The organism is Nonomuraea sp. 3N208 (assembly GCF_052245935.1).
Taxonomy (GTDB): Bacteria; Actinomycetota; Actinomycetes; order Streptosporangiales; family Streptosporangiaceae; genus Nonomuraea.
Genome location: NZ_JBQQBR010000011.1, coordinates 1 through 55666 on the forward strand (window position 1 = coordinate 1; position 55666 = coordinate 55666).

The 55666-nt window shown below is 70.7% G+C and carries 51 protein-coding genes and 2 pseudogenes (1 of these 53 cut by a window edge); 21 read left to right on the top strand and 32 right to left on the bottom strand.

All coding sequences use genetic code 11. The features are described from left to right. From ACTWPT_RS18015 to ACTWPT_RS18035, 5 genes and pseudogenes are all read right to left on the bottom strand, one after another. Nucleotides 1-149: pseudogene (locus tag ACTWPT_RS18015) on the bottom strand (IS701 family transposase); the annotation flags it as partial. A gap of 382 nt (nucleotides 150-531) precedes the next feature. Then, nucleotides 532-1041: an SUKH-4 family immunity protein gene (locus ACTWPT_RS18020; RefSeq protein WP_443178548.1), complete on the bottom strand. Its 510-nt coding sequence runs from the start codon at nucleotides 1039-1041 to the stop codon at nucleotides 532-534. A gap of 970 nt (nucleotides 1042-2011) precedes the next feature. Further along, a complete protein-coding gene (locus ACTWPT_RS18025) occupies nucleotides 2012-2524 on the bottom strand; it encodes a hypothetical protein (RefSeq protein WP_443178549.1) in 513 nt (170 codons plus the stop codon). Nucleotides 2525-2867: 343 nt separating this feature from the next. Then, nucleotides 2868-3584, bottom strand: coding sequence for a DddA-like double-stranded DNA deaminase toxin (locus ACTWPT_RS18030; protein WP_443178550.1), 717 nt, complete (start codon nucleotides 3582-3584; stop codon nucleotides 2868-2870). Beyond that, nucleotides 3581-4765: an RHS repeat-associated core domain-containing protein gene (locus tag ACTWPT_RS18035; RefSeq protein WP_443178551.1), complete on the bottom strand. Its 1185-nt coding sequence runs from the start codon at nucleotides 4763-4765 to the stop codon at nucleotides 3581-3583. The genes ACTWPT_RS18030 and ACTWPT_RS18035 overlap by 4 nt, the downstream gene beginning before the upstream one ends. On the opposite strand from ACTWPT_RS18035, the gene ACTWPT_RS18040 reads away from it, so the two are divergent. From ACTWPT_RS18040 to ACTWPT_RS18050, 3 genes are all read left to right on the top strand, one after another. Further along, nucleotides 4764-5243, top strand: a complete 480-nt coding sequence (locus ACTWPT_RS18040) for a hypothetical protein (RefSeq protein ID WP_443178552.1) — start codon at nucleotides 4764-4766, stop codon at nucleotides 5241-5243. The genes ACTWPT_RS18035 and ACTWPT_RS18040 overlap by 2 nt on opposite strands. A gap of 410 nt (nucleotides 5244-5653) precedes the next feature. After that, nucleotides 5654-6076 carry a nuclear transport factor 2 family protein gene (locus tag ACTWPT_RS18045; RefSeq protein ID WP_443178553.1) on the top strand — a complete coding sequence of 141 codons (423 nt, stop codon included), beginning with the start codon at nucleotides 5654-5656 and terminating at the stop codon, nucleotides 6074-6076. A gap of 205 nt (nucleotides 6077-6281) precedes the next feature. Beyond that, complete coding sequence (locus tag ACTWPT_RS18050) at nucleotides 6282-7862, top strand: AAA family ATPase (protein ID WP_443178554.1); 1581 nt, start codon at nucleotides 6282-6284, stop codon at nucleotides 7860-7862. Here the strand turns inward: ACTWPT_RS18050 and ACTWPT_RS18055 are convergent. Genes ACTWPT_RS18055 through ACTWPT_RS18070 form a run of 4 tightly spaced genes read right to left on the bottom strand, consistent with a single transcriptional unit; the run spans nucleotide 7843 to nucleotide 11671 of the window. Further along, nucleotides 7843-8871: a LacI family DNA-binding transcriptional regulator gene (locus ACTWPT_RS18055; RefSeq protein ID WP_443178555.1), complete on the bottom strand. Its 1029-nt coding sequence runs from the start codon at nucleotides 8869-8871 to the stop codon at nucleotides 7843-7845. The two genes, ACTWPT_RS18050 and ACTWPT_RS18055, sit on opposite strands and share 20 nt — an antisense overlap. Before the next feature lie 31 nt (nucleotides 8872-8902). Then, entirely contained in the window at nucleotides 8903-9715 is an 813-nt protein-coding gene (locus tag ACTWPT_RS18060) for an ATP-binding cassette domain-containing protein (RefSeq protein WP_443178556.1), read from the bottom strand. Then, complete coding sequence (locus tag ACTWPT_RS18065; protein ID WP_443178557.1) at nucleotides 9712-10674, bottom strand: ABC transporter permease; 963 nt, start codon at nucleotides 10672-10674, stop codon at nucleotides 9712-9714. Before ACTWPT_RS18065 ends, ACTWPT_RS18060 begins: the two co-directional genes overlap by 4 nt. A gap of 10 nt (nucleotides 10675-10684) precedes the next feature. Continuing rightward, on the bottom strand, nucleotides 10685-11671 hold the full coding sequence (locus ACTWPT_RS18070) for a sugar ABC transporter substrate-binding protein (protein ID WP_443178558.1): 987 nt from the start codon (nucleotides 11669-11671) through the stop codon (nucleotides 10685-10687). Nucleotides 11672-11833: 162 nt separating this feature from the next. On the opposite strand from ACTWPT_RS18070, the gene ACTWPT_RS18075 reads away from it, so the two are divergent. Next, a complete protein-coding gene (locus ACTWPT_RS18075) occupies nucleotides 11834-12769 on the top strand; it encodes a carbohydrate kinase family protein (protein ID WP_443178559.1) in 936 nt (311 codons plus the stop codon). 272 nt (nucleotides 12770-13041) lie between these two features. On the opposite strand, the pseudogene ACTWPT_RS18080 reads toward ACTWPT_RS18075, so the two are convergent. Further along, nucleotides 13042-13266, bottom strand: a pseudogene (locus ACTWPT_RS18080) (nuclear transport factor 2 family protein); the annotation flags it as partial. Nucleotides 13267-13349: 83 nt separating this feature from the next. Here ACTWPT_RS18080 and ACTWPT_RS18085 point away from each other — a divergent pair. Continuing rightward, complete coding sequence (locus tag ACTWPT_RS18085) at nucleotides 13350-13781, top strand: helix-turn-helix domain-containing protein (protein ID WP_443178560.1); 432 nt, start codon at nucleotides 13350-13352, stop codon at nucleotides 13779-13781. Here ACTWPT_RS18085 and ACTWPT_RS18090 read toward each other — a convergent pair. Beyond that, nucleotides 13726-14412: an alpha/beta fold hydrolase gene (locus ACTWPT_RS18090; protein ID WP_443178561.1), complete on the bottom strand. Its 687-nt coding sequence runs from the start codon at nucleotides 14410-14412 to the stop codon at nucleotides 13726-13728. The genes ACTWPT_RS18085 and ACTWPT_RS18090 overlap by 56 nt on opposite strands. Nucleotides 14413-14539: 127 nt before the next feature. On the opposite strand from ACTWPT_RS18090, the gene ACTWPT_RS18095 reads away from it, so the two are divergent. Then, a complete protein-coding gene (locus ACTWPT_RS18095) occupies nucleotides 14540-15541 on the top strand; it encodes a helix-turn-helix transcriptional regulator (RefSeq protein ID WP_443178562.1) in 1002 nt (333 codons plus the stop codon). A gap of 177 nt (nucleotides 15542-15718) precedes the next feature. On the opposite strand, the gene ACTWPT_RS18100 is transcribed toward ACTWPT_RS18095, so the two are convergent. Genes ACTWPT_RS18100 through ACTWPT_RS18115 form a run of 4 tightly spaced genes read right to left on the bottom strand, consistent with a single transcriptional unit; the run spans nucleotide 15719 to nucleotide 24112 of the window. Continuing rightward, the gene (locus ACTWPT_RS18100; RefSeq protein ID WP_443178563.1) at nucleotides 15719-17068 is read right to left on the bottom strand and encodes a TIGR02679 family protein; all 1350 of its coding nucleotides are present in this window, start codon (nucleotides 17066-17068) and stop codon (nucleotides 15719-15721) included. Further along, nucleotides 17065-21378 carry a TIGR02680 family protein gene (locus ACTWPT_RS18105; RefSeq protein WP_443178564.1) on the bottom strand — a complete coding sequence of 1438 codons (4314 nt, stop codon included), beginning with the start codon at nucleotides 21376-21378 and terminating at the stop codon, nucleotides 17065-17067. Before ACTWPT_RS18105 ends, ACTWPT_RS18100 begins: the two co-directional genes overlap by 4 nt. Next, nucleotides 21375-22574: a TIGR02678 family protein gene (locus tag ACTWPT_RS18110; protein WP_443178565.1), complete on the bottom strand. Its 1200-nt coding sequence runs from the start codon at nucleotides 22572-22574 to the stop codon at nucleotides 21375-21377. The genes ACTWPT_RS18105 and ACTWPT_RS18110 overlap by 4 nt, the downstream gene beginning before the upstream one ends. Next, the gene (locus tag ACTWPT_RS18115) at nucleotides 22571-24112 is read right to left on the bottom strand and encodes a TIGR02677 family protein (protein WP_443178566.1); all 1542 of its coding nucleotides are present in this window, start codon (nucleotides 24110-24112) and stop codon (nucleotides 22571-22573) included. Before ACTWPT_RS18115 ends, ACTWPT_RS18110 begins: the two co-directional genes overlap by 4 nt. A gap of 144 nt (nucleotides 24113-24256) precedes the next feature. On the opposite strand from ACTWPT_RS18115, the gene ACTWPT_RS18120 reads away from it, so the two are divergent. Continuing rightward, on the top strand, nucleotides 24257-24676 hold the full coding sequence (locus ACTWPT_RS18120) for an SRPBCC family protein (RefSeq protein ID WP_443178567.1): 420 nt from the start codon (nucleotides 24257-24259) through the stop codon (nucleotides 24674-24676). A 71-nt stretch (nucleotides 24677-24747) separates the two neighbouring features. After that, entirely contained in the window at nucleotides 24748-25797 is a 1050-nt protein-coding gene (locus ACTWPT_RS18125) for an SRPBCC domain-containing protein (protein WP_443178568.1), read from the top strand. 7 nt (nucleotides 25798-25804) lie between these two features. Here ACTWPT_RS18125 and recD2 read toward each other — a convergent pair whose 3' ends face one another. From recD2 to ACTWPT_RS18140, 3 genes are all read right to left on the bottom strand, one after another. Beyond that, nucleotides 25805-27937 (bottom strand): SF1B family DNA helicase RecD2, encoded by a 2133-nt coding sequence (gene recD2, locus ACTWPT_RS18130; RefSeq protein WP_443178569.1) that lies wholly within the window; start codon nucleotides 27935-27937, stop codon nucleotides 25805-25807. Between the two features lie 66 nt (nucleotides 27938-28003). Next, complete coding sequence (locus ACTWPT_RS18135; RefSeq protein ID WP_443178570.1) at nucleotides 28004-29263, bottom strand: erythromycin esterase family protein; 1260 nt, start codon at nucleotides 29261-29263, stop codon at nucleotides 28004-28006. Next, nucleotides 29260-30408 (bottom strand): acetate/propionate family kinase, encoded by a 1149-nt coding sequence (locus tag ACTWPT_RS18140; RefSeq protein WP_443178571.1) that lies wholly within the window; start codon nucleotides 30406-30408, stop codon nucleotides 29260-29262. The genes ACTWPT_RS18135 and ACTWPT_RS18140 overlap by 4 nt, the downstream gene beginning before the upstream one ends. 115 nt (nucleotides 30409-30523) lie before the next feature. On the opposite strand from ACTWPT_RS18140, the gene ACTWPT_RS18145 reads away from it, so the two are divergent. From ACTWPT_RS18145 to ACTWPT_RS18160, 4 genes are read left to right on the top strand one after another with little or no spacing between them, the layout of a single operon-like run. After that, the gene (locus ACTWPT_RS18145) at nucleotides 30524-31024 is read left to right on the top strand and encodes a (2Fe-2S)-binding protein (protein ID WP_443178572.1); all 501 of its coding nucleotides are present in this window, start codon (nucleotides 30524-30526) and stop codon (nucleotides 31022-31024) included. Then, nucleotides 31021-31992 (top strand): FAD binding domain-containing protein, encoded by a 972-nt coding sequence (locus ACTWPT_RS18150; RefSeq protein ID WP_443178573.1) that lies wholly within the window; start codon nucleotides 31021-31023, stop codon nucleotides 31990-31992. Before ACTWPT_RS18145 ends, ACTWPT_RS18150 begins: the two co-directional genes overlap by 4 nt. Further along, nucleotides 31989-34019 (top strand): xanthine dehydrogenase family protein molybdopterin-binding subunit, encoded by a 2031-nt coding sequence (locus tag ACTWPT_RS18155; RefSeq protein WP_443178574.1) that lies wholly within the window; start codon nucleotides 31989-31991, stop codon nucleotides 34017-34019. Before ACTWPT_RS18150 ends, ACTWPT_RS18155 begins: the two co-directional genes overlap by 4 nt. Before the next feature lie 50 nt (nucleotides 34020-34069). After that, a complete protein-coding gene (locus tag ACTWPT_RS18160; protein WP_443178575.1) occupies nucleotides 34070-34597 on the top strand; it encodes a DUF6328 family protein in 528 nt (175 codons plus the stop codon). Here the strand turns inward: ACTWPT_RS18160 and ACTWPT_RS18165 are convergent. The 7 genes from ACTWPT_RS18165 to ACTWPT_RS18195 form a co-directional block, all read right to left on the bottom strand. Further along, nucleotides 34519-34872: a cation:proton antiporter gene (locus ACTWPT_RS18165; RefSeq protein ID WP_443178576.1), complete on the bottom strand. Its 354-nt coding sequence runs from the start codon at nucleotides 34870-34872 to the stop codon at nucleotides 34519-34521. The genes ACTWPT_RS18160 and ACTWPT_RS18165 overlap by 79 nt on opposite strands. Beyond that, nucleotides 34869-35129: a monovalent cation/H+ antiporter complex subunit F gene (locus ACTWPT_RS18170; protein WP_443178577.1), complete on the bottom strand. Its 261-nt coding sequence runs from the start codon at nucleotides 35127-35129 to the stop codon at nucleotides 34869-34871. Before ACTWPT_RS18170 ends, ACTWPT_RS18165 begins: the two co-directional genes overlap by 4 nt. Then, the gene (locus ACTWPT_RS18175; RefSeq protein ID WP_443178578.1) at nucleotides 35126-35629 is read right to left on the bottom strand and encodes a Na+/H+ antiporter subunit E; all 504 of its coding nucleotides are present in this window, start codon (nucleotides 35627-35629) and stop codon (nucleotides 35126-35128) included. The genes ACTWPT_RS18170 and ACTWPT_RS18175 overlap by 4 nt, the downstream gene beginning before the upstream one ends. Beyond that, nucleotides 35626-37176 carry a Na+/H+ antiporter subunit D gene (locus ACTWPT_RS18180; protein WP_443178791.1) on the bottom strand — a complete coding sequence of 517 codons (1551 nt, stop codon included), beginning with the start codon at nucleotides 37174-37176 and terminating at the stop codon, nucleotides 35626-35628. The genes ACTWPT_RS18175 and ACTWPT_RS18180 overlap by 4 nt, the downstream gene beginning before the upstream one ends. Next, nucleotides 37176-37988 carry a Na(+)/H(+) antiporter subunit C gene (locus tag ACTWPT_RS18185; protein WP_443178579.1) on the bottom strand — a complete coding sequence of 271 codons (813 nt, stop codon included), beginning with the start codon at nucleotides 37986-37988 and terminating at the stop codon, nucleotides 37176-37178. Before ACTWPT_RS18185 ends, ACTWPT_RS18180 begins: the two co-directional genes overlap by 1 nt. Beyond that, nucleotides 37985-40735: a Na+/H+ antiporter subunit A gene (locus ACTWPT_RS18190; protein ID WP_443178580.1), complete on the bottom strand. Its 2751-nt coding sequence runs from the start codon at nucleotides 40733-40735 to the stop codon at nucleotides 37985-37987. Before ACTWPT_RS18190 ends, ACTWPT_RS18185 begins: the two co-directional genes overlap by 4 nt. Before the next feature lie 127 nt (nucleotides 40736-40862). After that, a complete protein-coding gene (locus ACTWPT_RS18195) occupies nucleotides 40863-42233 on the bottom strand; it encodes an alpha/beta hydrolase (RefSeq protein ID WP_443178581.1) in 1371 nt (456 codons plus the stop codon). Nucleotides 42234-42466: 233 nt separating this feature from the next. Between ACTWPT_RS18195 and ACTWPT_RS18200 the strand changes: the two genes are divergently transcribed. Next, nucleotides 42467-43009 carry an RNA 2'-phosphotransferase gene (locus ACTWPT_RS18200; RefSeq protein ID WP_443178582.1) on the top strand — a complete coding sequence of 181 codons (543 nt, stop codon included), beginning with the start codon at nucleotides 42467-42469 and terminating at the stop codon, nucleotides 43007-43009. Here the strand turns inward: ACTWPT_RS18200 and ACTWPT_RS18205 are convergent. Beyond that, the gene (locus tag ACTWPT_RS18205) at nucleotides 42988-43161 is read right to left on the bottom strand and encodes a hypothetical protein (protein ID WP_443178583.1); all 174 of its coding nucleotides are present in this window, start codon (nucleotides 43159-43161) and stop codon (nucleotides 42988-42990) included. The two genes, ACTWPT_RS18200 and ACTWPT_RS18205, sit on opposite strands and share 22 nt — an antisense overlap. After that, the gene (locus ACTWPT_RS18210) at nucleotides 43158-44114 is read right to left on the bottom strand and encodes a helix-turn-helix transcriptional regulator (protein WP_443178584.1); all 957 of its coding nucleotides are present in this window, start codon (nucleotides 44112-44114) and stop codon (nucleotides 43158-43160) included. The genes ACTWPT_RS18205 and ACTWPT_RS18210 overlap by 4 nt, the downstream gene beginning before the upstream one ends. Nucleotides 44115-44177: 63 nt before the next feature. Here ACTWPT_RS18210 and ACTWPT_RS18215 point away from each other — a divergent pair, with 63 nt between their 5' ends. From ACTWPT_RS18215 to ACTWPT_RS18230, 4 genes are all read left to right on the top strand, one after another. Next, entirely contained in the window at nucleotides 44178-45344 is a 1167-nt protein-coding gene (locus ACTWPT_RS18215; protein ID WP_443178585.1) for an epoxide hydrolase family protein, read from the top strand. 187 nt (nucleotides 45345-45531) lie between these two features. Then, nucleotides 45532-46881, top strand: a complete 1350-nt coding sequence (locus ACTWPT_RS18220) for a TrkH family potassium uptake protein (protein ID WP_443178586.1) — start codon at nucleotides 45532-45534, stop codon at nucleotides 46879-46881. After that, nucleotides 46874-47536, top strand: coding sequence for a potassium channel family protein (locus ACTWPT_RS18225; protein ID WP_443178587.1), 663 nt, complete (start codon nucleotides 46874-46876; stop codon nucleotides 47534-47536). The genes ACTWPT_RS18220 and ACTWPT_RS18225 overlap by 8 nt, the downstream gene beginning before the upstream one ends. 39 nt (nucleotides 47537-47575) lie before the next feature. Beyond that, nucleotides 47576-48019, top strand: coding sequence for a CBS domain-containing protein (locus tag ACTWPT_RS18230; RefSeq protein ID WP_443178588.1), 444 nt, complete (start codon nucleotides 47576-47578; stop codon nucleotides 48017-48019). On the opposite strand, the gene ACTWPT_RS18235 is transcribed toward ACTWPT_RS18230, so the two are convergent. Continuing rightward, complete coding sequence (locus ACTWPT_RS18235; RefSeq protein WP_443178589.1) at nucleotides 48020-48748, bottom strand: MerR family transcriptional regulator; 729 nt, start codon at nucleotides 48746-48748, stop codon at nucleotides 48020-48022. It lies immediately after the preceding gene. A gap of 83 nt (nucleotides 48749-48831) precedes the next feature. Here ACTWPT_RS18235 and ACTWPT_RS18240 point away from each other — a divergent pair, with 83 nt between their 5' ends. Further along, nucleotides 48832-49443, top strand: coding sequence for a TetR/AcrR family transcriptional regulator (locus tag ACTWPT_RS18240; RefSeq protein ID WP_443178590.1), 612 nt, complete (start codon nucleotides 48832-48834; stop codon nucleotides 49441-49443). Nucleotides 49444-49454: 11 nt separating this feature from the next. On the opposite strand, the gene ACTWPT_RS18245 is transcribed toward ACTWPT_RS18240, so the two are convergent. Together ACTWPT_RS18245 and ACTWPT_RS18250 are read right to left on the bottom strand one after the other, a co-directional pair. Beyond that, a complete protein-coding gene (locus tag ACTWPT_RS18245; RefSeq protein WP_443178591.1) occupies nucleotides 49455-49886 on the bottom strand; it encodes a methyltransferase domain-containing protein in 432 nt (143 codons plus the stop codon). 4 nt (nucleotides 49887-49890) lie between these two features. Then, nucleotides 49891-50445, bottom strand: coding sequence for a helix-turn-helix domain-containing protein (locus ACTWPT_RS18250; protein WP_443178592.1), 555 nt, complete (start codon nucleotides 50443-50445; stop codon nucleotides 49891-49893). A 120-nt stretch (nucleotides 50446-50565) separates the two neighbouring features. Here ACTWPT_RS18250 and ACTWPT_RS18255 point away from each other — a divergent pair, with 120 nt between their 5' ends. Together ACTWPT_RS18255 and ACTWPT_RS18260 are read left to right on the top strand one after the other, a co-directional pair. Further along, nucleotides 50566-51237, top strand: coding sequence for a class I SAM-dependent methyltransferase (locus tag ACTWPT_RS18255; RefSeq protein ID WP_443178593.1), 672 nt, complete (start codon nucleotides 50566-50568; stop codon nucleotides 51235-51237). Nucleotides 51238-51297: 60 nt separating this feature from the next. After that, on the top strand, nucleotides 51298-53436 hold the full coding sequence (locus ACTWPT_RS18260) for a DEAD/DEAH box helicase (RefSeq protein ID WP_443178594.1): 2139 nt from the start codon (nucleotides 51298-51300) through the stop codon (nucleotides 53434-53436). Between the two features lie 14 nt (nucleotides 53437-53450). Here the strand turns inward: ACTWPT_RS18260 and ACTWPT_RS18265 are convergent, their stop codons facing one another. After that, nucleotides 53451-54404 (bottom strand): alpha/beta hydrolase, encoded by a 954-nt coding sequence (locus tag ACTWPT_RS18265; RefSeq protein ID WP_443178595.1) that lies wholly within the window; start codon nucleotides 54402-54404, stop codon nucleotides 53451-53453. Nucleotides 54405-54411: 7 nt separating this feature from the next. Beyond that, the gene (locus tag ACTWPT_RS18270) at nucleotides 54412-55155 is read right to left on the bottom strand and encodes a phytanoyl-CoA dioxygenase family protein (RefSeq protein WP_443178596.1); all 744 of its coding nucleotides are present in this window, start codon (nucleotides 55153-55155) and stop codon (nucleotides 54412-54414) included. Between the two features lie 57 nt (nucleotides 55156-55212). On the opposite strand from ACTWPT_RS18270, the gene ACTWPT_RS18275 reads away from it, so the two are divergent. Further along, nucleotides 55213-55666: the 5' portion of a nucleoside 2-deoxyribosyltransferase domain-containing protein gene (locus ACTWPT_RS18275; RefSeq protein WP_443178597.1), read on the top strand. It continues 23 nt past the right edge of the window; 454 of the gene's 477 nt are visible here — the first part of the coding sequence; it begins with the start codon at nucleotides 55213-55215; its stop codon lies off the right edge, out of view.

Genomic DNA, 55666 nt, shown 5'->3' on the forward strand with positions numbered 1-55666 from the left:
CAGCTGTTCTTGCGCTCCACCGGCGCCAGCAACCCCAGCAGATACCCCCGCGCCCGCCTGCGCGGCTCCACCCGCCCGAACCGTCCCGCCACCCGCGCGAACAGCTCATCAAACCCTGCCAGCCAGGTATGCAGGTCTTCCGCAGTCACCGACTCAGACACAGCCAAGATCGTACACTAACGAACTGCCGTTGTAATACTAGCCCTGGCCAACATGTCAGAATTCCGATTTGCAGCGGCAGAACCATAGCTCGGTGACGTCATTGAGGGCTGGGACCGCAGCCGACCGCATCAACCCCCTCTACCGGGCCCCGCGACAAGCCGTCTTGGTGGATGCCGCCGCCTTGGACGGTGCGCAGCCACCCGTAGGAGTCGAGGTGTAGGTTGCCGTGGCTCCGTTGGTGACGGAGGCCAAGAGGCGGTTGCAGTCGTAGGTGAAAGTGGTCTTCTTACCGAAGACCACCTTCTGCCGGACGTTGCTGCCGGCGTCGTGGGAGTAGGTCTCGGTCTCCGCGGCCCCGCCGCCGGTACATCACAGCAGGCTTGCCGCCATCTGCTCGAAGACCAGGGACCACCAACCGTCGCCGTCTTTGGCGAACGCCGCAGGATCGATCGCTCGCAATTGGCCAAGCAGACGTGCGACATCTGAGTCGATCTCGTCGTCCGTCATCGCGGGATAAGCGGCACGTGCTTTCCCGCATTCATGGAGGGATTCAACGAACGCGATCAGGGAGGAGTTGACGAAGAGCGGTGGCTCATCTGCGTTCACTGCGTAAATCCTGCCGTCCTCGGCTATGCCTATCTCGTTTCCGAGGTCCCAGCCGATGCCGTACAACTGCCGTCCCCGCCCAGCAAGCAGAGCGGGGGCTTCGCCTTCCTGGAGCCGGGTCTCGAAGAAGGGCTCCACGGCCCGGGGCAGGCCGACTTCGAGAAGTATGTCCCTGTCTGCATGCGGAATGCTCCATCGGCTTACGATGGCAGCCGACGCCTGCACGACACCTCCCGCGCCGCACCACTGTACGAGATCGTTCCTTGTCAGCATCGGTCCACACTCCCATCGACGGACGTCGGGCAATCGGCCCTCGGATGAGTCTTGACGTTCTTGACCCAGTGGAACCGGAGTTGTCTACGATCAAAAACAGCGGACGGTCCGCGTCACCGATCGTCGTTTGCAAAGACCGAACACGACCTCCGGAAAGTTAAGCTGCATTTTTTTGCATCCTGCAGGGATCGCCCGGCTGCTGTTGCTGCTGGGCTATGCCACCTCAGAAACGACCTGGATTACTTAAGGTCATTCTGTTCGGCCAGTTCGATCTCTCTACGCACTTTCTGCGCAAGATCCTCATACTTTGCGATTCCCTCCGCTCTGCCACTCTGCCCTCTTGTATGTGCTGGAGCGTCGCTATCCAATCCAGTCTGCAGGATCCGCACAGCACGATTTCGCCACTCTCCGTGCGCACCTGAACATTGATCATAGTTACCTCATCAGTCCGGGTGGAGACTCTCGACCTCGCCGTTCCGCACCCATATGGCGATGTTGAAACAGAGCATTCCCGTCCGCGTCATAGCCGATCGGGGCCGCTTGAACTGCATGGACGGAGGTTCGGCAGCCGCACAGCCGAATCACTGGTCTCCGCGCCAGTGACGACCAGGCCTTCCCAGTCACTCGCGCCACCGCGTGCATCCCGATCGCCAGACTTGGCGGACAAGCCGCGACCCGTGCACGGCAGACCCGTCATGCCCAAAAAGGGGCTTCCAGCTGCAGAAACCGTCCTCAGAGAGCAATCGAACTGGAAAACGATCAGCAGGAATTACACAGTTGATTCAAGGTCAGTCTTCGAGTATCTCCTGCGGGGTGTCCTCAACGACCCGCCCGTCCCCAAGGGCGCGACCGTCTCACCATCCGAGAACGCTTGCGCCCTGGTCAACTACGCACTTGCCTGCGTCGCAGCTGTCGTCCGCGCCTTGGTCGGCGAGGGCACGTTCACCGCATTCGCCTTCAGGAAGGGAGATCACCAGCTTGTCCACTCGTATGCGGGAACGGAGCCCCATGGTTCCATCGTCCACTCGCGTAGGAGGAAGAGCGGCCGGGTGAGGAGGACATCCCCTGCCCGTTGCACGCGCAGAATGAGGCCCAGGTCTGGTGACGCCGGGTTTCCATCATGGATGTAGCGAATCTCATGTCCGTGCGCTTGCCCGTACTCCCAGAGCCACTCCTCCATCACCGAGGGCACCTGCGCGACCAGTGCCGTACCGTCCAGATGGACCTGTGGACCGATGAGGGCATCGACCGCCACTCCAGCCAGGGTGATGTCGTCTTCGTAGTAGACGGTTACACCCAGCTCCGGGTACCGCCGAGCAGTGGGTGCGTCGTCGGACCCGACGCCGCCCGTCTGTACGAAAGGATCGAGGGCGTCGATTATCTCCTGGTAACTCATTCCGAACCGCAGCGGCCCCACGCTGACAAGCGGGGTGTAGGTCCACTGCTGCCGGTCTTCGTCCTTCTTGACGTCCCAGACCCCCATGGTACACGCCTCTCATTCTGTGTCACTGAGCCGATCCAATCATCCATTCAAGCTTATGCCAACTCCATCACATCAACAGCGCGGATGCACTAATGCGCCAACTCCACGGAGACCTCGGATTTCCGCTATGGCGGCCTCCGGCGGATAATCGGCGTTGGGAGACTTGGGCGACGCCGGAAGGCCGAGGAGGCGTACCGCATGAGAACGGCGTCTCCTTCGCCATTGACGCGCGGCACGCCCGGGGATGTAAAACAGCCCCGGGCGTGCCCATAGCGAGGGTCGGCCGCCTGCTTGGTCTAGCCGCAGACGCTGTGCCTATGGATTGCGGAGTTACGATCCGAAACTATCCTAGACCGACAAAAGGAACAGCCTCCGTTGCTCCTGGATACCACACTTCCATGGTTTTGCCTCGCGGAAGAATTGCTTCCACCGCCTTCATACAGCCGAACGGTGCTCCGCATACTCCACCTTGATTGTTGATGACCACGACCGCATGCTTTACGCCGGCGTTCTTCAGCCACCACGCGTACCACGTTTCGACGTGAGTGGCGGACGGGTGCGGACCGCGGGGAGGATTTGCGATCAGTGGAGAGCTCTCGAGATATTTGTTGATGGCATCCGCAACGTCTCCTGATCCACTGCTTACGGCTGGGCCGATCTCATTACCATCGGGGCCGAATATACGCCCATTTGTTTTAGACCCCTTGCTCCTGACCGGCAGCTCGCCTATTGCCTTCGTCACGAAGGATGGCGGGCAGTTGTGAACCAGGATCGGTGTGGCGTCGGCCAGCACGTAGTAGGTATGCAAGTTTTGGACGGACATGTTGTGGACCCGCTGCACTGCGGTCCACTTTCGGATCGCTTCGACCTGGACGTACGTTCCTGCGGACGTACGCAGCCACATGCCCGGCTTGAGGTCAGCGGCCTTGACCCACTTCTTCAGCGCAGGCACCCAGAACGGATGATGATCGGTGGCGATTATGCTTCCGCGATCCTCGCCTTCGTCACGATCTGTGTCGATGCTGAGCTGGACAAGGCGCTTGTCGCCCTTGCTGGTCATGACCGCCGTGACGCGTTCTGCTCTGGCTTCCCGCTTTCCGGATCGGTCGCCAGAACCTCATCGCCGACCTTGACGTCTTCGATCGGCTTGCGAGTGCCATCGGCCATGAGTACTTCGGTTCCGGGCACAAAGCTGTGTTTGCAGGCGGTGAGGTTATCAAGGATCGCTGCCCCGGCTTTCCTGGCAACGGTCCCGAGCTTCATGGTGAAGGCGTCGTAAGCTGCCCACGCGCAGGATCCGAGGTCGCCCTGCACGCACCTCTTGATGTCGCCGTATGCGACTTCCTTGACGGCTTCAATTACCTTGTCTGCAGAGCCGTCCCGGTGTGCCTTCGTCCACTTACTAACAGTGTCGGGGTCCTTCTGCCCTATAGCACCAAGCGTCGCTTTGGTTCTGTCGGTCTCGTTGAGATTACTGATATGCGTATTCGAGGAATACTCTGCCACGTCCGCTGGACTAGCAGTCCCGGAGTCGACCTTCTGTTGGAGCGTTGGCGCGCACTCCATCCGCCCCGAACCGTCGCCGCACCCATCGACCCGATGACCGTCCAGTTCGATGCCGCTGATGGGGTTGCCACCGGCGAAGGCGTAGCGGTTGGCGGTCCAGGGGTCGAGGCCGAGGGAGAGGTCGTCGAGGGCGCCGTTGTAGGTGTCGAGGTTGAGGAAGCGGTTGATGCCGGGGTTGTAGTCGCGGAATCCCATGTCGTACATGCCTGTGGAGTTGTCCCAGCGCTTGGCGTTGAAGCGGTAGGGGTTGTACTCCTCCTTGGCGGTCGGGTCGACGGGGTCGGGTTTGTCGATGCCGGTGAAGAGTTTGTCGTCGTTCTTGCCGTAGGCGGTGTAGCCATAGGTGGCCCGGGTGTCGCCCGCCTCCGAGGTGATCTGCTCGACATCGGTGTGCGGGTTGTAGCCGTAGTAGGAGTTCTCCTCGGTGCCGTCGGCGTTGGTTTTCACCTGCGACAGGCGCTCGCCCCACGGGCTGTACTGAAAGGACTTGGTGAGTTTGCCGGCCACCTCTTCGTCCAGGACCTCGCCGGACAGGCCGAGGTAGGAGTAGGTGGTGGTTTTGGCGTTAGCGGTGCCTTCCTTCTCGGTCTTGCTGGTGGTGCGATCCAGCGCTTCGGCGTGGTGAAGGTCTCCGCCGACGACATATGGGCGTGGGAGCCCAAGGAGGCCTTCCATGAAGTGGTCCGCAGGTACGCGTGACATTGCCGAGCGCCTGCGCCGCCACGTTGACGACACACACCTGATCGACGGGCAGCATGCCGCGACGTCGCCCGCCGTACCCCTGATGCTGGCGTGCCAGGAGGAGAGCGATCTGAGGCCGCCGATGGGCGCTCCCGCCTACAGCGCGAAGCTCAGGGTGGCCGAGTTGCCGAGGCCGCTGACCTTGAGGGTTTGGATCGTCCCGCCGGAGCGGTCGCAGCCGTTGGCGGATCTCGCAGGCCGTGCGGCGCGGCGGTGCGCGGACGACAGCACCGTTACGCTGCCCTTCGACCGCGAGGGCTGGCACGGGACGCAGCTCATGAACACTGCGGCGCGGAGCCCGGACATAGGGGACGTGACGACCGAGGCCTACATCCTGGCCCCCCGCGGCCAGTTCCTGGCCGAGGCGTCGTGGTGGTGGCCCATCGAGCAGGGCGAGACCGAGGACCCGTAACTGGGTGGGACAGGGTGTCATGGCGTCGGCGTCCGCGCTGACCGCCGTCGGAGGCCGCCGGGATGGCCCCATGCCTGTGCCGTCTCCGCGGCCGGGCCTGGGCGCGCTGGCCGCGGCCCTGCCGCCGCCCTCGGCGTACGGGCTGGACGTCGCGCCTTGGACCGGCGGCGACGACCGGTCCGATCTGACGTGCACCTACCATATGGTCCACAAGAACCTGCCCGCCGCGGTGCCCATGGCTTTCCAACCTGACGATGCAGATCATCAGAGGGTGCAGGCTGGCTTGATCTTGGAGATGACGCGTCGACACGCTGACCCTAAATGATCATTTCCTGGGCCGGCTCCCCGTCCGGTGACCATGTCCGAATATGGCCGGTCCCCTTGCTGGGAGGATGCCTACACTGCCCGGCATGACCTCTGAACGGAACCGTGAGCTGGTAAAGCGGGCATGGCGATCATTCTCGACTCGGGACAAGGACTTGATCGCGAGCTTCTTCACCCAGGACGCGGAATGGCTGGCCCCGCCCGGGAACGCGACCGCCGTAGCGCTTGGCAGGACGCACCACATGGTGGGCAGGGACGCCATCGTCCACTTCCTCACCATCGACTTCCCGCGGATGTTCGTCGCTGGTGTGGCGGTGGATTTCCGTGGGTTCTACGCCGACGGCGATGTGGTCGTGGTGGAGGAAACCATGCAGGCCACGCTGGCAGGTGGCAACGCCTACCGCAACGACTACTGCTTCATCTTCGAACTGCGGGACGGGCTGATCCATCGGGTGCGCGAGTACATGGACACCGCCAAGGGGCATCGCATGATGTTCGGGTATGCGTGAGGTGAGGGAATCGCCGATGAGTCAGGTTTCTTCATCCGGCTTGCGACAACCTCAGCCCGCACCTGACGACCACGAAGGACAAGCGGGTGGGTGAGTGGGCGCTGGCGACCGTTCGAGGGCCGTGCCGAACTCCTCTGGTGGCGAGCAGGATGACGATCCGCTGAAGGGCGGTTGTCACGGAGCGCAGTGGACTAATGTGCAGTGCGTGAGATTCTTCAATACCACCGGCCCTTGCCGCCCGCAGCGCCACTACATGCTGGACCCCTTGGCGCGGTTGCCGACGGTGCGCCGGATGGTCGACGAGGAGAAGTTCTTCGTCGTGCACGCGCCGAGGCAGTCGGGGAAGACGACCACGATCAAGGCATATGCGGAAACGCTGAGCGCCGAGGGCGAGTACGCCGCGGTCTACGCCTCATGCGAGGCCGCCTCGACCGCCCACCGCGGCGCCGCGCCCGCGGAGGATCGAATTCTCGCGAGGCTCAGCCAGATGGCCGCGTTGGCCGGGCTACCGGAGGAGTGTCTGCCGCCGTCGCCGTGGCCGGATGCCCCGGACGGCAATCGAGTGCTGCACGGGTTGAGCGAGTGGGCGCGGCGCTCACCACGTCCGGTCGTGCTCTTCCTCGATGAGATCGACGCGCTGCAGGGTGACGATCTGGTGAATGTGCTACGGCAGCTGCGTGACGGGCACAACAGCCGTCCGGCGCCGTTCCCGCAGAGCGTGGCGGTCTGCGGGATGCGCGATGTGCGGGACTACAAGGCCGCGTCGGGCGGCAACCCCGAGCGGCTGGTCTCCTCCTCCCCCTTCAACATCAAGGTGTCGATGCGGCTCGCGGACTTCACCTTTGATCAAGTGGCCGAGCTGTACGGCCAGCACACCGAGGCCACCGGCCAGGAGTTCGAGCCGGCGGCGGTGGGGCGCGCGTTCGAGGCGAGCCAGGGACAGCCGTGGCTGGTCAACGCCCTCGCCTACGACATCATCAGTGATCGGGGGATCACCGGCCTGATCACCGATGAGCTAATGGACGAGGCGGTCGAGCGGCTGATCCGGCAGCGGGCCACCCACCTGGACTCCTTGGCGGCCCGGCTGCACGAGCCGCGGGTCAAGCGCATCATCGAGCCGATGCTCGCGGGCCTGACCGTGGCGACCGAGAATGTGGCCGTCTACCACGACGACGTCTCCTACGTGCGCGACCTCGGCCTGATCACTCGAAGCAGGCCGCTGCAGATCGCCAACCCGATCTACCAGGAGGTCATCACCCGGGTGCTCGCGGCACAGGTCGAGGACCAACTCGTCGTGGAGCCGCGCGGCTTCGTCACGCCGGACGGGCGGCTGGACATGGCCAGGCTGGTGGAGGAGTTCGCGGCGTTCTGGCGCAAGGATGGGGAGATCCTCACAGGCGGCCAGGCTTATACCGAGGCCGCCGCCCAGCTGGTCTTCATGGGATTCCTGCACCGGGTCGTCAACGGCGGCGGGATCATCGACCGTGAGTACGCCCTGGGGCGGGGGCGGATCGACCTGTGCGTCCGCTGGCCGTACCGCGACGGCGACGGCAAACGCGTGTGGCAGTGGGAAGCCGCCGAGCTCAAGGTCGACCGGCCGGGCCGCCCCGACCCCGTCTCCGAGGGCCTGGCCCAGTTGGACCGGTATCTCGACCATCTCGACCTGGACACCGGAGTCCTGATTGTCTTCGACACCCGGCCGGATGCCCCGCCCGTGGCCGAACGTACGGATGTCAGGTCCGCCAGCACTCCCTCCGGCCGGCAAGTCACCTTGATGCACGCCTGACTGCGGGTGCGGGGACTTCGCCGGAGCCTCGTACGATCAAGCGGGTCGGTACCAGCGACCGGCGGGCCTTGGACTTGTCGCCGTCCAGCCTGTCCAGCACCAGCTCCGCCGCCACCACCCCCATCCCCGCCGGGTCCTGGGCCACCACGGTCAGCGGCGGGTCCAGACATTCGGCCAGGGGCAGGTCGTCGAAGCCGACCAGGGCCACGTCTCTCCGCACCGATCGGGACAGGGCCACCACCGCGCCCATCGAAGCCAGGTTGTTGCCCGCGAACAGGGCGGTCGGCGGGTTGGGAAGGGACAGCAGGCGCAGGGCGGCGGCCTGGGCGGCCTCCTGATCGTGGCCGGTTTCCACTAACGCGCGGTCGAAGGGCAGGCCGGCGTGGTCGAGGGCGTCGCGGTAGCCATGGAATCGTTCGCGGCGGGTGTAGAGGGTGGCGGGGAGGTCGCCGATGAAGCCGATTCTGCGGTGGCCGTGGGTGATGAGGTGCGCGACCCCGGCCCTGGCGCCCTCGCGGTTGGCGCTGACCACGCAGTCCGCCGTCAGGCCCACGGCGGGGCGGTCGAGGAAGACGATGGGCAGGCCGGCGACGCGTTCGGTGCGCAGGTGGCGATGGTCGCTGGTGGCCGAGGGCACGACCATGAGGGCGCTCACCCGCCGGGCCAGGAACGTCGCGATCAGCGACTGCTCCAGGTCGGGCGTCTCGCTGGAGGAGCCGACGATGAGGGTGAGGCCGCGGGCGCGTACGACGCTCTCGACGCCGCCCGCGACCATGCCGAAGAACGGGTTGCCCATTTCGGGGATGACCAGGCCGATCGCGGCGTCCCGCGCGCCGACCCGCATGTTGCGGGCCATCAGGTTGGGCTGGTAGCCCAGTTTCCTGACGGCTTCCATGACGCGTTCGCGGGTCTCGACGGCGACCGGGCCGTCGTCGTTGAGCACCCGCGAGACGGTCTTCGCCGTGACCCCGACCTCGCGGGCCACATCTGTCATCGTCGGACGCCGCATTTGGGCCATGCTAGTGGTTGCCGATCATCCGTCAGGACAGGCCGATCGCCTCCGCCGCGTCCTTGTCCGCCACCACGGCCTTGCCCTCCGACACCTGGAGCGCCCCGGTCATGATGGCCACCACCTCGGCCATGCTGTGGTCGCCCGGCTTGATCTGGGCGACCCTGCGGCCGAGGCGCTGGACGTGGATGCGGTCGGCGATCTCGAACACGTGCGGCATGTTGTGGCTGATCAGCACGACCGGCGTGCCGCCGTCGCGGACGCGCTTGATCATGTCGAGGACCTGGCCCGACTCCTTGACGCCGAGGGCCGCGGTGGGCTCGTCCATGACGACGACGTGGGTGGCCCAAGCCACCGCCCTGGCCACGGCCACGCCCTGCCGCTGCCCGCCGGACAGTGACTCGACCGGCTGGGTGAGAGAGCGCAACCCGATCTTGAGCGAGGCCATGTGCTTGGCGGACTCCTCGCGCATGCGCTTCTTGTCGAGCATGCGGAAGACGCTGCCGAGGATGCCCGGTTTGCGGAGTTCCCTGCCCAGGAACATGTTCGTCGCGATGTCGAGGGAGGCCGCGACCGCGAGGTCCTGGTAGACGGTCTCGATGCCGTGCCGGCGCGCGTCGATCGGGGATCGGAAGCGCACCGGCTCGCCGTCGAGCATCATCTCGCCGGAGTCGGGCTGGACCGCGCCGGTCAGGGCCTTGATCAGGCTGGTCTTGCCGGCGCCGTTGTCGCCGATGACCGCGAGCACCTCGCCGGGCATCAGGTCGAAGTCGGCGCCGTCGAGCGCGGTCACGTGGCCGTACCTTTTGACCAGGCCGCGGGCCTGGAGCACCGGGGTGGTCATCGGTTCCTCCTGCGGGAGAGCTGGTCGACGGCGACGGCGAGGATCACCAGCACGCCGGTGATGAGCGTCTGGTAAATCGACGGTACGCCCATCAGCTGCAGGCCGTTGCGGAACACCCCGACGATGAGCGCGCCCACCAGCGTGCCGATCACCAGGCCGCGCCCGCCGAACAGGCTCGTCCCGCCGAGCACGACCGCGGTGATGCTGTCGAGGTTGTCGGTCTGGCCGGCCTGCGGGTCGCCGACGCCGGTACGGGAGACGAGCAGCAGGGCCGCGATGCCGTACACGAATCCGGCGAGGGTGTAGATGCCCACCGTCAGCCGCCGCGTCCTGATTCCGGTCAGCCGGGCCACTTCAGGACTGTTGCCGAGTGCGTACACGTGCCGGCCCCACGCCGTGGACCCCAGCAGGTACGCGAACACTAGGAATAGCAGGATCGTCAGCAGCGACCCGTACGTGACGTTCGTCTGCCCGACCTGGAACGTCTGCCCCAGGAACGTCAGCAGCGGCGGCAAGTCCGTGATCGTCTGCTCGTTGGAGTAGATGTGGGTGAGCGCGAAGACCACATTCAGCATGCCGAGCGTCACGATGAACGGCGGCAGCGAGATCTTCATCACCAGCAACCCGTTGACCAGCCCGAACCCGGCGCACACGGCGAGCCCGGCGGCCACCGCGAGCAGCGGCGGCAGGCCGCTGTCGACGGCCAGCTTGGTCATCACGATCCCGCCGAACGCCATGATCGCGCCGCAGGCCAGGTCGATGCCCGCGGTGAGGATGATCAGGGTCTGCCCGATGGCGAGCGTGCCGACCACCATGACCTGCTGGATGATCAGCGAGAAGTTGGGGCCGGAGAGGAACTGCGGACTGTTCGCCGCGAAGAACAGACAGGCCAGCACCAGCGCGATCGCGGGGCCCGCGACCGGTGTCGTGATCACGCGACGCGGCAGCGTCGCTTCCATGACCGCCATGTCAGCCCCAGCAGTTGGCCAGGCCGAAGGCCGTGTCCTTGGCCTCGACGCCGGTGACGGACTTGTCGGTGATCAGGGTGACGCCGGTGTCGGTGTAGCCGGAGACCTTCTTGCCGGTCTTGCCGAACTCGGCCACCGCCTTGACGCCGTCCTCGGCCATCTTGAGCGGGTACTGCTGGCTCGTGGCGGCGATCTGGCCCGACTGCACGGCCTTGACACCGGTGCAGCCGCCGTCCACGGACACGATCAGCACCTCCTTCTCGCGGCCCTTGGCCTTCAACGCCGTGTACGCGCCCAGCGCGGCGGGCTCGTTGATGGTGTAGACGACGTTGATGTCAGGAGCCTTCTGCAGGCAGTTCTCCATCGCGGTCTGGCCCTTGGCCTGGTCACCGCGAGTGTCCTGGGAGCAGACGATCGACGGGTCGCCCGCCGGGACGCCGAACCCCTTGAGGAAGCCGTCGTGCCTGAGCTGGCCGACCGTGATGCCAGGCGCGAGGTCCAGCGTGGCGATCTTGGCGGGCTTGCCGGCCATGGCCGCCTTGGCGTACTGGCCGATCAGCTCGCCGGCCTTGAAGTTGTCGGTGGCGAACAGCGCGTCGGTGGCATCCTGCGGCTCGGTGGGCGTATCGAGCGCGATCACGAGTACGCCCGCGTCCCGCGCCTTCTTGATCGCCGGGACGATGGCCTTGGTGTCGTTCGCCGTGATGAGGATGCCCTTCACACCGGCGGCGACCATGTTCTCGATGGCCGTGATCTGAGCGGCGTTGTCGCCGTCGAACTGGCCTGCGGCGGTCATCAGCTCCATGCCGTTGGCCTGGGCCGACTTCTGCGCGCCTTCCTTCATCTTGACGAAGAACGGGTTCGTCTCGGTTTTGGTGATCAGGCCGACCTTGGGAGTCGTGGCGGCGGTCTGGGTGCCGCCTCCACCTCCGCAGCCGGTGACGAGTAGCGCGGTGATGATCAGTCCGGCCGTAAGTCTTGCGTTCATGAGCGGTTCCTATCTGGGGGGATTCAATGTCAACGATGACATATGTCAACGTTGACATCCGCCGTGCTGCGATGATGGACTCCGATCCGAGAAACGTCAATGCCCCCATGCCGTAACAAATCGGCAACGTGCTGGAAAGGCAGGCCCATGCAGGCAGGCCCGATGATGGCTGTCCTTGGCGAATGCGTCGCCGACGGTTTCACCGAACGGCCTCCCACCGGCTCGGATCCGGGCGGGCTGGCGTTGCGGGTGCTTCCCGGCGGCGGGCCCGCCAACACGGCCGTGGCCCTGGCCCGGCTCGGCACGCCCACCCGGTTCCTCGGCCGGATCTCGGGCGACGTGTTCGGCGGGCTGTTCCGGGAGCACCTCGTCTCCTCGGGCGTCGACCTGTCGGCATCCGTTGACGCCAAGGAGCCCAGCACGCTCGCCGTCGCCGCGCTGGACGCCGGGGGGCAGGCCGAATACACCTTCTACGCGGAGGGCACCGCCGACTGGCAGTGGACGCCGTACGAGCTGGACTCCTCCCTGCTCGGCGCGGCGGCGTGCCTGCACACCGGCTCCCTCGCCCTGGCCAAGCAGCCCGGGCGGGCGGCGATCGAGGAGTTCGCGCGGGCCGCCGCCGGGCACGCCACGATCTCCCTCGACCCGAACGTCCGCCCCACCCTCGCCTCCCGGGACGACTACCAGGTGGCCCGGTGGTGCGAGTGGGCCGACATACTCAAGCTCAGCGACGACGACCTGGGATTCCTGGTGCCGGGCGTGCCTCTGGCACGTGCCTGCGACGACTGGCACGCAGCCGGGGCCCGGCTCATCGTGATCACCAAGGGCGCGGCCGGCGCAGTGGTGTCGCTGGACGGCGAGCGCGCGGCCGTGCCGGCTCCCAAGGTCGAGGTCGTGGACACGGTCGGCGCGGGAGACTCCTTCACGGCAGGCCTGCTCCACAGCCTCGGCTCCAAGGGGCTGCTCGGCGGCCGTCTCAACGGTCTCACCCTGGGTGCGGCGGTCGAGGCGGCGGAGTTCGCGGTACGGGTGTCAGCGCTGACGTGCTCGGTTCCGGGCGCCGACCCGCCGTGGGCTGACCGGCTCTCCGCCCTCTGAGAAGGTGTTCGGGCACGTCATCCAGGAACGTGCGGCGCTCAACGTCTCCGGACTGCCGCCCGAACCGCGCCCTGCTCGGGAATGTCACCCGCGGCCTGCCGGCGAACCCGTTGGCACCGGGGCGGGTGCGGCGGCGTCCGAAGCGGCTTCCCGACGCGTGAGCTTGCACATGATCCACACCGGGAATGTCTTCCAGTCACTGCCGGGTGTTGGGGCATCGAGCCGGCCCCGACACCCCGTTTCACGACCGCGGCTCCCGGCGCGTGGCCAGGTCAATGATCAGCGGATTCCCACCACGACAGATTGGCGGCCGCCTGGGCCACCGGTTCGATGATCTCCCACGCCTCGGCGATCAGCCCATCGTCGAGCCGCCAGATATCGACGACCGCGATCCCCGGCTCGGCACCGGGAAGCCAGCGCCGCGAGTACATCACCACGTGATCGCCGTCGGCCAGCACATGCTGGATCTCGACGTGCAAGCCGGCGAGCGGGATGAGCGCGGCGCGTACGGCGGCGAGTCATTCCGCCTTCGTCGAGGTGGTCGAATCCGGGCGGTGATGAAGAAAGTCGTCGCTCGGCCATGCACACGGTCGGGGAATTATTGCGGCAATGGCGGCATCGCCGGCGACTCAGCCAGCTCGATCTTGCGATCGCCGCCGACGTCTCAGCTCGTCACGTCAGCCTGGTGGAGACCGGCAAGTCCAACCCGAGCGCCGACATGATCCTCCGGCTCGCCGATCAGCTCGATGTGCCGTTGCGTGAGCGCAACCGGCCGCTGCTCGCCGCCGGCTTCGCACCCGCTACGTCGAGCGGCCGCTCGACGGGGACGCAAACCATGAGTCGTCGCAGCTCGGAGCCGGGTTCACGAGTTCCTCGGTGGCTAAGGAGATCGAGCCCATGGATGCCTGGTGCGGGTCGCACCCGAGCGGCGCGGGGCCCTATGGCCGGCAGCTGTGTCAGGCCTCTGGGGCCGCCACGGCCAGGAGCCGGGCGAGCTCGGCCGGCTGGGTGATCATTGGCCAGTGGCCCGAGTCGATGTCCACGAGGTCAAGGTGCTTGGCCTTGGCCAGCTCGGGCACGTCCCCGGCGGCTATCCACTCCTGAGCTTGGGCGGAGGTGAACTCGGGGCACACGACGAGGACGGGGACGTCGTACCGCCGCTCGTCCGTCAGGCGCACGACGCCCTTTGTCACCCCCGCGGGGACAGGGATCGCCGCGGACGCGAAATCCCGCCTGGCCTCCTCGCTGAGGTCGGCGGAGTCCGGCCCTTCGAAAGGACCCCAGCCGGGGAAGGGCATGACGCCGTCCTTCAGCTCGAAGAAGTCGGCGTAGGGCTGCCCGTCGGCGGCCGGGAAGCCGCCGACGAGCGCGACCTTGGCGATCCCCCCGGGGCGCGCGTCGGCGGCCAGCCAGGCCAGGGTGCAGGCGGCGGAATGCCCCACCACCATGGGCTTTCCTGACGCCGAGTCCACGGCGGCGAGCACGGCTGCTACCTGGTCGTCGAGAGTGGCCGAGGCGGATCCCGCACCCTGCCCGGGCAGGGTGATCGGCACGGGACGGTGGCCGGCCGCCTCGAGCTCGGGCACGACGTGGTCCCACGCGGACCCGTCGAGCCACAGCCCGGCGATAAGCAGGATATCCATGATCAGTTCTCTTTCTTCGGTACGTTCCGGCAAGGTCTTGCCTGCGGAACTCGGTCAGGACGTCAGGCTAGGACCAATTCCGGACGTTCTACTTCCTGTTCATCACGTGACCTCGTAATGTGCTCGTGTGCCGACCGATCTCAGCCCCACCGCACGGGCTCTGCGCGCCATGGAGATCCTCCAGGCCCGCCCCGGCGTGACCGCCGGCGAGCTCGCCTCCTGTCTGGGTGTCACGGAGCGGGCCGCGCGCCGGTACGTCGGGATCCTGCGCGAGGCGGGCATCCCCGTCGAGTCGGCCCGCGGCCCCTATGGCGGGTATCGGCTCGGGCGCGGGACGCGGCTGCCTCCGGTCGCCTTCACCGAGCCCGAGGCCCTTGGCCTCGTCATGGCGGTGCTCGACGGCCAGCCGACGGCCGCCGACGTCGGCGACCTCGTCGGCGCCGCCCTGGGCAAGGTCATCCGGGCCCTGCCCGAGAGCGTCGGCCGGCAGGCGGCGGCGCTGCGCGAGTATGCGTCGGCGGCGCCGGACCGGTTCTCGGCACGTCCGGATCCCGCCACCACCAGCGCGCTCGTGGCCGCCATCGCGGACCGGCGGCGCGTGGTGGTCGCCTACCGCAGCGAGTCCGGCAACGAGTGGGAGGCCGAGGTGGACCCCTGGGCGGTCGTCGTCCGCCACGGGCGCTGGTACCTGCTGTGCTACTCCCACCGCGCGGACGCCATCCGCACCTACCGGGTGGACCGCGTCCGCCAGGTTCAGCGGAGCACGCACGCGTTCGAGCCGCCCGACGGCCTCGACCCGGTGGCGGCGCTGGAGGAGAACCTGGGCACGGGGTGGGAGTTTGCCACGCGCGTCGTATTCGACGCTCCCCTCACCGAGGTGGCGCCCTGGATCCGGCCGCCCATGGGACGGCTCGAACGGTCGGGGGACGGGTGCGTGCTCGTCGGCAGCACGAGCAATCCGACGATGTACGCGCAGGAGTGGCTACCGAACGTGCCGTTCCCCTTCCGCGTCGAGGGCGGGCCGGAACTGCGCGCCGCAGTCGCGAGGCTCGCTTCGCGTCTCGCCGCCGCCCTGGCGGGCCCGCCCACGGACGATGTCATGCCCGGCCCGGGGCCTGACCAGCCGTGACGCGCGCCAGGAAGCGTTCCGACGCGCGCGGATTCCGGATCACGGGCACATCCGCGTCCCGGGCGTGAGCCGCGATCACGGCGCTCGGCGGCGCGTACACCACGATCGTCTCGGCGGCGTTCGTGGAGGCGTTCCACGAGCACATCGGGGATCGGCTGGAAAGGTGCTGCGTTCCGGTCAGGTCAGGTCGTCGAGCAGTTCTTCCGCGACCCGTTCCTCCGGGACTGCCAGGCCATGTGATCGCATGGCAGGGGCAAGCTCAGGATCCCAGGGCGCGTCCGTCACCCGGCCGGAGGGAGGGACTCCGGACCGAAGATCCGTGAGTCCACGCAGGTAGTCGGCGGTGGACATGCGCCATGGCTCGGCGCCCGTCTTGGCCATGGTGTAGGCGGCGATGCGCACGCCCTCCCCGTCGAGGTCGCCGTGATAGTACAGCTGGGTGCCCGGCAGCGAGCGCAGAAGGCGGATGACGGCGCTGTTCGGCCAGCCGGACGTGCACACCATGGGCGGGCAGGCGGTGCCGAAGCGGCGCTGGGCCAGCGCCAGCACGGAAGGGTTCTCCACCACCCACACGTCGCGTTCCCGCAGGTCCAAGGTGTCCTGGAGCTGGGCGAGCGTGATCACGCTGGGTTGTCCGTCCCAGATCCGCAGCACGCGGGCCAGTGCGGAGTCGCCGGCGGGCCGTAATCCGGCGACCAGGACCGTCGTGGAGAGGGCGTCGCAGGCCACGCCCGCGCGTTCCCACAGCGCCCTGCGCGCCTCGGCGCCCTCGGGCGCGGGGATGTCGTAGAGCATCGACAGCGCTTTCAACACGAGCGACGACAGGCGCGTGTCCTCGTCGAGCGCGTGGGGGTCGCCGGTGACGTCGGCCGCCACCGCCGCGAGCGGCCGTCCCGAGCCGGGCAGCGCGGCGAGCACGGCGAGGGCCTGCTGGAGGAGGTCGCGGCCGGCGCGGACGGCGGACAGGGCCAGCAGCGCGGGCTCAGCGGTGACCACCGGGTGGGTGGTGAACCAGTCCAGCAGCGCCTCGCGCTCCTCCCGCCGCTCCGCCCGCCGGCGCCTGCGGTCGTCGAGCGGGCCGATCAACGCCTCGGTGACGGTACGGACGTCGAGCCCGCCCAGCGCGGCCTCCAGCCGGGCCACGTCGATGGTGATCGACGGGCCCGGGTAGCGGTCGAGGCCGAGCAGGTCGGCGACGGCGGCCTGGTGATCGTCCTCCAGGCCGGTGACCTTGACGCGGCTGACCTGGTGGCCGGAGGAGAGCCGATCGTGCAGCGCCGCCCAGATCGGCCGCAACGCCGCCACTCGCAGCCGCTCCGGCACGGCCGGCGCATCATCGGGCAACCGGTCGGCGGCGGTCAGGCCAAAGGCCGCCCTGCCGGACCCCGGCAGGTCGGAGGCGGCCGGGCCGGAGGAGGTCGGGTCGGAGGCGGCCGGGCCGGAGGAGGTCGGGTCGGAGGCGGCCGGGCCGGAGGCGGCCGGGCCGGAGGCGGCCGGGTCCGAGGCGGCCGGGTCCGAGGCGGTCATTCGGTCGCGACCGTTCGGTAGCCGTTCCAGACGAAGCGGGCCGTCGTCACCGCGTCGTCCCCGTCCCCCGTGATGAGCTGGTGGATCGCGATCCCGTCCAGCTCCCGGTATTCGCACCACTCGTGGTCGGACGTGAGCACCAGATCCAGCCCCAGATCCACCAGCAGGTCGAACACCTGCCCCCGATTCGTCCGGTCCACCCCCACGAACACCTCATCCAGCAGGATGAACCGCGGGCACCCAGGATCGGTCTGATAGTGCGCAGCCACCGCGGCGAACAGCGGCAGGTGCAGCGCGATCGCCTTCTCCCCACCCGACAGCGCCCCGTGCAGCTTCCTGGTGAGATCCTGCCACCCCTGCCCGTCCCCGCGATCGAGCTTGACCACGAACCGGTGCCAGGCCGTGTAGTCGAGCACCTTCATCAGCTGGTCCTCCCAGCTCGCCGAGGAGTTGTCGGCCCGTGCCTCCTCCACCCGGTCCCTGAAGAAGACGTACAGAGCCTCCTTGTCCGCCTCGTTCAGCCCGGCCGGGTCGCGCAGCAGGAGGTCGCGGGCGGCCCGGGTGCCGGCCGACTGGGCCGGGTCCACCTGCCACACCAGCCGCACCGCCACCCGGGAGGCGGTGCGGACGCGTTCGAGGCGCTGGTTCATGCCCTCGACCAGCGCGGTGGCCTGCCTGATCCGGTCGGCGAGATGCCGCCGCGTGTCACCGGCCAGCGTGCGGTCGAACAGGTCACGTTCCGCCTCCGTGATGTCCGAGCGCCGCTCATCGCGCTCTTTGCGAAGCGCCGTGCTCAGCGCCGCCGCGCCCGCGCGGACGCCGCCGGCGGTGGCGGTCAGCACCTGGACGTCGTCGTCCGGCGCCAGCTCCAGGTCGGCCCGGTCCGCGAGGATCTCCCTGGCGTGGTGGAAGGCGTCCTGCAGCCGGGCCTCGGCCTCCCTGACGTTCTTGTTCTCGTACGGCACCGCCGCCAGCCGCTCGGCCACGGCCCTGGCCGCCTCCAGCACCGCCCGCACCCCGGCGTCCGGGGCCAGCTCGATCGGCACCCGCGCGTCCTCCGGCAGGTGCCCGGCCGCCAGGCGGCGGAAACGTTCGGACACCGCGTCCCGTGCCAGGCCCGCCTCGGCGTGCTTCTCCTCCGCCATGCCCAGCTCGCCCTTGAGCCGGCCGAGCCGGGCGTTGAGCCGGCCCAGGTCGTCGTTGACCGACTTGATGAGGCGGCGACAGGCCTGGTGGGCGGCCTGGGTCGCGTGGAGCTGCTCGAGCACGTGCAGGTGCTCGACGCCGACCGTGGACTCGATGGCGGCCAGCCGCTCGGCCAGCACGACGGCGGCGGCCGCGGCTTCCTCGGCACGTTCGACGGCCCTGACCGCGAGATCCTGATATTCGCCGGCGGTCTCGGCGGCGGCCTCTGCGCGTTCGCGCGCGGCCCGGGCGTCACCGCGGCGGTCGTGCCAGACGGCGCCCGTCGTCTCGGCGGTGCGCAGCGCCTCCTCCAGGTTGTCCAGCGCGGACAGCGCGGTCGGCAGAGCGTGTCCCGCCGCCAGCTCGGTGAGCCGCCGCAGCGACCGGCCGGCCTCCTTCTCGCGCTCGCGCAGCCGCCCTTCCTGCACCCGCAGCTGGTCCTCCAGTAGCGCCACCTTCTTCACCGCGCCGTCGAGGGCCTGGAGGGCGTCGGCGTACGGCCTCCTGTCGGGTCTGCGCCGCAGCTCGGCGGCCAGCGTGTCGCGGTCGCCCGCGAGCACGGCGAGCAGGTGGTCACAGTCGGCGATCAGGCCCGCGAGCTCGCTGAGCCGCTCGTCCAGCTCGGCCATGCGGCGGCGCCTGGCGCGTTCGCGGGCGGTGGCGCCGATGTAGGAGGGCTCGGGTTTGACCCAGCGACCGGCGGCGGGGCCGAGCCGCCAGGTGCCGTCCGCACCGATGACGGCGGGATGGTCGACGCCCATCGCGGTGGGCGCGAACGCGATGCCGGACAGCACGGCGTCGGCCGACGCCGGGGAGTCCGGCTCGGGAATCAGCACGTGGGCCAGGCTGTAGGCGGGCGCGGGCCGCGACAGCGCGGCCACCGCGAAGGCGTCGTGCTCGCCCGCGTCGAACCCGCCGTCGGGCAGCAGCCACAGGTCGAGCAGGCCCGCGGCCTCGAGCGCGGCCTCCACGCCGGCCTGGGCGACGAGGTCGATGCCGGATCTGAAGGCCACCGCCCGCCACAGCGGCGCGCCCGCGCGCCCGTCCCTGGCAGTGGGGGTACGGGTGTGCGGGGCGGGCGGCTCCAGCACACCCTGCGCGTCGAGCCCCTCGCGTTCCCCGGCCAGCTCGGCACGCTCGGCCACGAGCCCTTCGCGGAACGTCGTCAGCTCCTGCTCCCTGGCCGCCAGCCGGACGGCGGCCATGGTGCGGGCCGTGCCGACCAGCTCGTCGGCCTGCTCGAACCGGTCCGCCAGGCCGGCCAGCTCGCCCGGGTCCAGCCGGAGCTGGGAGCAGCCGCTCGCCCAATCGGCCAGGGCGGCGGCCAGGTCGCGGGCGCGGTCGTCGCGGAGGCGTTCGGCCTGGTCGTGGGCCTGCTGGGCGGTGGCGAGGCCGTCCCTGGCCTGGTCGCGGTCCTGCTCGGCGGCGGTGCGGCGGTTGATCGCCTCGTCGTGAGCCAGGACCGCGACCCTGACCTCCCTGATCTGGGCGGCGCGGCTGGTCACGGCGGCCCGCAGCAGCTCCCGCGCGCGGCGCACGGCTTCCTCGCCGTCGCGCACGCTCTCCAGTGCGACAGACGGCGGGGCGACGCCGAGTCGGTCGTCGCCGCCCGCCCCGGCATCGTCGCCGGCTCGCGGCCTGCGCGCGGCGTCGGCATGAGGGCTTACGGGGCCGGACATGGATGCCCCGGCGCCACCGCCCCGGCCGCTCTCGTCGCGAGAGGCGCCCTGCCTGGCGCGCTGGTCGGGAGACGCGTGCAGGTCGGCGCCCTCGTTGGGAGACGCGGGCCGTCCGGCGCCCTCGTCGGGAGACGCGGGCCGTCCGGCGCCCTCGTCGGGAGACGCGGGCCGTCCGGCGCGCTCGCTCTCCTCATGCATCGCGAGCAGCCCCGCGCGTTCGGCCGCGTGGCGGGCCTCGGTGCGGGCGCGGTCGGCGAGTGCCGCGGCGGTGCGGGCGGCGGTCTCGGCGCGGGCCGCCACCTCCTGCTTGGCGGCGGCGGACCGGGCCGCCGTCCCCGCCTGGTCGCGGAGTCCGGCGGCCGTCTCGTGGGCGCTCTGCGCTTCGGTGCGGAGCCGGTGCAGGTCGCTGCCCGCCTTGTATGCCTCGCTCTCTTTCAGCCCGTCGATCTGTGCGGCCAGTGCCAGCTCCTGGGCCTCCTCCTCCCCCAGCCGCGCCGTGGCGGCCAGGAGCTCGTCCTCGGCCTGTTTCAAGGCCTCCCGCTTGGCTTTGGCCTCGGCGGCGAGCGAGTCCATGGTGTAGCCGGCCGAGGTCACGGCGGCCGCCGCGGCGCGCAGGACGCGCTGGGCGTACGCGCGCTGCCGGGCGGCGAGCCTGTCGGCCTCCTCCACGTCGCGGTCGAGCAGCCGCAGCTCCTCGCGCTGCCGGTCGAGCCGCTCGAACCCCTCGGCGATCTCGTGGATCTCGCCCTCGCCGAGCGGCGGCAGAGCGCTGGACAGCAGGTCGGACAGCAGGCCGGGGTCGAGGCGTTCGGACAGCTTGGGGGTGCGGAGCTGGCGCAGGGCGGTGAGCAGCGAGTCGTAGCGCTGCTCGTTGAGTCCTCGGTAGAGCGTCTGGCGCACGATGGTGCGGTAGGCGTCGGCGGACTCGTGGACCTTCCCGGACGTGCCGAGCTCCTCCACGAGCTGCGCCTTGGTCAAGGGCTGGCCGCCTTCGCCGCTGACACGGATGCCGTCCGGCGCGTCGATGCGGGCTTCTGTCGTGAAATAGGTGGCGGTGACGTTTTTGGTGTGGATGGTGGCCTGGAGGCGCGCGCCGCAGGTGAACCAGCGCCCGTCCGAGTGGCGGAACTCCAGCCACACGTATCCGACCCGGGTGGTGCCGGTGGCGCCGTCGCCCATGAGGTTCCAGTGCATGGTCCGCTCGGTGCCGCCGAACGTGGACAGCCGGCTCGGCTTGAGGCTGGCGTCGAGCACGTACGGCAGCAGCAGCTCCAGCACCTTCGACTTGCCGCTGCCGTTGGGCCCGCGCAGCAGCAGCCGGCCACGGTGGAACTCGAACACCTCGTCGTAGTAGCGCCAGACGTTGAGTATCCCGGCACGTACGGGCGTCCAGCGGCCCTCTCCTCCGCGTCTGACCCGTTCGGAGGTGAGCTCGGTGACGGTCATGCGTCCTCCATGAAGTCCGTGCCGCGATCGACCCGGTAGCGTGCGGCGGCCGGCAGGGCGGCGACCTGGTCACCGCCGCGGCGGGCCAGCCCGAACAGCATGAGCACCTCCAGCGCGTCGGCGGCCAGCCGCGGCCCGCCGCCGTCCGACTGGTAGGCCTTGGCCCATTGGGGGAAGCGGCGCAGCAGATCGGCGGCCTCGGCCTCGAGCCGGGCCGCGGTCACGGGGCCGGCGGAGACCAGCAGGTCGAGCAGGAGCAGGGCGGCGACCTTGGCGTGGCTGGAGTCGTCGGGGAACCTGGCGTCCGTGGCGGTGGAGTCGGAGTCGACGAGCAGGAAACCCTCCGCCCGCTCCTCCAGCACGAAACCGGCCTCCTCGGCGGCGCGGCGGATGATCTGGCGGCCGGTGAGCGAGGCCGCGTACGCGGACTGGGCGGGGGTCAGCCCGTCGCGGTAGACGACGGGCTCGTCGAGCAGGCGGCGGATGATCGAGTGCCTGGCCCACAGGTTGCGCTGGGTCTCGGTGGGCTCGTCGCCGCCGTACCGGGTCTCCGCGGTGAGCGCGGCGAGGTCGGCGCCCCCTCCTGCCGCCGCGATCCTGGACGGGGGCACCGGCGCGGCGAGCAGCCTGATCACGCGGGTGGTGTCGACGCGGTAGAGCACTTTGGCGTCCTCGTCGGCCAGGTAGGCGTCGGTCGTCCCGTCCATCGCCGTGACCGCCCCGTAGTGCTCGAGCAGTTTGAGCGCGTCCACGAAAGCCGCCCTTTCCTCGCTCTTGACCGGGTCGAACGCCGGCACCTCCGGCTCGACCCCGGCCGCTTGCACCACGCGCTGCGCCAGCATGCCGATCGTGGTGACCGGTGAGGTGAGCAGCTCGGCCGCGCACAGGCACAGCAGCGTGTAGCGGCGGCGGTCGAACGGCGCCCGCGTCGTGCGCCGCCGCCGGGCCGGCCGGGTCGCGCTCGCCTCGGACCTGACCTTGACCAGGCGGGCGTACCCTTGACGCGGTTCCACGACCAGCCGCCACCCGCAGAAGTAGTCGAACCACTGGGTGAGCGGCTGCCGCCGCTTCCTGATCAGGTCGAACGCGGCCGGATCGTCGTGCAGGGACACCAGCGGCCGGCCGAGGAGCGTCCTGATCGCCCGCGCGATCTCCTCCTTCTCGGCCCGGACGAGCTGGTTGGCGAGCGTGCTCACGCGCCCACCGCCCCAGCGCGCGCGCCCCCGAGCGAGCGGATGTCGATGAGGTAGTCGGGCCCTCTGAACCATCCCTCCGAGGTGCGCAGAACCGCGACCGACCCGTCGTCCGGGGCCCGGAGCACGATCTCCACTCGCCCGTCCGAGGTCACGGCCCGCCGGAACCCGGTCGAGTCGGGCCGCTCGGCCAGGGCCCGCCCCAGCAGGTCGAGCAGCCGCCCGAACGTGTCGTGGTCGAGCTCCCCCAGCTGCGACAGCCGCATCGCCCCCGTCGTGGCGAGCGCCGACCAGGCGGCCTCCAGCTCCGCCCGCTCCTTCTCCGCCCTGGCCCGCCGTTCGGCCCGCAACGCCACCACGTCACGCACTCGTCCCGTGCGGCCCATCCGCTCGGTGCGTCCCCGTGACCGCAGCAACGCCGACACCTCGACCGGCTCCGCCTCCGCCCACGGCACTCCGACCGGGATGAGCTCGGCATCGGCATGACCGAGATGCGCGTGCCTGGCCGGCCCGAGCCCGAAGGCCGCATCCCACAGCCGGTGCGCGTCGTCCTCGCCGGCCGCCGTGGCGAACCAGCGGGCCAGCGTGCGGAAGTCGGCCGCGGCGCTGGAAGAGCGCCGGCGCGAGTCGGTGATCCGGTCGAGCACCTGCAGCAACGACACGATGGCCCGCCGCGCCACATCGTGCAGCTGCCGCACCCGCGGAACACCCCCGTCCTCAGGGGCGAACCAGAGCAGCAGCCCCTCCCACCGCGCCGCCCGGACCGCCAGCCACGGCGTCGCGTGGTCGACCCCTGGCAGCTTCGGCAGGTCGGCCCCGTCGAGCGCCCGTGCGTGCACCACGCTCACCCCGTGCCGGGCGACCCCGCTCAGCGCGGCGGCGATGACGTCCGCCCGCTGCTCCAGATTGGTCACGAACTCCTGCAGATAGGCCACCGTGGCGGCCTTGACCTCGTGGAACGTGGTGAGATCCGTCCCCTCGACGCGCAGCAGCCGCTGCAACTCGCCGTTGAACTGCTTGGTGTTGCCGCGCAACCCGTCCAGATGCGCCTCGAGCTCGTGCAGGCTGGTGAAGATGCGCCGGTTACGGCCCGGGTCGGGGTCCCGCAGCAGCCCTTCGAGCTCCCCCAGCCGGTCGGCGATGGCGTCGAGCACCGCCGTCTGCAGCGCCCCCGCCGAGGCCAGCATCGCCATCGCGTGCTGCACTCCGGCGAACGCCGCCTCCCCACGCTTGGTCAGCGAATATTGCAGGTTTTTCCGCTCGTACTCCTCAGCCGTGGCGAAGCTCCCGGCGTGATTGAAGATCACGTCCAGCAGCCCCCATCCCACGAGTTGCTTGAGCGTGCCGGCCAGGTCCTGCTCGGCGATCGGCGCGTACCACCCCACGCTCCGCAGCCGCTCCCGCACCTCGTCGATGGTGAGCGCCGTCTCCAACCGCTCGTTGGCCTCCCCGAAGGCGTAGAGCACGGCGGTATGCAGATCCGCCCTTTCCGTGGTGGTGAACCGGAACATCTCCGGCGGCACCCGCGGCAGCTCGGCCATCGTCCCGCTCCCCTCCTCGCATGCTTCCCGCGCACCGCAAACCGTAGCGGGGAACGCCGACAGGACGGCCGCGGTTTGCGATCAGATCACACGGGTACGGCGCCACCATTGGCCCTGGGCCGGGCGATGAGAAGGGGGACGGAAGTGGCTGAGTTCGAGGCGACGCGCGGGATGCCGGCCGTCAGCACGATCGTGTACAGCGTCGCGTCCGACGTCGCGGTCATGGACCGCTGGCTGCCGCGAGGACTGCACGTCACCGGCGCCGGCCCCGGCACGGTCGAGGCTGACGGCGACCTGGTGCCCGGCGAGGGAACGCACGAGGGACTGTTCCGCGCCTCGGAGGAGCAGCTGCGGGTGGAGTGGGGCGGCCGTGACCACCCCGACTACGCCGGCTGGCTGCAGGTGGCGGACTCGGCGAGCGGGACCAGCGAGGTGACCGTTCACATCTCCCTGCTCGACGAGCCGGACTCGGGCCCCCGGGCGGACCAGGTCCGCGAGCTGCTCGACCGCTCCCTCGACCGCCTGGCCGACGAGGTGGCCAACCGCGCTCACGGCGCCGGCTGACGCGCCGGCAGGTCGAGCGGGATTCTGTTAACCCCCCACCGCCCCTCGTACTGATTCGATACCGTCGTCCAGTGCTCACCGGATCCCAGGACACGACCTTCATCGTCATCCGCGGCAATTCCGGTTCTGGCAAGTCCACCGTGGCACGCGCCGTGCGGGAGGCGTACGGGCGCCGGGGCATGGCCGTGATCAGCCAAGACGTGGTCCGCCGCGACATACTCCGCGAGCTGGACCGGCCGGGCGGCGTGAACATCGGCCTGCTGGACGTGATGTGCCGGCACGCTCTGGACGCCGGCTACCACGTGATCTTGGAAGGCATCCTCGCCTGCAGCCGTTACGGGGAGACGTTGCAGGCGTTGTGCCGCGACCACCGCGGCAGGACCCTCTGCTACTACCTCGACGTCTCATGGGAGGAGACGCTCCGCCGGCACGGGACCCGGCCGCAGCGCGCCCGGTTCGGCCCGGAGGAGATGCGGCAGTGGTACGTCGAGAGGGACGTCCTGCCTGACGTGCACGAGACGATCATCGCCGAGAGCAGCCCACTGGAGGAGATCGTCCAGCTGCTCCTGCGGGACGCCGGACTGCTGATCGATGAGACGGTCCGGCCGGCGTCCGCCCCAGCGACGGCCACGCCCCAGGAAGGCCTGCCGGACCGGCCGGCCATCGGCAGGAGGAACACCATGGGCGAGCAGCGACCGGAGCCCTTGGTCGACGAATCGATCGCGATCGTCGCGCCGGCACGTGACGTGTGGCAGGCGATCGTCATCGCGGAGATCCGCGCCGGCTGGTGGGGTTACCTGGACCTCGACGCGACCGCCGGCGGGCGGTTCGAGGAGCGCTGGACCGACGACGACGGGCGGGAGGCGCGCACGACCGGAAAGGTGATCGAGGTCGTCGCCGATCACCTGCTGGTGTTGTCGTGGGCGGACGAGGATTGGCCCGCGGCGACCCGGGCCGAGATCCAGCTCACCGAGATCGACGGCTCCACGATGGTCCGGATCCTGCACACGGGCTGGGGAACGCTGCCGGACGGTGCGGCCCTGGCGGCGCAGCACCGCTCGGGCTGGCTGCTGCATCTGGCCAATCTCCGCCGGTATGTCGAGGACAGCGCCGTCTTCTAGGCGTTCGTCAGGACTCCAGGGCCAGGGACAGGCGGCGTGCCAGGCCGGTGTTGCGGCGGTGGCCCACCCGGTGCACCGCCAGCTCCAGCGCCTCACGCTGCCCCACCAGCACCACCCATGCCTTGGCCCGGGTCACCAGTGTGTAGAGAAGCTTGCGGCGCAGCATGATCCCGCCGGACTCGGCGACGATCGGCGCGACCACGAACGGATATTCGCTGCCCTGCGAGCGGTGCACGCTGATCGCGTACGCGTGGGTCAGGTCGTCGAGCTCGTCGAATCCGTAGTGCACGCTCTCCCCGTCGTCGGTCCTGATCGTGATCGTGCGCTCGGCCGGCTCCACGTCCGTGACCGTCCCGGTCTCCCCGTTGAAGACGCCCTTGTCGTAGTTGTTGCGGATCGGCATGACCCGGTCGCCCACCCGGAACACGGTCGCCCCCGACCAGTGCTCGGGCTTGTCGTCCGCGGCCGGGTTGAGCTGGTCCTGGATGAGCCGCCCGAGCGCGGTGGCGCCCGTCTCGCCCTTGCGCATCGGGCACAGCACCTGCACCTGGTCGGGCTCGACGTTCTGCTTGCGCGGGATCGCGACCATGGCCAGATGGGCGACCCGCCGGGCGACCTGCTCGGGATCGTCCAGCTCCTCGAACCAGAACCCGCCCCGCCCCGGCGTCACCGGCATGCGGCCGGCGCGGATGCGGTAGGCGGCCTCGATGATGCCGCTGCCGTCCGACTGGCGGAAGACGTGGGTGAGCTGGACCCGCGGGATCTCCGGCACGCGCAGCAGGTCGGCCAGCACCTCGCCGGGCCCGATGCTGGGCAGCTGGTCGCTGTCGCCGATGAGCAGCAGGTGGCTGCCCGCCGGGACGGCGGCGGTCAGCCGGGTGGCCAGGTGGAGGTCGAGCATGGACGCCTCGTCGACCACGATCAGGTCGGCCTGCGACGGCCGCTCGTCGAAGAGCGTCTCCGGGTCCGGGTCGGGCTGCTGGGCGAGCATGCGGTGCACGGTCATCGCGGGCAGCCCGGTCAGCTCGGACAGGCGTTTGGCCGCCTTGCCGGTCGGGGCGGTGAGCGTGACCGTGCCGCCCCCCGCCCTGACGATGGTCGCGATGGCCTTCACCGTGTGGCTCTTGCCGCACCCGGGCCCGCCGGTGATGACCGAAACGGTGCTGGTCAGCGCCATGGTGACGGCCGCGCGCTGGTCGTCGTGCAGCCCGGGGTCCTCGCGGAACGACCGCAGCGGCAGCGTCGAACGCGCCTGCGTGAGCCGGGCGAGCTGGGCGGCGAGCGCGCTCTCGCGGGCGTGCATGTGCTTGGCGTACGCCACCATCTGCCCCGGCTGGTCCGGCGAGGTCTCGACGACCAGCCGGCTGTCGGCGACGAGCGCGTCCAGCATCGGCCGCACCAGGTCCTGCTCCTGCTCGATCAGCTCCGCCGCCTCCCTGACCAGCGTGGACACCGGCAGATAACAGTGCCCGTCGCGGGTGCCGGCCGCCTCCAGCCGGTCAAGCAGCGCCGCCTTGACCCGCTGCGGGCTGCGCTCGGGCACACCTGCCTGCAGCGCGATCCGGTCGGCGATGCGGAAGGCGATGCCCCTCACCCGCCCGATCAGCCGGTACGGGTCCGTGGCGAGCACCTCGTCGGCGTCCTGCCCGAACGCCTGGTAGATCTTGGCCGCGAGCAGCGGGCTGACCCCGAGCCCCTGCAGCGTCACCATCAGCGCGGCGATCGCCTTCTGCTCCCGCCACGCCTCGACGATCTGCGCCTGGCGCAGCGGCCCGATGTTGACGACCTCGGTGAGCCGCTGTGGCTCGGTGTCGATGACTTTGAGCGTGGCCTCGCCGAAGTGGTCGACGATCGCGTACGCCAGCCGCGGCCCGATCCCCCTGACCAGCCCCGACCCCAGGTAGATGCGGATCGCCCGCACCGACGACGGCGTCACCCGCTCGCAGCCGGTGACCGCGAACCGCCGGCCGTAACGCGGATGCCGGCTCCAGTCGCCGAAGATCCGCAGCGTCTCGCCCGGCTGCACCGCGGCCAGCGCCCGCCCCGTGGCCACGAAGTCGGCCATGCCGTCGGCGCTCATGCGCGCCACGGTGTATTCGTCCTCCCGGACGTAGACGAGCTGCTCGACCGACGCCTCCACAGTAGAGATCAAACCATCCGCGACCGACAATCGGGTTCACACGGCGCTGGTCGCGTCTCGCGGGGACTACGTCATCGTGGTTGCCGTAGGTGGGAAAGGGATGTCGCCCCACGGCTCGCCGTGCAGCGGATGCAGCGCCTTGGTGTGGTCCAGCCATATGAAGGCGTCGTAGCGTCGGCCGACGACCGTCGGCACGTAGTTGCCCCAGCGTTCCCGCTCCGGGTGGTACACCACGCCGATCGCCCGGTGCCCCATGGGCTCGTCGTACCACATCGGCCTGGGGCCGGCGGGCACGACGAACAGCGCCCGGCCGTCGGGCAGGTCCGCCTCGTGCAGCAGCGCTTCCAGGGACGCCGGGCGGGCGGGCGGCACCGGCATGACGTGGTGCTGCGTGCCCCACCGGTTCGCGGCCACCACCGAACCCCGATGGCTGCCGAAACCCACGAGCACCACGGCCTCGCCGTGCCGTTCACGGGCGAGTTGTCCCAGGTTGGTCATGCCGGCCGCCGCCATGTCCGTGGCGCGGGCGTCGCCGACGTGCGTGTTGTGCGCCCACACGATCCCCTTGGGGCCGCGGACGCTCGCCAGCCGGTCCAGGGTGTCGGCCATGTGCACGTCCCTGACGTTCCATGACTCGGGGCCGCCGCGGACCATGGCCCGGTAGTAACGTTCTGCCCCGGCCACGACCTCGGCGTTCTGCCGCACGCCGAGGTCTTCGGGCGCCGCTCTGCGCACCGCGGCGAGCAGGTTCACGACCTCGTCCTCGCAGGCGTCGGGCACCAGCCGGGTGGCCAGGCCGTACTGCTGCGGGTCGTGCCCGTAGGACTCGAAGCAGTGCAGGGCGTCCGTCACCGCCTCCATCTGCGCGGGCAGGTGGGCGGCGGCGTAGCGGCGCACGGCGCGCAGCGAGTCCCACAGGCTGTAGACGTCCAGCCCGTAGAAGCCGCAGCGCTCGGTGAGCGGAAGTTTGGCGTTCCAGAGCCGCAGCCAGCGGCAGAAGTCCACGACCTCGTGGTTGGCCCACATGAACGTCGGCCAGCGGGCGAAGCCGTACAGGGCCTCGAAGGGATCGTTGTCGCCGGTGACGGCCTGGTTGACCCGTTCGCAGTCGGGCCAGTCTCCTTCGACCCCGATGAAGGTGAACTCCTTCTCCTCGATCAGCCTGCGGGTCAGGTCGGACCGCCAGGCGTAGAAGTCGTGCGTTCCGTGGCTGGCCTCGCCGATCAGCACGAACCGGGCGTCGCCGATGCGTTCGAGCAGCGGGTCGAGATCGTCGGTGCGGGTCAGCGGCAGAGCGGAGCGCCGCACCTCGTCGATGCTCGTCATTCGTCCTCCTCCTCCGCGAGCATGTGGAGGCATTCGCGGGCGAGCTGGAGCTCCTCCCGCACCTGGACCACCATGACGGGGACGGCGGCGCCGTACGCGCTGACCGGCCCGTCCTCGTGGCGGTTGCCGCCGGGCGGAGGCTGGACGCCGAGCAGGCCGAGGCGGCGGCACACCGCCTCCCGCACCTCGGGCTGGTCCCAGCCGATCTCGCCGGTGAACACCAGAGCGTCTATGCGCGTGAGCGACGTGGCCACGGCGGCGATCTCCCTGCTCACCCGGTGGGCGAACACGTTCAGCGCGAGCGCGGCCGCCTCGTCCCCGTCCCGCTCGGCGGCGACCAGCTCTCGTGTGTCCCCTGACCGCCCGTTCGACAGGCCCAGCAGCCCGGATCGCCGTTCCAGCCCTTCGCCCAGCTCCTCCAGCGACAGGTGGCCCTCGGACAACAACCACACCAGCATGCCAGGATCGACGCTGCCCGAGCGTTTGCTCATCGGCACGCCCTCCAGCGGCGTGAACCCCATCGACGTGTCCAGGCTGCGCCCGCCCGCGACCGCGCACACCGAGCACCCGCCGCCCAGGTGCGCCAGCACCAGCTCCAGCTCCGGCATCGGCCGGCCGAGCAGCTCGGCCACCCGATCGGCGGCCCAGGCGTAGGACAGGCCGTGGAAGCCGTAACGACGCAGGCCGTGCCGCTCGCGCCACTCCCGCGGCAGGGCGTACGTCGCGGCCGCCGCCGGCAGGCCGGCGTGGAAGGCGGTGTCCGGGCACAACACGTGCGGCACGGCAGGCAACTCCTCGCGGGCCGCCGCCAGCAGCGCCAGCGACGGCGGCAGGTGCAGCGGCGCCAGGCTCGTCATCTCGCTGAGCGCCGCCACGGTCTCGTCGTCGGCCACCGTCGGGGTGCGCACGACCTCACCGCCGTGCACCAGCCGGTGCGCCACCGCCCGGATGTCGCGGTCGAAGTGCCCGCCGAGGAAGGCCGACACCTCATCCCTGGCTGCGCGGAGATCGACGGCGCGCTCGGCGTGCGCGCTGTCCAGCACGCTCCCGCCCTGCACCAGATCGAGGCGCAGGCTCGACGAACCGGCGTTGACGGTCAATATCGCCTCCGACTCGGCCACCTGCTCGTCGATCGCCCGGCTCATGCGGCACGGCTACCCGCCACCGCCATCACAAAACGGACGTATCCGGACGAATGACCTATCCGGCTTTACCGCGGTCGGAGGTTGTCTCGCGAGGAGGCCGGGTAGGCGAAGCGCCATGAACATCACCCTTCAGGTCAACGGCGTCCCGCGCGCGGTAGACGTGGACCCCCGGATGTCGCTGCTCGACCTGCTGCGCGAACGGCTGGGGCTGATCGGCGCGAAGAAAGGGTGCGACCACGGCCAGTGCGGGGCCTGCACGGTGCTGATCGACGGGCGGCGGGCCAACGCGTGCCTGGCGCTCGCGGTCGCGGTGGAGGGCTCGGAGATCACCACCGTCGAGGGCCTGGCCCACGGGGACGAGCTGCATCCGCTGCAGGCGGCGTTCATCGAGCACGACGCGTTCCAGTGCGGCTACTGCACGCCGGGGCAGCTCTGCTCGGCGACCGGCATGCTCGGCGAGCCCGGGCCGAGCGCCGTCACCGACGACGTCCTGGTCGACCCCGATCTGACGCCCGCGGAGATCAGGGAGCGGATGAGCGGCAATCTGTGCCGGTGCGGCGCGTACGTGAACATCGTCAGTGCGATCTCCAGCACGGTCACAGGGGCGGCGCGGTGAAGTCCTTCGAGTACGCCCGCGCCGGCAGCCCGTCGGATGCGGTGCGCCGGTTCCAGCCGGGCGCCATGTACCTGGGCGGCGGCACCAACCTGGTCGACCTCATGCGTCTCGGCGTGGCCGAGCCCGACCGCCTCGTGGACGTCAGCCGCCTGCCGCTCGACGCGATCGAGCAGGTCCGCGACCGGCTGCGGATCGGCGCCGCGGTACGCAACAGCGATCTGGCGGCCGACCCGCTCGTCCGCGCCCGTTATCCGATGCTCGCCCGCGCGGTGCTCAGCGGCGCCTCCGGCCAGGTACGCAACATGGCGACGGTGGCCGGCAACCTGCTGCAGCGCACCCGGTGCGCGTACTTCCAGGACGTGAGCAGGCCGTGCAACAAGCGCCGGCCAGGCACCGGCTGCCCCGCCATCGAGGGCGACCACGCGAACCTGGCGGTGCTCGGCCGCTCGGACGGCTGCGTGGCCACCCACCCCTCCGACATGGCCGTAGCGCTGGCCGCTCTGGACGCCGAGGTCCACGTCACCGGGCCGGCCGGCGACCGCGTCATCCCGATGCCCGGCCTGCACCGCCTGCCCGGCGACGCGCCCGAGCGGGACACCGTCCTGGAGCCCGGCGACCTGATCACCGCCGTCGAGCTGCCCGCGCCGCCGCCCGGCGCCTCGGCCTACCGCAAGGTACGCGAGCGTGCGTCGTTCGCGTTCGCCCTCGTGTCCATCGCCGCCGTGCTCGACGTCGGCCCCGACGGGATCGTGGCCGGCTGCCGCATCGCGCTCGGCGGCGTCGCCCACGCGCCTTGGCGGGCCGAACGCGCCGAGCAGGCGATCGTCGGCGGCCCTGCCACCGGTGCGGCGTTCCTGGCCGCCGCCGAGGCCGAGCTCGCCCAGGCCCGCCCGCTGCCGCGCAACGCCTTCAAGGTCCCGCTGGCACGCAACCTGATCGTCAGCACACTCGAGGAGCTCACGCCGTGAACCGCGTCGAGGGCCGCGTCAAGGTCACGGGGCTGGCCACGTACGCCGCCGAATACCCGGTCGAGGGCGTCACCTACGCCTACCCCGTGCAGTCGCGCATCGCCAAGGGCCGCGTCACCCACGTGGACGTGAGCCGGGCCCTCGCCATGCCCGGCGTGCTGGGCGTGCTGTCCGTCGAGGACCCACCCGAGCTGGCCGACGACGCCGACGCCGAGCTGGCCCTGTTCCAGAGCCGCGACGTGGCCTACCGGGGCCAGTTGATCGCCGCCGCCGTCGCCGGCACCTACGAGGAGGCCCGCGCCGCCGCCGACGCCGTGCGCGTCGCGTACGAGCCCGCTGACCACGACGTCGGCCTGCGCGCCGACCACCCCGGCCTCTACCGGCCGGAGGTCGTCAACCCGGACTACCCGGCCGACACCGAGCAAGGCGACGTCGAGGCGGGCCTGGCCGAGGCCGCGACCACGATCGACGTGACGTACACGACCCCGGTCCTGCACAACAACCCGATGGAGCCGCACGCCGCGCTCGCCGTGTGGGCCGGCGACGGCAGGCTGCTGGTCTACGACTCGGCGCAGGGCGCGTCCATCGACCAGGACACGATCGCCAAGACGTTCGGCCTGCCGCCGAACCGCGTCCGCGTCGTCTCCAGGCACGTCGGCGGCGGCTTCGGCAGCAAGGGCACCACCCGGCCGCACGCCGTGCTCGCCGCCCTGGCCGCGAGGGCCGTGGGCCGCCCGGTCAAGGTGGCGCTGACCAGGCAGCAGATGTTCGACGTCACCGGCTATCGCACGCCCACGATCCAGCGGCTGCGCCTGGGCGCGGACGCCGACGGGCGGCTGACGGCGCTGGAGCACGTCGCGTACGAGCAGAGCTCCACGCTCGTGGAGTTCGCCGAGCAGACCGCGACCCCGGCCCGCGTCATGTACGCCGTGCCCGCGCTGCGGACCGCGCACCGGCTGGTCCGGCTGGACGTGGCCACCCCGTCGTGGATGCGCGCCCCCGGCGAGTGCCCCGGCATGTACGCGCTCGAGTCCGCCATGGACGAGCTGGCCTACGCCGCCGGCCTCGACCCCGTCGAGCTGCGCGTCCGCAACGAGCCCGAGACCGAGCCGGAGAGCGGCCTGCCCTTCAGCTCCCGCAACCTGGTCGCCTGCCTGCGCGAGGGCGCCCGCCGCTTCGGCTGGGACCGGCGCGACCCGGCGCCGGGCGTGCGGCGGAAAGGAGAGTGGCTGGTCGGGACGGGCGTGGCCGCCTCCACCTACCCGGCCAGGCGCATGCCGTCGCAGGCCCTGGCCACCGTGCAGGACGGCGACTTCCTCATCCAGGTGGCCGCCACCGACATCGGCACCGGCGCGCGTACCGCGCTGACCAGGATCGCGGCCGAGAGGCTCGGCGTCGCCCCCGATCGCGTGCACGTGGAGCTGGGCGACAGCGACCTGCCGGCCGCGCCGGTCGCCGGCGGCTCCATGGGCACGGCCTCGTGGGGGTCGGCCATCGTGCGCGCCTGCGAGGAGCTGATGAAGGACGGCAAGGAGGGCCGCGCCGACACCACCGGGGAGATCGCCGCCGACACGCGGCTGGCCAGGCACGCCTTCGGCGCCCAGTTCGCCGAGGTCCGGGTCAGCGAGGTGACCGGCGAGGTACGCGTGTCACGCCTGCTCGGCGTGTTCGCCGCCGGGCACATCGTGGACGCCGAGCTGGCGAGGTCGCAGTTCATCGGCGGCATGACGATGGGCCTGGGCATGGCGCTGATGGAGGAGACGCAGACTGACGAGGAGTTCGGCGGCTTCCTCCGGCGCGACCTGGCGCAGTACCACGTCCCCGCCTGCGCCGACGTCGAGAGCATCGAGGCGGTCTGGCTGGAGGAGCAGGACGAGCGGCTCAACCCGATGGGCAGCAAGGGCATCGGCGAGATCGGCATCGTCGGCACCGCGGCCGCCATCGGCAACGCCGTCCACCACGCCACCGGCCACCGCGTCCGCGACCTCCCCATTACGCCGGCGAAGATCCTCATGCCAAGGTTTTGACCCGGCTTGGAGGGAAGGAGAGGTCTCTCGTGCAGACGACGGGAGGCCGGGTGAGACGGGAATCGGAGCCGGAGCGGGCGGACCGCAACTTCGTGGAGCTGCTGCAGGGCGCGCGCGTGGCGGTGACGGGCGTGCAGGTGTTGTTCGCGTTCCTGCTGACCGTGCCCTTCTCACCGGGGTTCGCCCGGCTGAGCCTGGCCGACCGATGGTTGTTCTACGTCGCGCTGGTCAGCGCCGCCGTCGCGTCGATCTGCTACATCGCGCCGACCGCGCAGCACCGGGTGCTGTTCCGGCAGGGCCGCAAGGAGACGCTGGTACGCCGCTCCAACCTCTACGGCATCCTGGGCGCGCTCGCGCTGGCGGTGTCGATGACCACGGCCACCATGCTCGTGATCGACTACCTCTTCGGCCCTGCGCTGGCCTGGGTCACCGCCGGCGTCATCGCCGCGCTGGCCCTGTGGACGTGGTTCGCCCAGGCGGCGCTCAACCGGTCCGACGATCAGCCGTCCTCAGGCGGCAACGCCGTGCCGTCCCCGTCCTCGGGCGGCAACGCGGTGCCGTCGTCCCGCGACGACTGACGCGTGTAGGCGGCCCGCGCCACCATGTACGCCGCGACCGCCACGGTGATCACCTGAGCGGCCCCCACCAGGAGCAGCGGCCCGGCCGTCGCCCAGGTGGGCCGGTGCAGCCACATGGCGAGCAGCACCAGCAGCACCCCGGCCACCTGCGGCTTCGTGCCCGCGTGCATGCGGTCCAGGGTGGTGCGGAACCGTACGAGTCCGGCGCCGGCCGACAGCGCCAGCCCCGCGCCGAGCAGCAGGCAGGCCGCGGCCGCCACGTCGAGCGGGCTCACCGCGACCTCCCGGAGAAGAACCTGGCCAGCGACACCGACCCGACGAACCCCAGCAGCGACAGCACCAGCAGGATCGGCAGGTCCGCGTAATCGTCCGTGGCCACGGCGAACGCCCCCACCCCGCACATCGCCAGCGCCGTCATCGTGTCGAGCGCCACCGCCCGGTCCAGCATCGACGGCCCGCGCGCCGCCCGGTAGAGCGTGAGCGCCGCCGCGCAGCCGAGCAGGACGAGCGTCACCACGTACACCGGCGTCATCCCAGTTCCTCCCGATCCCGCCGGGTGCCGAACGCCGCCACGATGCGCGACTCGAGCGCGGCCACATGCGCCCGCACGTCCTCGGCGGCGTCGCCGGGCAGCCCCAGAATGTGCAGCATCAGGCACCGCTCCTCGACGTACGCCTCCACGACGAGGCTGCCGGGCACGTTCGCCAGTGCCGCCATGATCACCACGATCATGGACTCCGACGACGTCCGCAGCTCCACGCGCACGAGCTGCGTCGGCGGCGGCCCCGGCCGGAACACCCAGATCACCACCCGCGCGGTCGAGACCACCATGTCCCAGCCGAACCACACCAGGAAGCGCACCAGCGCCACCGGGCGGATCCTGATGCCCGGGTCGAGCATGGGCAGCGGCAGCAGCCACGTCACCACGAGCGCGGCCGCCACCCCGCCCAGCACGTTCCCGATCGACAGGTCGCCCCACAGGGTCACCCAGATCAGCGCCAGCCAGGCGATCAGCCACAGCCGCGGGCTCACCGGTCCCTCCCCAGCACGGCCTCGATGTAGGGCCCGCGCGCCATCAGCTCGCCCGCCGCCCGCTGCGCCAGCGCCGACAGCGGCCCGGCCAGCACCGTGTACGACAGCCCGAGCGCCACCAGCGCCGCCACCGGCGCGGACAGCGCTAGGGGCAGCGTGGTCGTGGTCACCGTCGGCTCCTGGCCGGTGACCTCCTCGCTCTCCACCACAGTGCCCGTCCTGACCTCGCGTGGGGCGCGCCAGAACGCCTTGCCCCACGTCTTGGCGACCGCGTACAGGGTGAGCAGGCTCGTCGCCAGCCCCGCGGTCACCAGCACGACGGGCAGTGGCCCGCCGACGGCCAGGCCTGCCTGCACCAGCATGAGCTTGCCCAGGAAGCCCGACATCGGAGGGATGCCGGACAGGTTCATGGCGGGCACGAAGAACAACACGGCGATCAGCGGCGCGGTCTTCATCAGTCCGCCGAGCCCGGTCACGGAGGTGGTGCCGGTACGCCGCTCGATCAGCCCGGTCACCAGGAACAGCCCGGTCTGGACGGTGATGTGGTGCACCACGTAAAAGATCGCGCCCGCCATGCCCGCCACCGTGGCCAGCGCCACCCCGAACACCATGTACCCGATGTGGCTGACCAGCGTGAAGGACAACATCCGTTTGATGTCGGTCTGGGCGACCGCGCCGAGCACCCCCGTCAGCATCGTGGCCAGCGCCACCCACATCAGCAGCGTCGAGACCGGCCCGCCGGGGAACAGCAGCGCCTCCAGCCTGATGAGCGAGTACACGCCGACCTTGGTGAGCAGCCCGGCGAACACGGCCGTGGCGGGGGCGGGCGCGGTCGGGTAGGAGTCCGGCAGCCACGCCGATATGGGGAACATCGCCGCCTTGATCGCGAACACCAGCAGCAGCATGAGCTCCACCAGCAGCTTCACCTGCTCGGGCAGCGTGGTGAACCGCAGGGCGAGCTGCGCCATCGACAGCGTCCCCGTGGCCGCGTACGTGATCGCCAGCGCGATGAGGAACAACATCGACGAGGCCAGCGCCATCAGCGTGTACGTGGCGCCCGCCCGGATCCTGGACTCGGTGCCGCCGAACGTAAGCAGCACGTACGAGCCGCTCAGCAGCAGCTCGTAGGCCACGAACAGGTTGAACAGGTCCCCCGACAGGAACGCGTCGGCCACCCCCGCCACCATCACCAGGAACGCCGGATGGAAGATCGCCATGGGCGCCTCGTGCTCCTGCACGTCGTAGGCGTTGGCCACCGAGTACACCATCACGCACAGCGTCACGGCCGACGACACCAGCAGCAGCAGCGTCGAGAGCCGGTCGGCCACCAGGCAGATCCCGACCGGCGACGGCCAGCCGCCCAGCTCTGTGACCAGTGGGCCGCCCCCGTCCACCGCCACGAGCAGCAGCGCCGACACCACGAGCGACACGCCGAGCGTGACGATGCTGATGACCGACTGCAGGTGCCGCAGCCGGCCGCCGATCGCCAGCTTCACCCCGGCCGCCAGCAGCGGCAGTACCACGGGCACGCAGACGAGGCTCTCGATCACGAGTCCTCGCCCTTCAGCTCCGGGTCCTGCGCGAGGGCCTGGCGCGTCCGCTCGTCCCTGATGGCCGCCCGCATCTGCCTGAGCGCCTCCCGCTGGCGGGTCCTGAGCCTGCGGCGCAGCTCCCGCTCCCTGGCCGCCTGCGCCTCGCGCCGGCGCGCGTGCTCCTCGCGCAGCTCCTCGATGCGCAGCACGTTGTCCGTGGCGGCGGCCTCCTCGCGCTGCCCGGCCGCCTCCAGGCGGCCCTGGATCTCCTCCTCCGACACCCCCAGCTCCCGGTGCTCGCGCATCCAGCGCTCCAGCTCCGAGTGCACCCGGGAGATCCGCCGCTCCAGATCGGCCTCCTCCAAGCGCTCCCGCTCGGCCTGCTCGGCCTCCAGGTGCGCCAGCTCGGCCCGCTGCTCGGCGACCAGCCGCCGGTAGGCGTCCTGCCTGCGGCGCACGGCGTCGCTCAGCTCGCCGCGCCGGGCCCGCAGCCGCACTCGCCGGTCCTCGGTGTCGTCCTGGACCTCGTCGCTGCCGGTGAGCTGCCACGAGCGGTGCACCAGGGCCAGCAGGAACGCCGTCACACCCAGGGTGATCACGATGGCGGTCAGCACCATGGCCTGCGGCAGCGGGTCGGCCATCCCCTGTGTCCCGGTGAAGGGTGGGCCGCCGGCGTCGCCGCCCGCGGTCACGATCAGCAGGTTCACCCCGTTGCCCAGCATGATCACGCCCGCCAGCACCCGTACCAGGCTGCGTTCGAGCAGCAGCGTCACCCCGGCCGCCACCATCGCGCAGCACGCCGCGAGCGGCAGCAGCGACACGGTCACGGGCTCTCCCCGGCGTCGATCTGCCGGTCCAGCTCGGCGCCCAGGCCGCGCAGGATGTCCTGCACCATGCCGATCACCGACACGTAAACGCCGAGGTCGAACAGCAGCCCCGTCGACACGTGCACGTGCCCGATCAGCGGCACGGTCACGTCGGCGTCGAGCATGTCCAGAGCCGCCCGGCCGAACAGCAGCCCGGCCAGCGCCGTCCCCGCCGACAGCGTCAACCCCACCCCCATGAGCACGCCCGCGTGCACTGGCACCGCCGTGGCCAGCTCGTTGCGGCCGCCCGCCAGGTACCGCACCATGATCGCCAGCCCGGCCACGATGCCGCCCGCGAACCCGCCGCCCACCCCGCTGTGCCCGATGAACAGCAGGAACACCGACAACACCAGCACCGTGTGGAACGTCAGCCGGGCCGTCACCTCGAACGCGATCACCCGCTGCCCGGGCGGCAGCGTGGCCGCCAGCCAGTGCGTGCGCTCGCCGGGCGGGTGCTCCCCCGGCTCGATGCGGTACGCCCTGCGCCGCAGGAACACCATGCTCGTCACGCCCAGGGTCAGCACGACCAGCACCGTGCTCTCGCCCAGGGTGTCCCAGGCGCGAATGTCGACGATCAGCGCGCTGACGACGTTACGCATGCCCGCCTGCTCCGCCGCCGCCGCCATCAGCGCGCCGACCGGCTCCGTGCTGCGCGCGTCCATCGCCAGCACGCCGGCGCCCGTGGCCACCACGCCCACGGCCAGCCCGATCGCCGCGCGGAACGGCATCGGCAGCCGGCCCTTTACCGGCTCGATCGGCAGCCGCCGCAGCACCAGCGCGAACACGACCAGGCTGACCGTCTCGGCCAGGAACTGAGTGAGCGCCAGGTCGGGCGAGCCGTGCGCGAGGAACAGCAGCGCCGTGCCGTACCCGGTGAAGCCCACCACGACGGCCAGGAAGACGTACGCGCGGGCGAACAGCGCCAGCGCCGCCGCCGCGATCGTCAGGACGGCCACGATCGGCTGCTCGGGCCGCTGCCAGCCGATGACCGGCACGTCCAGGCGGGACACGCCGCCGTGCAGGAGGGAGAACACGCCGACGCCGACCGTGGCCAGCAGCGTCAGAATCAGGTAGTCGGGCACGGAGCCGCGCTGGATCAGGCCGGTGAGCTGGAGGGCGAAGCGGTCCAGGCGGCGGATGAACGCCCAGAAGAGCTGCCCGGTGTCGAACACGTGCAGCGCCGCGCCCGCCCTGGCCACCGGCTCCCTCGCCAGGAACAGCGCCACGCCCGCCGCGAGCGCCGCCGCCGACAGCAGCAGCGGCGTCGCGTGCCCGTTCCACAGCGCCAGGTGGCCGCCGCCGTACCAGGAGCCGAACCGGGGCGCCAGCGGCCCCAGGACCAGGCCCAGCACCGCCAGCAACGCCGGAGGTGCGAACATGGCCGCGGGCACCGGGTGCACCGGCCGCTCCCCCACGCCCGGCTTGGCGGCGAACGCGCCCCACAGGAAGCGCAGCGTGTACGCCGCCGTCAACGCCGACCCCGCCACCACACCCGCCAGCACGAGCGGCGCGCGCAGCAGCGCCTCCAGGGCGGCCTCCTTGCCCACGAAGCCGGCCAGCGGCGGCAGCCCCGCCATCGACGCCCCGGCCAGCAGCGCCACCGCGCACACCCACGGCATCGACCGCCCCACCCCGCTGAGCTCGCCGGTCTCCCTGCTGCCCGCCGCGTGCTCGACGATGCCCACCACCAGGAACAACGCCGCCTTGAACAGCCCGTGCGCCGCCAGCATGGCCGCCCCCGCCAGCGCGGCGCCCGAGCCGAAGAGCACCACGAGGAAGCCCAGCTGGCTGACCGTGCCGTAGGCCAGCAGCCGTTTGAGATCCGTCTCGCGCAGCGCCCGCCAGCCGCCCAGCAGCATCGTGAGCACGCCGAGCGGCACCGCCACCGCCCGCCACAGCGGCACGTCGCCGGCCACCGGAGCCAGCCTGGCCACCAGGTACACGCCTGCCTTCACCATGGCGGCGGCGTGCAGGTACGCCGATACGGGGGTGGGGGCGGCCATGGCGGCCGGCAGCCACATGCTGAACGGGAAGATCGCCGACTTCGCCAGCGCCCCGGTAAGGATCAGCACGGCGGCGACCGCGCCGATGTCTCCCGGGGTGAGCGCGGAGATCCGGTACGTGCCCGCCGCCTGACCGGTGAGCACGAGCCCGGCCAGCATGGTCAGGCCGCCGAACGTGGTGACCGCCAGCGCCTTCATCGCCGCCTGGCGGCTCATCCGGCTCTCCGGGTCGTACCCGATCAGCAGGTAGGAGAAGACGGTGGTCAGCTCCCAGAACACGTACAGGAGGAGCAGGTCGTCGGCCGTCACCAGTCCGAGCATCGATCCGGCGAAGGCCACCATGGCGGCGCCGTAGCGCCCGAGCCCGTCGTCGCCCTCGGGGAAGTAGCGGGCGCTGTACACCAGCACGAGCACCCCGATGCCGGTGACCAGCGCCATCATCACCACGGCCAGCGCGTCGAACCGGAACGACAGCTCCACGCCCAGCGCCCAGCTCGTGCCCTGGCTCTCCGGCAGCCCGCGCGCCTCCTGCCCCGGGGTGCGGCCGGAGGCCGCCGAGGGGACGAGCCACAGGGTGTAACCGAAGGCGGCCGCCGGAGCGAGCGCCAGCAGCGCCAAGGAGCGGCGGCCCATGCGCCGGGCCAGCCAGGGAGCGCAGACGGCCGCCACCGCATGCAGGATGAGCAGCGACTCCAGCGGCTCCATGGGCTCCTCAGGCGGGACGTACTTTTCCGGCTACGTCCGCCCAATCTCCATGCGTCACCCCCCGCCGCAATGCAGGCACGGCGGGGGTTGACCCGAACGTCACCAGTCCCAGGACTGGACGCGAAGGTCAGGTCTGAGCAGCGGTGGCGCAGGCGCCGGGGCGCGGTGCGCGGACCGTGATCAGGTAGTGGTCGATCTGCCGCTCCAGGCAGGACGTGCCGCCGGCGTAGGCGAGGTGACCGTCGGCGTCGTTGGTGAGCAGCACCCCGTTGTCCAGCTGCCCGGCCAGCTTCTTGGCCAGCTGGTACGGCGTCGCCGGGTCGCGGGTCGTGCCCACCACCACGATCGGCGGCGACCCCTTGGCCCGCACCTTCTTGGTGAACCTGGTGCCCTTGACCGGCCAGTACGGGCAGGCGGACTCGGGGTGGTCGACGCACATGATGGCCCTGTGCGCCTCCAGCAAGTTGCTGTACCTGCCGTCGGGCAGCCGGCCGGTGTAGGAGTCGGCCAACCTCAGCAACAGCGTGCCGTCACCCTTGAACGCGGCGGCCAGCGCCTGGCGCAGGAACGGCCAGTAGGCCTTCGAGTACATCGCCTGCATCACGGCAGTGGCGACCAGGGACTCGGTGACCTGCCTTCCGTCGTAGGTGTTGCGCAGCGGCGCCCGGTCGGCCCGCTTGAACAGCGCCTGGAGCCGCTTGTCCGCCGCGGTGACCGTGTGCTTCTTGAACGGGCAATCCTTGGCCTTGAAGCAGTCGCGCAGGAACGACACCACCGCCACCTGGAAGCCGGCGGCCTGCGACCGGCTGAACTCCTCGCCGGTCTGGCTCGGGTCCTCGGCGCCGTCGAGCACCATGGCGCGGATCCTGGTCGGGAACAGGTCGGCATACCTGGTGGCGAGGTAGGTGCCGTACGACCAGCCGAAGTACGTCAGTCGCTCCTCGCCCAGCGCGGAACGCATGACGTCCATGTCCCGCGCCGCCTCGCCTGTGCCCACGTGCTTGAGCAACTGCTTGCCCGAGTTGACCTCGCAGCCCTTGGCGAACGTCTTCTCCCACTGCTTGACCTGCTTGATCTCCGCCTTGGTGTCGGGGGTCCCGTCGGCGGCGTGATAGGCGTCCCTGACGAGCGGCGGCAGGCAGCGCACGGGCGAGGACCGGCCGACGCCGCGCGGATCGAAGCTGACCACGTCGAAACGTTGCCGGATGGCCGCCGACACGGCCGACTTGTCGATCTTGAGATGGTCGACTCCCGAGGCGCCGGGACCACCGAAATTCAGCACGATCGAGCCGATCTTTTTCCCGGTCGCCGGGAGCCGGATCATGCTGATCTTAATCTGCTTGCCACCTGGATTCGAATAGTCCAGTGGCACCCGTAATTTCGCGCATTCGAACCCGTCGCCGCAGGAGGCCCAGTTCAAGCGCTGACCGTAATAGCCGCCTGGCTTGCCGGCCGCGGCGGCCGGAGCCGTACCGGCGAGACCGATAACGGCGATCAAGCCTGCTATGGCGGGCGAAATGATTTTGATTGAGCGTCGCATGAACAAAAGGTGAAGGGGAGTTCTTGCGAGCCCCTTTAAGCAAGCTGGAATAGATCACTTGCAAGCAGCGACGATCTCGTGTTCCGTGCCGTCGACGGCGATGGCGTCCGGGATCTGCGCGGTCACCGGGGCCGGGTTGGTGGAGGAAATCAGGTGACGGGAAGCAGACGGGCGCGGGAGCATGGCGGGTGATGGACGAGCGGCGTTTGATACGCGTTTCAAAATATCTGGCCCGGCATCTGCGGCACGATCCGCAACGCATCGGCATCACGCTCGACGCCAACGGCTGGGTGCCGGTCGACGAGCTGCTGCGGGCCGCCGCCGAGCACGGGTTCCCGATCACGGCGGCTGAGTTGTGGCAGGTCGTCGACGGCAACGACAAGCGGCGGTACGCGATCGAGGACGGCAGGATCCGGGCCAGCCAGGGGCATTCCGTGCCAGTGGATCTCGACCTGCCCGCCGTCGAGCCGCCCGAGGTGCTCTATCACGGGACCGTGGCGCGGTTCGTGGAAGCGATCAAGAGCGAGGGGCTGCGGCCGATGAGCCGCCATCACGTGCACCTGTCGCCCGACCGGGAGACGGCGACGCGGGTGGGGGCGCGGCGGGGCATCCCGGTCGTGCTCGTGGTAGGGGCCGGGAAGATGCACGCGGACGGGCACGTGTTCCGGCGCAGCGCGAACGGGGTGTGGCTGGTCGATCACGTGCCGCCCGGTTACCTGCGCTTCCCGTCCTGAAGCACGTCACGGGCCTCCACCAGGACACGGTTCGACGTGCCGAGCAGGAACGCGCCGAGGCCGGCGTTCTGGCCGAACTTGGCGACGTTCCCCCGCACCACGATGTCGAAGCCGTCTCGTCGGACATGCCCCAACCGTGCCGCAGGTTTCATCCGGCGGCGCGGCGGAGCCGGTCGGAGACCTCGCGGAGGACCGGCACCAGCTCCGGCGGGTCGAGGACCTCGAAGTCGAAGCCCTTGACCGCGATGTAGATCGCCAGTTCGTCGAGGGAGTTGGAGCCGGTGACGTACAGACACGTGTTCGCATCCACCGCCTCCAGCCGCCCCGCGCCCGCCGAGGTCTGCGGCGCGACCGACTCCAGAGGCGCGTGGAAGAGGATGCGGGCCTGGTAGCGGTACGGCGCGGAGCTAATGGCCCGCGACACGTACGCGGCCACGTCCTCCTGCGGCGGCGTGCGCGGCGTGAACCGGGCCCCCGGCGTCCCCAGCGGCGCCTGGATGCGGTCCACCCGGAACGTCCGCCACTCCCCCTTGCCCACGTCCCAGGCCAGCAGATACCAGCGGCGCGGCGTGTGGACCAGGCGGTGCGGCTCCACCTCTCGCGAAGAGACGCCCGCCCGACCCTGATACCGCAGCCGGAGCCGGCGCTGGTCGCGGCAGGCGGCGGCGAGGGCGGTCAGCAGGTCGGCGCTCACGGCCGGGGCGGCCGCGCCGGCCAGCGGCACCGTGGCGGCCTGGAACGCGCTCACCCGGTGCCGCAGCCGCGACGGCAGCACCTGCTGCAGCTTGGCCAGCGCCCTCAGTGAGCCCTCTTCCAGGCCGGCCACGTTGCCGGTGGCGGCGGTACGCAGGCTGATCGCCACGGCCACGGCCTCCTCGTCGTCCAGGAGCAGCGGCGGCAGGGCGGCGCCCACACCGAGCCGGTAACCGCCGGCCACGCCGGGGGTGGCGTCCACCGGGTAGCCGAGGTCGCGCAGCCGGTCGATGTCGCGCCGCACGGTACGCAGCCCGACCTCGAGTCGTCCGGCCAGCTCGGCGCCCGTCCAGTCGGCGCGGGACTGCAGGAGGGACAGAAGGCGGAGCAGCCGGGCCGAGGTCTCCAACATGAGTCTCATTCTGCCCCGCATTGGTGCCAGAACCTGTCACCAATTCCTCCTACCGTCGAAGACATGACGAACAGCGACATCACCCCCCAGGTCACGCCGTATCGCGTCGAGATCCCGCAGGCCGCCATCGACGATCTCCACGACCGGCTCCGGCGTACGCGCTGGGCCCCCGAGCTGCCCGGCGCCGGCTGGGAGCGCGGCGTGCCCACGAGCTACCTGCGCGACCTGGCCGACTACTGGGCGGACGGCTTCGACTGGCGCGCTCAGGAGGCGGCGCTGAACGCGTACCCCCAGTTCATGACCACGATCGACGGCGCGGACGTGCACTTTCTCCACGTCCGCTCGGCAGAGCCTGAGGCCACCCCGCTCCTGCTGCTGCACGGCTGGCCGGGCTCGGTCGTCGAGTTCCTCGACCTCATCGGCCCGCTCACCGACCCGGTCACGCACGGCGGCGCCGCCGCCGACGCCTTCCACCTGGTGATCCCGTCGCTGCCCGGCTACGGCTTCTCCGGCCCGCTGCGCGAGACCGGCTGGACGGACGGCCGCACCGCCGCCGCGCTGGTCGAGCTGATGGCCAGGCTCGGCCACGACCGGTACGGCGTCCAGGGCGGCGACGTCGGCGCCTTCATCGCGCCGCTGATGGGCCGGCTGGCCCCGGACAGCGTCATCGGCGTGCACGTCAACGGCCTGCTCACGTTCCCGACCGGCGACCCGGCGGTCATGGGCTCGCTGACGGAGGCCGAGCAGGGGCGGCTGGCCGGGATGGAAGAGTGGCAGCGGAAGCTGGGGGCGTACCTGCAGGTGCACGGCACCCGCCCGCAGACCATCGCGGCCTCCCTGCACGACTCCCCCGCCGGGCAACTGGCCTGGATCGTGGAGAAGTTCAAGGACTGGACCGACCCTGCGGCCAAGCTGCCCGAGGACGCCGTGGACCGGGACCGGATCCTCACTGATGTGAGCATCTACTGGTTCACCGAGACGGCGGGGTCGTCGGCGCACACGTACTTCGAGCGGTTCAACGACGTCAGCGCGTGGGGGCCGGTGGAGCGCGGGACCGTGCCGACGGCGGCGGCCGTGTTCCCGACCGACTACTCCGTGCGGCCGCTGGCCGAGCAGGTGCACAACGTGGTGCGGTGGTCGGAGTTCGATCACGGCGGCCACTTCGCCGCCCTGGAGACGCCCGGCGAGCTGATCAACGACGTGCGGGACTTCTTCCGGTCGCTCGCCTGAGCGCCGCTCCCCCCGAAGGCCCGGCACGCGAGGCCGGGCCTTGCGCCGCCCAGCGGGCGTGAGGAGATCCCGGGGCTGTTACGGTAGTGCGCGCGGAGTGCCGGGAAGTCTGGTCGGCTCGGACTGTCGGCTGTGCTCTCGGAGGACGCTTCACCATGCGGGACGTTGACCACGGCGGGGATCGATGATGGCCGCGACAGCGCCGTTCTTAGCGCGGTTCCAGCACCCGGCCCAGGTCGTGGCCACCGGCTTCGGCTTGGCCATCAGCGTCGGCACGGCCCTGCTGTCCTTGCCCATCGCCACCACGACCGGCGAATCGGCCGGCTGGGTGACGGCCTTGTTCACGGCGGCCTCCGCCGTGTGCGTGACCGGGCTGGCGGTGGTCGACACCGAGGCGCACTGGTCGGTGTTCGGTGAAGTGGTCATCGCCGGGCTGGCCCACGTGGGCGGTCTGGGCATCATGACGATGGCCACGCTCTTCACCCTGCTCGTCTCGGGGCGTCTGGGACTGCGGGCCACGATCGCGGCCCAGGCGGAGATCAAGACGCTGAGCATGAGCGACGTGCGCCGGCTCGTGCTCAAGCTGGTCGTGTTCAGCCTGGTGTGCGAGGCGATCGCCGCCACCGTGCTCACCGGGCGTTTCCTCATCGGGTACGGCGAGTCGTTCGGACGGGCACTCTACCTGGGCGGTTTCCACGCGGTCATGGCGTTCAACAGCGCCGGATTCGCGCTCTGGCCCGACAGCCTCATGCGCTTCGTCACCGACCCGTGGATCTGCCTCACCATCGCGACGGCGGCCATCGTCGGGGGTCTCGGCTTCCCGGTGGTCTTCGAGCTGGCCCGCCACTGGCGGCGGCCGCGCAAGTGGACGGTGGTGACCAGGGTCACCGTGGTGGTGACCGTGATCCTGCTGGTGGCCGGCACCCTGGTCTTCCTGGTCACCGAATGGCGCAACCCCAAGACCCTGGGGGCGCTCGACGACTCGGGCAAGCTGCTGGCCGCGTTCTTCACCGCGGTCATGCCGCGCTCGGCCGGGTTCAACAGCCTGGACATCTCGCAGATGTACCCGTCGAGCTGGCTGACCACCGACCTGCTGATGTTCATCGGCGGCGGCAGCGCGGGCACCGCCGGCGGCATCAAGGTGACCACGTTCGGGATGCTCGCCTTCATCATCTGGGCCGAGCTGCGCGGCGAGAGCCGGGTCAACATCGGCCACCGGCGCCTGCCGGAGGCGACGCAGCGGCAGGTCATCACGATCACCGTGCTGGGACTCATGCTCGTGGCCTTCTCCACCTACATTCTGCTCGCGATGACCCCGCATGGGCTGGACCAGGTGCTGTTCGAGGCGGTCTCGGCATTCGGCACGGTCGGTTTGTCCACGGGTATCACGGCTAGCCTGGGCCCTGCCGGGCACGTGTTGCTGACCGTGCTGATGTTCATCGGCAGGATCGGCCCGCTCACGCTCGGGTCCGCGCTGGCGCTCAACAGGCGCGCCCGACACTACGAACTACCGGAGGAGCGTGTCATCGTTGGCTGAGCAAACAAGCAACCCGGTGGTGGTCATCGGGCTGGGCCGGTTCGGGTCGTCGCTGGCGCTGGAGCTGACCCGGCGTGGCACCGAGGTCCTGGCCATCGACCACAGGCCCAAGATCACCCAGACGCTGGCGGGGCAGATCACCCAGATCGCGACCGCGGACGCCACCGACATGGAGGCCCTGCGCCAGCTGGGCGTGGCGGACTTCTACCGGGCGGTGGTGGCCATCGGCAGCGACATCGAGGCCAGCATCCTGGCCACGTCGCTGCTGGCCGAGCTGGAGATCAACGACATCTGGGCCAAGGCGATCAGCACCCAGCACGGCCGCATCCTGAGCCGCATCGGCGCCCACCACGTCGTCTTCCCCGAGCACGACATGGGCGAGCGGGTCGCCCACCTGGTCAGCGGGCGCATGCTCGACTACATGCAGGTGGACGAGAACTTCGCGCTGGCCAAGACCAAACCGCCCAAGGATTACGTCGGCGTGCCACTCGGGCGTTCGAACCTGCGCCGCAAGTACGGCGTCACGATCGTCGCGGTCAAGGCGCCGGGCGAGGAGTTCACCTACGCCGACGCCGAGACCGAGCTGTCCTACGGCGACGTCATCCTGGTCTCCGGGCGTACCGAGCAGGTCGAGCGCTTCGCGGAACTGCCCTGAGGGGACGGGTCTTGGCTAGGCTGTTGGCGGAGGCCATTGATGCGCGCACGCGATCTCGCCGTCGAGTTCCCGACGGTCACCATGGACACCCCGGCCCTCGAGGCGGCCAAGCTGATGGCCGAGCAGGACCTTCCCGGTCTCATCATCGTCGACGACGGGCGGCCGCTCACCATCCTGCCGGGCACGCAGGTGCTGCGGCTGGCGGTCCCGCCGTACTGCCAGGACGACCCCGCGCTGGCGCGGGTGGTGGACGAGGCCCATGCCGACCTGTTCCTGCGCAAGCTCGGCGGCAAGACCGTCCGCGAGTGTCTGCCGCAGCAGCCTCGGGAGCTGCCGGTGGCGGACTTGAAGGCGACCGTGCTGGAGCTGGCGGCGCTCATGGCCCGCACGCGCAGCCCGGTGACCGCCGTCGTGGACGGTGAGGGGCGGCTCGTGGGGGCGGTCACGCTGCAGTCGCTGCTGGACCACGCGCTGGAGCTGTGATCACTGGGCGAAGCCGACGGCGAAGGCGCGCCTGAGGTAGTCCCACGCGGCCGCGCTGAGGATGCCCTTCGTCGCGGTCTCGGGACCTCTGGCGTCGATCCTGCCGTAGATGGCGGACATGACGCTCCTGTCCCCGCCCGCCAGGCCGGCCACCGCCGCGGTCCACCGGTGCGCGAGGTCCTGTACGGCGGGATCCGCCGGGTCCGTGCCGCGCCCAGCATGGGCGTCGGCCTCGGCGGCCAGGCCGGAGAGCTCCCGCAGCCGTTGCGCGAAGCCGTCCTGGCCCAGCTCGCGGTGGCGTTCCTCGAACCTGGCGAGCTGTTCGGGGGTGAAGTGTTCGGACTGCATCATCGCCTCCATGGTCTCGATGAGCTGGTCGATCGCCGGCTCCTCCGCCGCGCTCAGCGCCGCGGCGATGCCGAGCAGCCGGTGGCGCAGGGCGCGCTGCCCAGCCAGCCGGCGTTCCACCTGCTCGAGCTGCCGCGTGATGGTCTCGCGCAGGTCGGCGCCGTCCAGAGATCGGGCGATCTCGGCGAGCGGCAGCCGCAACTCCCGCAGCGCCAGGATCCGATACAGCTTGCTTACGTCGTCCGCGGTGTAGACACGGTGCCCGGCGGCCGAGCGCTCGGCCGGGCACAGCAGGCCGATCTGGTGGAAGTGGCGCAGGGTCCGTACGGTCACGCCCGTGGCGGCGGCGAGCTCACCTATCTTCCAGCGTCGTGCGTTCACATCGACCGACGCTAGGCCCTGACGTGGCGTCCGGTGCAAGCGTGTCGCTCCGGTGTCCCGGTGGATCATCGTAGGGTGGTCGCATGGTGAAGACCGCGGCACGACAGCCCGTACCCGCCCGGCGGGCCGACGCCGAGCGCAACATCGCCGCGATCCTCGAGGCCGCGACCCGGCTGCTCAGCGCCGACCCGGCCGCCAGCGTGGCCGACATCGCCAAGGCCGCCGGCGTGGGCCGGGTCACGCTCTACGGGCACTTCCCGTCGCGGGAGGCGCTGGTGGACGCCGTGCTCGATCACACGGTCGGCGTGGCGGACGCGGTGCTGGAGGACCCGTCGATCGACACGGATCCTGCGCCGGAGGCCATGGCGAGGCTGCTGCGGTCGTCCTGGGAGATCCTCGACCGGCATCGCCGGTTGTTCGTGGCCGCGGATCGGGTCATGGCGACCGAGCGGATCAGGGAGCATCACGATCGGCCGTTGCGGCGCGTGGAGCGGCTGATCGGGCGCGGGCGGCGGGACGGGGACTTCCGTACAGACCTGCCGCTGTCGTGGCTGGTGACGACGTTCTTCTCGATCATTCACAGCGCCGCACAGGAGCGGGAGGCGGGCCGGCTGACGTCTGAGGAGGTGGAGCGAGTGCTGGTCACGACGATGTTGTCGCTGCTCACCTCCGGCGAACGGTCCGGACCCGCGTAAAGTGCTTTCGCCTACGACCGTGGGATGGGAAGTTCACGAAGCGGATCGCCGCTATCGATGAAGAGCCGGGCGTCTGCCGTGGTCGCCATGGCGATGCGCTGGAGCATCCGCTGACCGGCCTGAGGATGGCGCCCGTCGAGGGCGCCGACGCGAACGGCGAACACGATGTCGTACGGCTCTTCGTGCGGCTGCAGCACGAAGTCTTCGCCCGCGGCCTGGCGGACGCTCATGCGGCCGGACGCGATTTCATCCACCGCGGCGGCTTCTGCCTGGGCGATGGCGCTGGCGGATCTGTCGATGGCCAGGATGTGGCCGGTGGTGAGTCGTGCTGCGACCGCTCGAGCGGCCGCCCCGGGCCCACACCCGATTTCGAGGACGCGGGAGTGCGTCTGGAGGGGAAGCGCGTTCACGATCGCGGCGAGACGGGGCGACAGACGTCTCACGCGGCTACCGCCGTTCCAGGGCCGCGCGTACTCCAGGCTCGACGGCTGCGCGGAAGGCGGCGTCCATTTCGGCGGGTGAGGCGGCGGTCTCGCCGTCCACCCACGCCCGCAGCAGCCCCATGAACGCGCCGACCACGCAGACCACCAGCAGGTCGAGCGCGGCGGACGCCCGCGCGCCCGCGGCCAGGAGCTCCCTCCTGACGACGGCCGCGAGCAGCTGCTCGCCGCGCGCGTGCACCAGCCCGCCGCTGCGCCGTCCCATCAGCGCCCGGACGAGCCGGCGTTGCTCGTGCACGTGCTCGAACGTCGGCAGGCTGAACGCGAGCAGCTCCCCCGGCCCGTCCACCGGCGCGGGATGGAGGAAGACGAGCCCGTCGAGGTTGCTGAACAGCACGTCCTGCTTGTCGGTGAAATGCGCGTAGAAGGTGGACCGGCCCACGTCGGCCCGGTCGATGATGTCGGTGACGGTCACCGCGTCATAGCCCTTCTCCAGGATCAACGCCACGAGCGCCTCCTGGATCATCCGCCGGGTACGCCGGACCCGCCGGTCTCCGGACACTTTCCCGCCTCCTGTTCAGTACGGCACAACACGGCCGACCTGCTCGTTGACCTACCCCCAGTATGAACGCATCATTCATAACCGAACAAGTCGTTCGAAAATGTCAGGAGGGAGCCCGCCATGGGCCTCGGAAAGCTGCTACACCACCACGCCGAGCACGCCGACGAGGGCGGCACCATCGACCGCCCGCGCGCGTATGAGATCTTCGCCTCGATCGGCTTCGTGGGCGGCCGCCGCGCCGCCTTCACCCGCCTGGCCACCGCGGCCCGCCCGCGCGCCGGCGACCGGATCCTGGACGTCGGTTGCGGCACCGGCTACCTCTCCCGGATCCTGGCCCGGGTCGCCGCGCCCAGCGGCCACGTCACCGGCCTGGACCCGTCCCCGGCGATGATCGAGTACGCCACCGGACGTGCTCCGGGCAACTGCACCTACGTGGTCGGCGAGGGGCAGGATCTGCCGTTCCCCGATGGCTCGTTCGACGTGGTGGTCTCCAGCCTCGCCGTGCACCACATGCCGGCCGCCGCCCGGCCCGAGGCGATCCGGCAGATGTTCCGGGTGCTGCGACCGGGCGGGCGGCTGCTCATCGGCGAGTTCCGCCCGCCGGCCAACCACCTGGCCAGGCACCTCGTCGGCCTGCTGTCCGGCCCCGCCATGCAACACGACCCGCGTGACCTGCTCGGCACCATGATCCCGGACGCCGGCTTCGTGGTGGAGTCCGAGGGTGACCTGCCGTACCTGCTGTATTACGTCCGCGCCACCCGGCCAGACGGGCACGGGGAACGGCCCGCGTGAACGTGCGGCCCGCCGGGAAGCCGATATCCACGGGCCCGTGAACTACGGCATTCTTGACCGGTGGAATTCCGTGACGCGGACCGACTCCTCGCCGACGCGCGCGCCCTGCTCGACGAGCACACCTCCGTCCACCGCCGGGCCAAGGACGCCCTCGACGCGCTCCGCATCGACGTGGCCAGGGCGGGGCTGGGCGAGATCCCGGTCTCGCGGCTGCGGGACGTGACCGACGGCCGGCTGCGCATCGCCACACTGGAGAAAGCCGGGTACGCCACGGTCCGCCAGGTGCTGGAGGCCTCGCCGTACCAGCTGCAGTTGCTTCCGGGGATCGGCGCGCGCACGGCGGGGCAGATCCACGCGGCCGCCCGGCAGATCGAGCAGGCCGCCGCCGAGGCCGCGAGCATCCGCATCGACGTCGAGCGGCGCGACCAGCCGACCACGGACCTGGTGATCGCCCTGCAGCGCCTGGTGAACGTCGGCCCGGACCTCCCCCGCGCCCTCGACGCCGCCCGCGACCTCGACCGGCGGCTCGCACCGCTGCTGGCGCAGGCGCGTCCGGCACGCAGCCGGCTGCGGATGATGTTCACGCTGCCCAAGCGCCGCCGGGGCGCCCGCGAGGCGGTGGCCGCGATCGACGAGCTGCTCGCCGGCGCCCGGGCCACCCGGCTGCTGATCGCCCAGGTCACCACGGATCTGCTGCGTCCCGCCGCACGGGACTTCGAGGCGTGGACGGACTTCGAGTCCCGCTCGCCTGAATACTTCGGCCTGCTCGCCGAGCTGGCCGGCGAGCCCGTCGGCACGGGCCAGGGCCTGCTGCCCGACGACCTGGCGGCCAAGGTCGGCGCCCAGCCGCTCGACGACACGCACCGCAGGGTGTCGCTGCGCGGCTACCAGGCGTTCGGCGCCAGGTTCGCGCTCGCGCAGGGCCGGGCGATCCTGGGCGACGAGATGGGATTGGGCAAGTCGATCGAGGCCATCGCCGCGCTGGCGCACCTCAAAGCGCTCGGCATGACGCACTTTTTAGTGGTCTGCCCCACCAGCGTGCTGATCAACTGGATACGCGAGATCGAGTCGCGCAGCACCCTGCGGGCCTATCCGCTGCACGGCCAGGAGCGGCTCGCGGCCCAGCAGGATTGGGTACGCCGCGGCGGCGTCGCCGTGGCCACCCTCGACGGCCTGCACCGGCTGGAGGCGGAGGTCGAGGTCGGGATGCTGGTCGTGGACGAGGCGCACTACGTCAAGAACCCGGAGACCAAGCGCTCCAGGGTCGTCGCCGCCTGGTGCGCCCGCACCGAACGGGTGTTGTTCCTGACCGGCACGCCGATGGAGAACCGGGTCGAGGAGTTCCGCACGCTGATCGCGTACCTGCGCCCCGACCTGGCCGCCGAGCTGCGCACCAGTGACGTCGTGGCGGGGGCGCAGGCGTTCAGGAAGGCGGTGGCGCCCGTCTACCTGCGGCGCAACCAGGAGGACGTGCTCGCGGAGCTGCCCGACCGGGTGGACGCGGACGACTGGGTGGAGTTCAGCGGCGCCGACTTCGAGGCGTACCGGCAGGCCGTCGCGGCGGGCAACTTCATGGCGATGCGCCGCGCCGCCTATGCCGAGCCCGCCACGTCGGCCAAGCTCAAGCGCCTGCTCGAGCTCGTCGAGGACGCCGCGGCCAACGGACTGAAGGTGGTGGTGTTCTCCTATTTCCGCGCGGTGCTCGCCGCCGTGGGGACCGCGCTGGACGGGCGGGCGCACGGGCCGATCTCCGGCGGGCTGAGCGCGGTGCGGCGGCAGCAGGTGGTGGATGACTTCTCGGCGGCTCAAGGGCACGCGGTGCTGCTCAGTCAGGTGCAGGCCGGCGGCGTGGGGCTCAACCTGCAGGCCGCCTCCGTGGTGATCATGTGTGAGCCGCAGGTCAAGCCGACCATGGAGACGCAGGCTGTGGCGCGCGCCCACCGGATGGGTCAGGTACGCAAGGTGCAGGTGCACCGGCTGCTCACGGTGGACTCCGTCGACCAGCGCATGCTGGCCATCCTGGGCCGCAAGTCCGCGCTCTTCGACGCCTACGCCAGGCGCAGCGACCTGGCCGAGTCCGCGGCCGAGGCCGTGGACGTGTCGGAGAGGGAGCTGGCCAGGCTCGTGGTCGAGGAAGAGCAGCGCCGCCTCCTGCCCTCCTCGCCGGCCCCGGACCCGGCCGACACTCCCGACGGCTGACGGGCTAGGCCGGCTTAGGCGCCGATGGCCGCGCGCAGCATCGGGAGCGCTCGTTCCAGTGCGCGTTCCCAGTAGGGGAAGGTGTGGGTGCCCGTGCCGTAGAAGTCGGTGGTGACGCGTACGCCGGCCGCCTTGGCCCGCTCGGTGAAGGTCTGCGCCTGGGCCAGCAGCGCGCCCTCGTAGTCGGCCGTCGCGCCGGGCGGATCCAGCGGGCCCGGCCGGCCGTCGCCGCAGGACACGTAGAGCTGGACGTCCTTCAGCCGTCCCGCGAGCGCGGTGGGATTGTGGGCCTCCCACACGTCCCTGTTCGTCTCCGGGTCGCCCCACAGGGCGCCGGGGTCATCGCCGTTGCGACGCACGAGGGCGCGCGTCTCGCTGCGGTCGCCGGTCGTGTCCAGGACACCGGAGAACGACGCCGCCGCGCGGAACATGCCGGGGTTCCTGGCCGCGTACGCCATGGCGCCGAGCCCGCCCATCGACAGCCCGGCGATCGCCCGCTGCGGCCCCGCCCCGAACTCGGCCTCGATCAGCGGGATGAGCTCCTTGATGTGGTAGGTCTCCCATTTCGGGCCGCGCAGCCAGTCCGAGTAGAACCCGACCTGGCCGCCGTCCGGAACGACCACGATCGCCCGTAAGCCGCTCGTGAGCCGCTGCGCGTCGCCCTCGTCCACCCACACGAGATGGTTGGGGCTGCAGCAGCCGTGCAGCAGATAGAGCACCGGCCACGGGCCCGAGCCCTGCGCCCAGCCCTGCGGCAGCAGCACGCGTACCGGGGTCGTCGTGCCGAGCGCCGGTGACTGCACGGTGAGATCCTGCGCGCGCTCGCCGACCTGCTCCCGCGCCACCACCCGTACGCCGCCCGCCTGCTCCGACGTGGCAGCGCGGCCGCGCAGCACCACGACGGCGACCACCACGACGGCCAAGGCCACGATCGCGGCCACGGCCGCCCACACCCACCGCCTCCGCATGGGACGCTCACCCTCCGCGCATCGTCGGATCGACCCCACGCAACATCATCCCCTGCCCGCGCGAACGGTGCACGTCGTCGGCCGGGGTGTCCTCGGGGTCGCGGAACTGGATGAGCAGGGTCGTACGGGCCTCGGCCGCCCGGTTGACCCCGGACCCGTGCACGGTGAGATACGTGAGGAACAGCACGTCTCCCGCCTCGGCCTCGACGGGGACGGCGGCCTCCAGCGGCCACTGCGACAGCGGCAGGTGCCAGCCGCCCTCCTCGATGTGCGGCAGCGGCCCGTCGCGGTGGCTGCCCGGCACCACGCGCACGCACCCCTTTTCCTCCGGGGCGTCGTCGAAGTGGAAGATGGCCGCGCCGACCGTGTGCCTGGTGTGCGGGAAGTGCGCGGCGTCCTGGTGCATGGGGAACGGCGAGCCCTTCTCCGCAGGCTTGACGAAGATCTTGGTGTGGTGGAGTTGCACGTTCTCCGACCCCATCAGCGCGGCCGCCACGTCGGTGAAGCGCGGATCGACCATGAGCCGCGCGAACGCCGCCGCGTAGAACTGCGCGTCGTGGCAGTGACGCAGCTCCGTGGGGCGGCCGGCGAGCTCGCGCGCGCTGCCCCAGGTGGGGTCCGTACGCCGCAGGCGCGCCAGCACGGCATGGCACTGCTCCCGGTACGCCCGCGCCTCCTCCCTGCTCAGCAGCCCTTTGGCCAGCACATAGCCGTTGTCCCTGTAGAACCGCACCATCGATGCATCGGTCATGCCGCACTCCCGTTCGCCTTTGTGACGTTTCTTGCCCCGCGGCGCGATGTACTCAGCATGCAGAAGGCCATCCGCACGTACTACGAAGCTCCGGACTCCTACGAGCCGGCATCCGGCGATCCGCCCGCCGTCTTCCTGGCGGGTGGGATCACCGGCGTCGAGGATTGGCAGCGGCGGGCGGCGGCCGCGCTCGGACGGGCGGGGCTGATCGTGCTCAATCCACGCAGGGGCCGCTTTCCGATCGACGACCCCGCCCAGACGCCGGTCCAGATCGCGTGGGAGCACCGCCACCTGCATCTGCCGGGCGTGCTGACGATGTTCTGGTTCCCTCCGGGCGACAGCGATCAACCCATCGCGCTGCTGGAGCTGGGCGCCGCGCTGGACAACCCCCTACGCCGGCTCGTCGTCGGGGCCGATCCCGGGTACCGGCGGGTCGAGGACGTCCGCTGGCAGACGCGGCTCGCCCGCCCGGGCGAGGTGGTGCACACCATGCTGGACGGCACGTTGCGTG

Excerpts from the sequence above, each read along its gene's own strand:
- ACTWPT_RS18020 (WP_443178548.1), bottom strand. The coding sequence starts at position 1,041 with ATGCTGACAAGGAACGATCTCGTACAGTGGTGCGGCGCGGGAGGTGTC.
- ACTWPT_RS18025 (WP_443178549.1), bottom strand. The coding sequence starts at position 2,524 with ATGGGGGTCTGGGACGTCAAGAAGGACGAAGACCGGCAGCAGTGGACC.
- ACTWPT_RS18030 (WP_443178550.1), bottom strand. The coding sequence starts at position 3,584 with ATGACCAGCAAGGGCGACAAGCGCCTTGTCCAGCTCAGCATCGACACA.
- ACTWPT_RS18040 (WP_443178552.1), top strand. The coding sequence starts at position 4,764 with ATGAAGTGGTCCGCAGGTACGCGTGACATTGCCGAGCGCCTGCGCCGC.
- ACTWPT_RS18035 (WP_443178551.1), bottom strand. The coding sequence starts at position 4,765 with ATGGAAGGCCTCCTTGGGCTCCCACGCCCATATGTCGTCGGCGGAGAC.
- ACTWPT_RS18045 (WP_443178553.1), top strand. The coding sequence starts at position 5,654 with ATGACCTCTGAACGGAACCGTGAGCTGGTAAAGCGGGCATGGCGATCA.
- ACTWPT_RS18055 (WP_443178555.1), bottom strand. The coding sequence starts at position 8,871 with ATGCGGCGTCCGACGATGACAGATGTGGCCCGCGAGGTCGGGGTCACG.
- ACTWPT_RS18060 (WP_443178556.1), bottom strand. The coding sequence starts at position 9,715 with ATGACCACCCCGGTGCTCCAGGCCCGCGGCCTGGTCAAAAGGTACGGC.
- ACTWPT_RS18065 (WP_443178557.1), bottom strand. The coding sequence starts at position 10,674 with ATGGAAGCGACGCTGCCGCGTCGCGTGATCACGACACCGGTCGCGGGC.
- ACTWPT_RS18070 (WP_443178558.1), bottom strand. The coding sequence starts at position 11,671 with ATGAACGCAAGACTTACGGCCGGACTGATCATCACCGCGCTACTCGTC.
- ACTWPT_RS18075 (WP_443178559.1), top strand. The coding sequence starts at position 11,834 with ATGATGGCTGTCCTTGGCGAATGCGTCGCCGACGGTTTCACCGAACGG.
- ACTWPT_RS18085 (WP_443178560.1), top strand. The coding sequence starts at position 13,350 with ATGCACACGGTCGGGGAATTATTGCGGCAATGGCGGCATCGCCGGCGA.
- ACTWPT_RS18090 (WP_443178561.1), bottom strand. The coding sequence starts at position 14,412 with ATGGATATCCTGCTTATCGCCGGGCTGTGGCTCGACGGGTCCGCGTGG.
- ACTWPT_RS18100 (WP_443178563.1), bottom strand. The coding sequence starts at position 17,068 with ATGACCGCCTCGGACCCGGCCGCCTCGGACCCGGCCGCCTCCGGCCCG.
- ACTWPT_RS18105 (WP_443178564.1), bottom strand. The coding sequence starts at position 21,378 with ATGACCGTCACCGAGCTCACCTCCGAACGGGTCAGACGCGGAGGAGAG.
- ACTWPT_RS18115 (WP_443178566.1), bottom strand. The coding sequence starts at position 24,112 with ATGGCCGAGCTGCCGCGGGTGCCGCCGGAGATGTTCCGGTTCACCACC.
- ACTWPT_RS18135 (WP_443178570.1), bottom strand. The coding sequence starts at position 29,263 with ATGACGAGCATCGACGAGGTGCGGCGCTCCGCTCTGCCGCTGACCCGC.
- ACTWPT_RS18140 (WP_443178571.1), bottom strand. The coding sequence starts at position 30,408 with ATGAGCCGGGCGATCGACGAGCAGGTGGCCGAGTCGGAGGCGATATTG.
- ACTWPT_RS18145 (WP_443178572.1), top strand. The coding sequence starts at position 30,524 with ATGAACATCACCCTTCAGGTCAACGGCGTCCCGCGCGCGGTAGACGTG.
- ACTWPT_RS18170 (WP_443178577.1), bottom strand. The coding sequence starts at position 35,129 with ATGACGCCGGTGTACGTGGTGACGCTCGTCCTGCTCGGCTGCGCGGCG.
- ACTWPT_RS18190 (WP_443178580.1), bottom strand. The coding sequence starts at position 40,735 with ATGGAGCCGCTGGAGTCGCTGCTCATCCTGCATGCGGTGGCGGCCGTC.
- ACTWPT_RS18200 (WP_443178582.1), top strand. The coding sequence starts at position 42,467 with ATGGACGAGCGGCGTTTGATACGCGTTTCAAAATATCTGGCCCGGCAT.
- ACTWPT_RS18205 (WP_443178583.1), bottom strand. The coding sequence starts at position 43,161 with ATGAAACCTGCGGCACGGTTGGGGCATGTCCGACGAGACGGCTTCGAC.
- ACTWPT_RS18210 (WP_443178584.1), bottom strand. The coding sequence starts at position 44,114 with ATGTTGGAGACCTCGGCCCGGCTGCTCCGCCTTCTGTCCCTCCTGCAG.
- ACTWPT_RS18215 (WP_443178585.1), top strand. The coding sequence starts at position 44,178 with ATGACGAACAGCGACATCACCCCCCAGGTCACGCCGTATCGCGTCGAG.
- ACTWPT_RS18220 (WP_443178586.1), top strand. The coding sequence starts at position 45,532 with ATGGCCGCGACAGCGCCGTTCTTAGCGCGGTTCCAGCACCCGGCCCAG.
- ACTWPT_RS18230 (WP_443178588.1), top strand. The coding sequence starts at position 47,576 with ATGCGCGCACGCGATCTCGCCGTCGAGTTCCCGACGGTCACCATGGAC.
- ACTWPT_RS18240 (WP_443178590.1), top strand. The coding sequence starts at position 48,832 with ATGGTGAAGACCGCGGCACGACAGCCCGTACCCGCCCGGCGGGCCGAC.
- ACTWPT_RS18255 (WP_443178593.1), top strand. The coding sequence starts at position 50,566 with ATGGGCCTCGGAAAGCTGCTACACCACCACGCCGAGCACGCCGACGAG.
- ACTWPT_RS18265 (WP_443178595.1), bottom strand. The coding sequence starts at position 54,404 with ATGCGGAGGCGGTGGGTGTGGGCGGCCGTGGCCGCGATCGTGGCCTTG.
- ACTWPT_RS18270 (WP_443178596.1), bottom strand. The coding sequence starts at position 55,155 with ATGACCGATGCATCGATGGTGCGGTTCTACAGGGACAACGGCTATGTG.